Source organism: Asticcacaulis solisilvae, assembly GCF_017875235.1.
Lineage (GTDB): Bacteria > Pseudomonadota > Alphaproteobacteria > Caulobacterales > Caulobacteraceae > Asticcacaulis > Asticcacaulis solisilvae_A.
The window spans coordinates 57672-111664 of the sequence record NZ_JAGGMI010000014.1 but is presented as its reverse complement, the minus strand read 5'-3'; the positions used below and the strand labels follow the sequence as shown (position 1 = coordinate 111664).

The following is a 53993-nucleotide window of genomic DNA, read 5'->3' as shown; positions in this document are numbered from 1 at the left end:
TCCTGGGCAAAGGCAGGGGAGGTCAGGGCCTTGCCCGGACCGACCAGGGTGTGGCCATTGCCCTTGTAGAACCATTCCGGCTGGGCGCCGACTTCACCCGCCTTGGGCTTGCCGTCCTTCACGCCCATCAGGAACATGCGCATGGAATCGGTTGTTTCCGCTGCCGCCTTTTCGTGCATGCGCTGGCGGCCTTCGGCCGAGCCCAGGTGGGTCAGGCCTGTGCCCGTCACATGCAGGTGAGCGGGATCGGGATGGTCGATTGGCGCCAGGACGCGGCCTTCAGACAGCGCCAGATCGACATCGACGGTTTCGCCGAGACCCTGCGTCGCCACCTGGTCGGCGATCGAGCGGCCGGCCTTAATGGCGGCCATGGCCAGTTCATAGGTCGAGGACACGCCTTCGATCACGCGAGCGCCATCCGCATCCGCCGCGAGAACCTGACGGACACCGTCCGAACTGACAACCTGAATGAGACGGTACGACATAAGCGTTTCCTGTTTGAGCGATTTGATGGTTGGTGTAGTCGGCGCCTCCCCAAATGTCAATTGTCTGAGGAATAGGTTCGGAAGCGATTTACAGGGGCGATGCGGCGATTTAAGACCACTACCAAATCCTATTCAGGGACGCCAATGACCAGCCGCCGATTTGTCTTTGACCACCTGCCTTACGGTCGTGAGATCGAGGCTGTTACCCTCCAGAGCAGCCGTTTAAGCGCCACCATACTGGCCTATGGCGCCACCCTGCAAAGCCTGATGGTGCCGGATCGCGACGGGGCCATGAAGGATGTCGTGCTGGGTCATGACACACTTAAGCCCTATATCGAACAGCCGGACTATCTGGGCGTCACGGTTGGCCGCTATGCCAATCGCATTGCTGGCGGACGGTTTGCGCTTGAGGGCAAGACCTATCAGCTGACACGGAATGATGGCGACAACAGTCTGCACGGCGGTTTGCAGGGCTTCGACAAGATTGACTGGACCATTGATGCGGTGGGCGACGATTATGTCCGCATGTCGCGCGTCAGTCCGGACGGCGAGCAGGGTTATCCCGGTGAATTGACCGTGGCGGTGACCTTTACGCTATCGGACACAGACCTGCGCATCGACTATGAAGCGACAACGGACGCCCCGACCATCATCAACCTGACCAACCACGCCCTGTTCAATTTCGGCAGCGGGCTCGACGCCGAACTCACCCTGGCCGCGGACGCGTATACGCCGATCGATGGCACACTGATCCCCACCGGTGAGTTGCGCGATGTGACGGGTACGGTGTTCGATTTCCGCGCAGGACGGCGTCTGAATGATGGTGTGCGCAGGGCTGATGACGCGCAGGTCGCCATCGGACGCGGCTATGACCATAATTTCGTCCTGCGGGGCGGCAAGACGGCTGAACCCAAACAGGCCGCGCGGTTGTTCGATCAGTCAACGGGCATTGGTCTGGATATCCTGACGACCGAGCCGGGCATCCAGCTTTATACGGGCAACTTCCTGATCGGCACGCTGCCCGGCAAAGGCGGTATTCTGTATCGCCAAGGGGATGGCATTGCTTTGGAAGCGCAGAACTTCCCCGATGCGCCGAACCAGCCGGAGTTTCCGAACCCTGTCCTACGACCGGGCGAAACTTACCGCCAAACCACGATCCATCGGTTCTTCACCCGATAACGGCAGGGTATTGCCCAGACGCGCATAGCGAAAGGCCGGACCGACAGCCATCAGGACCGGGCCTTCCCAGGCTTGCGCCGCGACTAGCGCCGACAGTTCGCGCAAGGTGCCACTGACTGCGCGCGCGGTGCTGCGGCCGGCGTTTTCGACCGCCAGGACTGGCGTGGTCAGCGAACGGCCGGCCTTGAGCAGGGCGGCTTCGATATGGCCAGCGTTGTGTGACGACATGTAGAAGACCAGGCTGGCTTCCGGGTCGGCGACCAGCCCGTCGCGCAGGTCGACGCCGCCGTCCTTGGTGCGGCCGGTCAGGAAGGTCACCGAACGCGCTTCGCCGCGGTGGGTCAGCGGGAAGTCGAACTGGGCCGCTGCCGCGCTGGCGGCCGTGACGCCGGCCAGGGTCTTGTGCGGAATGCCGTGCTGGTCGAGATACTGGCGCTCTTCCTCGACGCGGCCGAAGACGGACGGATCTCCGCCCTTGAGGCGCACAACGTGCAGGCCGCGCCGCGCCAACCGGACCATCAGGGCATTGGTCTTGTCCTGCGGGACGCTCAAACGATCGCCGCGCTTGCCGACGCAGATCTTGACGCACTTTTGCGGGGCCAGGGCCACGATATCCTCGCTGACCAGGGCGTCGTACAGAAGCGCCTGCGCCGATTGCAGGGTCTTCATGGCGCCGACGGTCAACAGGTCGACGTCACCGGGGCCAGCCCCGACCAGAGAGACAAAACCATTACGCTGCATTGGCCTTCTCCATCGCTGCGATACGCGCGATCATTCGGGTGATTTCGGGGCGGCACGATCCGCATTGCGTGCCGGCGCTGGTGCAGGCGCCGACGGCATCTGCCGTGTGGCAGCCATCGTGGATGGCGGCTTCGATCGTCTTGACGCCGACGGCGCGGCAGGCGCAGACCAGCGGGCCCTGGTCCTCGACGCCCGGCAGGCGGCCCAGCAGGACGGCGGCGCGGTCGGCGGCCTCAAGCGTTTCATCGCCGAAGCGCTCGGCCAGCCAGTCGCGGCCGGGCAGGGCCTTGGCGATCGGGGCGATAAAGGCGACGGACTTCAGGCGGCCATTTTCGATATGGACGCGGCGGGTGACGCCGCTGGCCGGGTCGTCAAGCGTCAGCATGCCGTCCGCGCGCATCAGGGTGTCGAAGCCGATGGCGCGGTCGCGGCCGGCGATCTCATAGACTTCGCAATGTGCATAGGGCGTGCGGCGCCAGATGACATTGCGGTCGAATTTCAGTTCATCGTCGGTATGGATGATGAAGCCGTGCCAGTTTTCGCCATAGGGCTTGATCGTCGCCGGCGTGTGCTTGAATTCCGGCTGGCCCGACATCGGATCGACGGCCGGATTAATCAGCGGATTGCTGCGGCCGAATGGCGCAAACGACCGCGTCCAGTGCATCGGCACGGCGATTGAGCCCGGGCGCACATCGTCGGTCACCTTGGCGCGGAAGACAGCGTCGCCATGGAAGGTGACGACCTGGCACAGGCGCTTGTCGGTGATGTAGAACTTTTCGGCGTCCTGCGGGTGGATTTCGACGAAGGGCTCGGGCACGTGCCGGTTCAGCTCGGGCGCCAGGGCCGTGCGCGTCATGGTGTGCCACTGGTCGCGGACGCGCGCCGAATTGAGCGACAGCGGGAATTCCGGCGTTGTCGCATTGGCGGGGCCCATGGCCTTGACGGCCTTGAGGCGCGCGCGGCCCGACGGCGTGTTGAAGCGGCCGTCGCCGAACAGGCGCGAAGCGGGCTGGCCGCCGGCCGGGTAGGGCCAGCGCACGGGCGACAGGCTGTCATATTCGGCCTTCGACTTGCCGGCCAGGCCGCCGATGTCGAGGAAGCGCGTGCCGTTGTTTTCAAATGCCGTCATCGCCGCCCATTCGGAGAAGACCTCGCTCGAGTCGCGCCAGCCAAAGCCTTCGTAACCCATGCGCTGCGCGACTTCGGCGATGATCGCCCAGTCGGCGCGGACTTCGCCGGGGAGGGACGAGATGCGGCGCTGACGCGAAATGACGCGTTCGGAATTGGTGACCGTGCCGTCTTTTTCGCCCCAGGCGGCGGCCGGCAGCTGGACGTGCGCCATGGCCATGGTGTCGGTGCGTTCGATAACGTCGGAGACGACGACCAGCTCACAGCGGCGCAGGGCTTCTTCGATGAAGTCGGCGTCCGGCATCGAAATCATCGGGTTGGTCGCCATGACCCAGACGGCCTTGACGGTGCCAGAGTGGATGGCCTTGAACATGTCGACGGCCTTCAGGCCGGGCTTGGGCGCGACGGTCGGGCTGTTCCAGTAGCGCTGGACGCGGTCGCGCGAGGCGTCGTCGAAGTCCATGTGCGCGGCCAGCATGTTGGCCAGCCCGCCGACTTCACGGCCGCCCATGGCGTTGGGCTGGCCGGTGATCGAGAAGGGCGCGGCGCCTGGCTTGCCGATCTTGCCCGACAGCAGGTGAGCATTGATCAGGCTCAGCCCCTTGGCGACGCCTTGGGCCGATTGGTTCGAGCCTTGGCTGAACAGGCTGACCGTCCTTGGCGTGTGCATGAAGGCGTCGTAGAAGTGCTTCAGGTCCACGACCGAGATGCCGCAGTCGGCGGCGACCGCCTCCAGGCTCTGGTCGTCTTCGAACAGGCTGAGCGACAGGGCCGTATAGCCTTCGGTGTGGTTGGCGATGAAGTCGCGATCGAGCGCGTCGTGCGTGATGAGGTAGGCGCACAGGCCGTTCCACAGACGGACATCGGTCTGCGGCTTGATCATCAGATGCAGGTCGCACGACTTGGCAGTGTCGGTGCGCTTGGGGTCGATGCAGATGCGGCGCTGGTTGGTGTTCTGCTCGATGCGGCGGAACAGGACCGGGTGGGTCCAGGCAGCATTGTGGCCGGAAAAGACCAGCAGTTCGGCCTCTTCGACGTCCTCGTAGATGGCAGGGACCAGGTCTGCGCCGAAGGCCTGCTTGTGCGCGACGACCGCCGACGACATGCACAGGCGCGAATTGGTGTCGACATTGGCCGTGCCGATATAGCCCTTGGCCAGCTTGTTGACCGCGTAATAGTCCTCGGTCAGCAACTGACCGGAGACGTAAAAGGCGACCGAGTCGGGGCCGTGTTTGTCAACAATGGCGCGGAACTTGTCCGCGACGGTGGACAGGGCGTCGTCCCACGAAGCCGCTTCCATCTGGCCGTCGGCGTTGCGGATCTTCGGCTGGAGGAGGCGGCCGTTCAGGCCGAAGGTGTTGCCGAGCGCCGTGCCCTTGGAGCACAGGCGGCCCTGATTGGCCGGGTGCAGGCCGTCGCCGGTGACGGCGAGGGCGCGGTTTTCGCCTGGTGCCGCCGACACACCGCAGCCGACCCCGCAGTAGGGGCAGGTGGTCTTGACGGTATGAGGTTCGGCGTCACGGGGCATATCGGGGTTCCGGATAATTCCCCTCTCCCTGCTTGCGGGGAGAGGGTGGCTTAGCTTGCTAAGCCGGGTGAGGGGCCTCTTCCGTAGTGGCCCCGCCCACCGCCTTCGGCGGTCCCCCCTCCCCATAAATGGGGAGGGCGAAGTGGGATTAGCTATTTAGTCCAAGGAGGATGCGGCCATCCTCAATCATCAGCGGTACGACCGGCGTGCAGCCCTTGCCGGCGTCGGCGCCCAGGGCCTGGCCCGTCTCGAGTGAGATCGACCAGTTGTGCAGCGGGCAGGCGACGGCCTTGCCGTGGACGATGCCTTCCGACAGCGGCCCGTTTTTGTGCGGGCAGCGGTCGAAGATGGCAAAGTATTCGCCCGAGACGGTGTGGAAGACCGCGACGGCGCCGAGATCGGTTTCGACACGACGCGCGCCCTGATAGGGCACATCGCTGGCGGCGCCGACATCGGTCCAGTGGATGACTACGGAGGCGTTCATTCGGCCGGTTCCTGAGCTTGCGTTTGGAGGTGATCTTGCGAGACGCCCTGGCGCAGGTCGGCCAGCGGCGAGAAGACCTTGGCGGGCGCGGATTTCGGCGCGTGCTCGGCCCACGGATCGACCTGGTAGACGTCCTGGCTTTCCTTGAAGCGGGCGACGAGGGCGGCGCGATCCGCCGGATCGGCCAGGCCGTCCTTGACGAACTGCAGGCCGACGCGTTCGATCCACGGCGCGGTGCGTTCCAGGTACCAGGCGTCTTCGCGGTAGAGCTGGACGAAGGCCATCGACCATTCCAGCGCTTCCTCTTCGGTCGCGACCTTGGTCAGAAGATCGGTGACGCGGACGTGGATGCCGGCATTGCCGCCGACGTGCAGCTCATAGCCGCTGTCGACGCAGACGACGCCGAAGTCCTTGATGGTGGCTTCCGCGCAGTTGCGCGGGCAGCCCGAAGCGGCCATCTTGAACTTGTGCGGCATGTAGCTGCCCCAGGTCGCCTGCTCAAGCTTGACGCCGAGACCAGTCGAGTCCTGGGTGCCGAAGCGACACCATTCCGAACCGACGCAGGTCTTTACCGTGCGCAGGGCCTTGGCGTAGGCGTGGCCCGACACCATGCCGGCGGCGTTGAGGTCAGCCCACACGGCGGGTAGATCCTCTTTTTTGACGCCGAACAGGTCGAGACGCTGACCGCCGGTGACCTTGACCATAGGGACATTGAACTTGTCGACGACATCGGCGATGGCGCGCAGTTCCTTGGCCGAGGTCAGGCCGCCCCACATGCGCGGCACTACGGAGTAGGTGCCGTCCTTCTGGATGTTGGCGTGGTTGCGCTCATTGACGAAGCGCGAGCGCGGGTCGTCGTGATAGGCGCGCGGCCAGGCGCACAGCAGGTAATAGTTGAGCGCCGGGCGGCACGACGAACAGCCGTCGGGCGTCGTCCATTTCATCGCCTGCATCACGTCAGGGATGGTCTTCAGCTCTTGCTCGACGATCGCCTTGCGGACGACAGCGTGGCCGTGCTCGGTGCACTTGCACATCGGCTTCGGGCCAGTCTGGGCCTTGAACGAGTCGCCGAGCGTGCACTTCAGCAGGCTTTCGACGATGCCGGTACACGAGCCGCAACTTGCTGACGCCTTGCAGTGGCCGCGCACCTTGTCCAGCGTGTCGTTACCAGCGGTGATCGAGGCGACCACCTGGCCCTTGGACACGCCATTGCAGCCGCACACTTCGGTGTCGTCAGGCCATGCTGCAACGGCGCTAGAGGGGTCCGTGCCGGCCAGTGCATTCGTAACGGCCTGGCCGAAGATCAGGGTGTCGCGGATTTCGGCGACGCTTTCGCCCTTCTTGATCAGGTCGAAATACCAGCCGCCGTCGGTCGCTTCACCGAACAGGACCGCGCCGACCAGCTGGTCGTTCTTGATGACCACGCGTTTGTAGACGCCCCGGCCCGGATCGCGGAAGACGATGTCTTCGCAGCCTTCGCCGCCATTGAACTGACCGGCGGAGTAGAGGTCGACACCCGAGACCTTGAGGCGCGTCGCCAGTTCCGAACCGGCATAGGCAGCTTCGACATTAGCTTCAGTCAGGACGTCGGCCAGGGTGCGGCACATGTCCCAGATCGGCGCCACTAGGCCGTAGCAGACGCCGCGGTGCTGGACACATTCGCCGACGGCGAAGATCGAGGGATCGGACGTGCGCATCTGGTCGTCCACGACGATGCCGCGCTCGACCGTCAGGCCGGCGGCCTTGGCGGGCTCGACGTGCGGGCGGATGCCGACGGCCATGACCAACAGCGATGCTGGGATAATGCGACCGTCCTTCAGCTTCAGGCCTTCGACGTGGGTTTCGCCAAGGATGGCTTCGGATTGGGCATTGAGGATCGAGTTGACGCCGCGTTCCAGCAGGGCCTTTTCGAGCAGGCGGCCGGCAGCTTCGTCGAGCTGGCGCTCCATCAGGACGTCGACCAGGTGGATGACGGTGGCCTTCATGCCGCGCTTGGCCAGGCCGTACGCTGCTTCCAACCCAAGAAGGCCACCGCCGATAACGACCGCTTCACCGCCCTTTTCCGCGGCCTTTTGCATGGCGTCGACGTCATGCAGGTCGCGGAAGGCGACGACACCCGAAAGGTCGGCGCCGGGCAGGGGCAGACGGATGGGGTCGGAACCGAGGGTGAGGATCAGCTTGTCGTAAGCGATAGTCTGGCCGTCGTGCAGGACGACGTGCTTCATGGCGCGATCGATCGACTGCACCCAGTAGCCGAAGTGCGTCTTGACGCCGTTCGAGTCGTACCATTCCTGGCTGTGCGTGACGATCTGTTCGAAGGTTTTTTCACCCGCCAGGACCGGCGACAGCTGGATGCGGTCGTAGGTGGCGCAGGCTTCGGCGCCGATGATCGAGATTTCGAATTTCGTATCGTCGCGCTTGAGGATTTCTTCGACGATCCGTCCCCCGGCCATGCCGGCCCCGATGACAACAATCTTTTCCTTGGTCATGACGAAGTTCCCTTAGATCTTGACTTGGTTGGCGGAGAGGGCGCCCCAGGTCGTACGCCACTTTTTCTTGATGAAGGTCAGGCCGCCCAGCGCGACGAGCGCCAGGAGGGCGAAACCGATAAGGCCGGGCTGGTAGCTGCCGGTCGCCTGTTTGGCGAAGCCGAGCGACGCCGCGAGATAAAAGCCGCCGACGCCGCCGAACATACCGACCAGGCCGGTCATGACGCCCATTTCGGAGCGGAAGCGCTGGGGCACCAGCTGGAAGACCGCGCCATTGCCCATGCCCAGCGAACCCATGGCGATCAGCAGGATAAACAGGGTGCCGTAGACCGACGGCATCTTGAAGCTCAGGAGCACCAGGGCGGCGGCGGCGATGCTGTACATGATGGAGAGCGTCCGGATGCCGCCGATGCGGTCCGCGATCGTGCCGCCGACGGGGCGCAGCATCGATCCGGCAAAGACGCAGGCTGCGGTGAAGAAGCCGGCGATGACGGGTGACAGGCCGTATTCGCTGTTGAAATAGATGTTCAGCGACGAGGACAGGCCGACAAAGCCGCCGAAGGTAACGCCGTAGAACAGCATGAACCACCAGGCGTCGGCTTCCTTCAGGATGCTGACATACTGCGCGGTCGTCTTTGCCGGCGGCTGCTCGGGCGAGTCCTTGGCTTGCCAGATGTAGAAGGCCAGGACCAGGATCAGCGGGATGGCCGCCATGCCGAAGACGGCCTGCCAGCCAAAGGCCTTGGCCAGCGATGGGGCGAACAGGGAGGCGAAGACGGTGCCGGAATTGCCGGCGCCGGCGATGCCCAGCGCGATGCCTTGATACTTGGGCGGATACCAGCGCGAGGCCAGGGGCAGGGCGACAGCGAAGGAAGCGCCGGCGACGCCGAGGACGACGCCCAGCGCGATGACGGCGCCGTAGGTTTCGATGTGGAAAGCCCAGGCCAGTAGCAGGCCCGCGATGACGATGACCTGGCCGATGATGCCGGTCTTCTTGGGGCCGATGTAGTCGACCAGGAAGCCGTTGACGAGGCGGAGCAGGGCGCCCGACAGGATAGGTACGGCGACCATCATGCCCTTTTCGGCAGGGCTTAGGCCAAGGTCACCGGCGATCTGGACGCTGAGCGCGCCGAGCACCACCCAGACCATGAAGCTCAGGTCGAAATAGAGAAAGGCCGACAGCAGGGTAGGTGCGTGTCCGGCCTTCAGGAACTCCTTGGAAATCATCTAAACCTCGACGGCAAAAAAAAGACGCCCCAAGCTGCTCCGCACCGTTTCCGGATGCGAAAAGCCTGGGACGTCGTTGTCCTCACATGATCCGCTTCGCCGACACTGGCGCCGCAGGATGGTTTGCCGTGATCGCCTTTGACCACGTTGACATCAGGGTGATGCCGAACCGCGTTTTCGTCAATGCAACGGGTTGCGTGAGATGTGAATTGCTGCTCTGCACAAAAGTGACGTAGCAAAAATGTCACGAAACCTGCCCGGGATGCCAATTTTGGGAGGGTTAATGGCGTTTCGCGGAAAATGTCGAAATAGTTTCAGATGAAATAATGTGGTCGTTCCCTTCTCCCCGTTCATGGGGAGAAGGTGGGCGAGCTTGCTCGACCGGATGAGGGGCAGAAACGCTTTCCGCGCACACGCCTCTGTCCGAATGCCCCTCACCCTATCCCTCTCCCAGCAAGCAGGGAGACGGGACTTCATGCCGGCACGGGGGCTGCCACATCGTTCGCCTGGAGGAAGCTGACGATCTCGGCTCGGCAGCGGACAAATTCCGGATCGTTGAATGCGGTCAGCCGGCTGCGCGGGCGCGGACATTTGACATCGACGATCTTGCCGATGGTCGCCTTTGGGCCGTTAGTCATCATCACAACGCGGTCGGCCAGCAGCACGGCTTCGTCGACATCGTGGGTGATCATCAGAACGGTCGCCTTGATGCGCGAATGCAGCGCCATGACGGTGTCCTGCAGGTGGCCGCGCGTCAGGGCGTCAAGCGCGCCGAAAGGCTCATCCAGCAGGAGAACCTTGGGCTCCATGGCCAGGGCGCGGGCGATGCCGACGCGCTGCTTCATGCCGCCCGAGATTTCGCCGGGGCGCTTTTGCGCCGCGTGGGTCATCTTGACCAGGTCGAGGACGGTCATGACGCGCTCGTTGAGCTGGCTCAGCGTTTCCTTGCCGCCATAGAGCTTATCGACCGCCAGGCGGACATTCTCATAGACGGTCATCCACGGCAGCAGGGAGTGGTTCTGGAAGACGACGGCGCGGTCGGGGCCGGGACCTGTGATCTCCTTGTTTTCCAGCAAGGCGGCGCCAAGCGTCAGGGGCACCAGGCCGGCGACGACATTGAGCAGGGTCGACTTGCCGCAGCCGGAGTGGCCAATGATCGAGATGTATTCGCCGGCATTGACCGACAGGGAGACATTGTCGAGCACCGACGAGATGACGCCGTCGCGTTCGAAATCGACATACAGGTTTTCAAGGGAAAGGATGGGTTTGGTCATGGGAGAAACTCATGATGATCGAGGGCGTATTCTATCTTCTTCCCTCCCCGTTTACGGGGAGGGGGGACCGCGAAGCGGTGGGAGGGGGAAGCTGTCGCCTCTAAGGTCCCCCTTCCGTCGTCGCTTCGCGCGGCCCGTGGCTTGTGAAAGCTGTACTTTCACTGGCGCCACACCCGCTTAAACGGGGAAGGAAAAGCAAAGGGGTTAATCAGCGGCCGTTCCTCTGGACACAAAGTGGCCGACGCCGGCGACCATCCGGTCGAGGGCGAAGCCCACCAAGCCGACCCAGAGCAGGGCGACGATGATGTCCGACATGCGCGACGAGTTGTACTGGTCCCAGATAAAGAAGCCGATGCCGACGCCGCCCAGCAGCATTTCCGAAGCGACGATGGCCAGCCAGCTCATGCCGACGCCGATGCGCAGGCCCGTAAAGATGTGCGGAGTCGCGGCCGGCAGCATGATCTTGAAGAAGTACTCGACCGGATGCAGGCGCAGGACCTTGGCGACATTGATATAATCTTGTGGAATGTTGCGCACGCCAACGGCCGTATTGATGACGATCGGCCAGATCGAGGTCACGAAAATCACGAACAGGGCCGACGGCTGGGCTTCACGCAGCATGGCCAGCGAGATCGGTAGCCAGGCCAGGGGCGGCACGGTACGCAGGACCTGGATCATCGGATCGAAGCCCTTGCGCGCCCAGGTGACCGTGCCGACGAAGGCGCCGAGCAGGACACCACAGACGGCCGCCAGGCTGAAACCAATGCCGACGCGCGACAGAGACGTCAGCACGTGCCAGAACAGGCCCTTGTCGACACCGCCGCGATCGTAGAACGGATCGGTGATCAGTTCCTGGGACTCGAGCCAGACCATGGTCGGGCCGGGCAGGCCGCCCGGGAAGGCTTGTGCGACAGCCTCCCAGACGCCCATCACGATCGCCAGCATCAGGACAGGCATGATGAAGGTCGAGGCGCGGTCGGCCACCTTGCGGAACCGCGCGGCTTCGATCTGTTTTTTCTGGGCGGCGTTGAGCAGGGCCGACCGGTCGATGGCAGGCTCGGGGGCAGGTGACGACTGGGTCACGGGTTTTCTCACGAAATCGAAGGGCATCGAAATTGCCTTTATGAATGTCTGTAACTTTCCTTCTCCCCGTTTACGGGGAGAAGGTGGTCCGTAGGACCGGATGAGGGGCAAACCGGCGGCGGAGTTTGAACGCCTGTCGCTTGCCCCTCAGGCTAGCCGCCGGCCCCGCAACCCCTCTCCCCGGCCTCGGCGGCAGCCAAAGCGGGGAGAGGGACTTTCAGGGCTAAGCCATCTTCTTGATCGGCTGGCTCTTGAGGTAGGCGTCCGGATTGGCGGGATCGAAGACCTTGCCGTCGAAGAACTTCTCGACGCCGCGCGAGTCCGAGGCGGGGGCGGCGATCTTGTAGGTCTTGGCGACTTCGCGCCACAGGTCGGCGCGGTTGACCTTGTTGACCAGGGCCGTGGTGTTCAGGCCGTCGTCCAGGATGCCCCAGCGCTTGTTCTCGGTAATGAACCAGGCATCGTGCGACTTGAACGGGAAGTTGGCGAAGTCGGCCCAGAACTTCATGATGTGCGGGCTGTTGGCGACATTGCGGCCGTCACCGTAATCGATCGTGCCCTGCAGGCGCGGGACGATGTCCTTGATCGGCACGTTGATATACTGGCGGCCGGCGGTGATGGCGCACATGGCGGCGCGGTTCTTGTCGCACCACTGGGCGGCTTCCATGACGGCGGCAATCAGAGCCTTGGCGGCGTTCGGGTACTTGTCGACCCAGTCGGCGCGCATCCCCAGCGCCTTTTCCGGGTGGTTCATCCAGATTTCCGAAGTGGTCGTCGCGGTGTAGCCGATCTTTTGCGACACCAGTTGGCCGTTCCATGGCTCCCCGACGCAGAAGGCGTCCTGGGTGCCGGCCTTCATGTTGGCGACCATCTGCGGCGGCGGAATGACGATGGTCGAGCAATCGACGTCGGGGTTGATGCCGCCGGCAGCCAGCCAGTAACGCAGCCAGAGGTCGTGCGTCCCGCCGCGGAAGGTCATGGCGACCTTGGCGATATTGCCGGCGGCCTTCATCTGGGCGAACTTGGCCTTTAGGCCTGCACTGTTCAGTCCGACCTTGACACTTTTCAGGTCGTTGCCGACGCTGATCGCCTGGCCGTTGGTGTTGAGGCGGGCCAGGATGTACATCGGGGTCGGCTTGGCGGCCTGGCCGGTGGTGATCAGGTACGGCATGGGCGACAGGATGTGCGCGCCATCGATGCCGCCGCCCTTGGAGCCCAGCACGAGATTGTCGCGCGTCGCGGCCCATGACGCCTGTTTCAGCACTTCGACGTCGGGCATGCCATACTTGGCGAACAGGCCCCGTTCCTTGGCGATGATCAGCGGCGAGGAGTCGGTAAGCGCAATGAAGCCAAGCTTGGCGGCGGACACTTCCGGGCCCTTGCCGGCGGCATGGGCGCCTGACGGGAAGAGGGCCTTGGCGGCGGCAACGGTGGCGACGGCGCCGAACAGGGCTTCGCGTCTGTTGATGATAGTCATGTCTTTTCCTCAGAGCTTGTATTGCAGCATGATCCAGGTCTTGGTGCGCGAAGCCGGCATGGTCGGGCTGGCGCGCTCGAAGTCGGCATATTTCAGCATCAGGCTGAGGTTCTTGGTCAGGCCGGCGGTCAGCACCGCGTCCCATTCCTTGCCGATGGACCGTTCAAGACGGTTGGTCTTCATGTCGTGATAGGCGACCGTCAGGGTCGGGTTCATGAACCATGGCGCCCACGGACGGGTATGTCCGGCGACCACCAGGGTCAGGTTGAGATCGTCGATGCCGTCGGCAAAGGTCTTATTGCCGCCGGTCGAGGCGAAGACGTCGGCAAAACCTTCGAAAGCGTGGACAGTGCCGAGCGGCGTGATGAAGCCCTGTGTGCCGTTGCCTTCCAGCGACTCATAGTTCAGCTTGAGTGTGAAGATGTCCCAGGTGGCGTTGGCTTCATACATGCTGGCGCTGAGATTGAAGACGGCGGGATTGTCACCGGCCGGTTCCTGCTCGGCATACTGGGCGATGTAGCCCAGCTTGACCGATGACGCCCAGCCGGTGCCGAAGACGCGCAGGCCCTTGGTATCGACGGACGACAGGCGGGCATTGGTGATGTCGGCGGCCACCGGCGCCTTTGCAGCGGTTGAGAAGCGCAGATTGTAGTCGAAGGCCGTCACCTTGATAGCTTCGCTGAAGCTGTAGGTCGCGTTCAGCACGTAGGAGTTGGACTTCCAGTCCTTGGCGTCGCCGACGATACGGTTGATGCGGCCAAGATAGGCAGCGGTCAGCTTGACGCGGAACAGGGTAGTGTCGATCCGGACGGCGTCGAAGGTCTGTTCGTCCTGGCGCCAGCCGACATTGCCGATGAAGCGCGCGTCATCCAGGATCATCCGCTGACGGCCGACGGTGAGGGTGGTGTCGGCGGTCGGCATCCAGGTCAACTGGGCGCGGTTGATCTCGGTCACGGCCGGATCGACGACGTTCGGATAGATCGTCTTGCCGTTCAGTGTCGAATTGTACTTTTCGACCGGCGCGATCACGCTGTCGATTTCGACCAGCGCCTTGACGCCGTAAAACTCGCCGCTCTGCAGGCCCAGCCGGTTGCGCCAGGTCAGGGCTTCGGCCTTCTCGGCGATGCCCTGCTGGTCTACGCCTTCCAGGCGCAGGCTCGATTCAAGGATCGGCTTGGACGCCGCCAAGGCCTCTGCGATCGTGTCTTCGGCGCGCACTTCAGCGGCCGCCAGCAGGGCGCTCATCGCGCAGCCTGCTGCCAAAATGTCCTGTACTTTCACCTGTATCCCCTTGGAAGAAAGCATAAAAAAACGCCCCACGCGGACTGTTCCGAAATTTCGGACCGGTCACCTGGGACGTCGTTGTCTATGAGTTGGCGCCTGCATTGGCGCCGATGTCTTGAGCTATGCAGTCACCCTTGGCTGCATGTGTTCAGGTTTGTCCGAACCCGGCCTTTCGTCAATCGGCAAGTCCGTTGTTTTTGAATATTTCTGCGCCGCACAAATCCAACGCAGCAAAATTGTCACAAAAAACGGAGGGGAGGGTCTGTTTTGGAGACTAAGCGTGCATTGTAAAAAAACGCACTAAATGGTTTCCATTGAAACTATGTATTCGAACTTGCGAAATGTCCGGAATTTGGTTTCAGCAGAGTCGTTAGGCGCAGCGGAAGACGCCGCCATCGAACAGCACATTGGGGGGCATGGTGATCGGCTGGGGACGGGCCGCCAGCGACCACGCGCGCAAATGACCGCCTTCGTCCTTTTCGTCCTGGACGGGCAGGTTGAAGCCCAGCGAACCGGCGGCTTCGCGCCACAGGTCGGGCCGATAGATGTTGCGGGCCAACTGATCGAAGTCGTGGTCGGGCGACAGCATGCCCCAGCGGACCATCTGGCCCAGGAACCACTTGGCGTGGCTGATCCACGGGAAGGTCGCGGTTTCAGGATCGAGCGTCAGCCCGCTGCCGCCCTCAGACAGGGCAAATTCGATCGCTTCGGCGGGCGCGCCAACATAGGCTTGCCTGGCCAGAATGCGGATCAGGTCGCCATGGTTGCCGCTGTCGGCGGCCCATTGGCCCGCACGGAGCAGGGCGCGCACAAGCGCGATGGCCGCTTCCGGGTTCGTTTCCGCCCAAGCGGCGCGCACGCCAAGGATCTTTTCCGGCTTGAGACTCCAATAGTCGGGATCCGAAAACAGGACCTCGCCGCGGCCGAGAAGCTGCGCCGTCTGTGGCCAGGGCGAGCCGGCGGAAAAGCCGTCGATCACGCCGTCCTTGATCATGTCGGCCATTCGCGACGGTGGTACCACAATCCATTGTATCTGGCGCTCGGGGTCGAGGCCGGCGGCCGATACCCAGTGGCGCAGCACGAAATGGTGCGGCGACCAGGTAAACGGCACCGCGAAGACCAGCCGTCCCAGGCCTTCGCGCTTGCGCCGTTCGACCTCGCGTGCCAGCAGGCGCGCGCTGCCCATCAAACTCTTATGTGAATCGCCCGCGTCCTGCAGCCGCTCCTTCAGCGCCGCCGAGACCAGAACGCCATTGCCGTTTGCGCCGAGCGCCATGGGGGCTATGATCCGCCCCATCGAGGGGCCGAGACCCAGGGCCGCTGCCAAGGGCATGGGCGCCAGGGTATGGGCGGCATCGATCATGCCGTAGGCCAGCTTGTCGCGAATGGTCGACCAGTTGGCTTCGCGGCTGAGCGTAACCCTCAGGCCTTCGCTATCATAGAAGCCGAGTGCCTCAGCGACGACGATGAGCGCCGCGTCGTTGAGCGGCGAGAAACCGATCTTTACCTGCATGTCATTGGCCATTACTCGCCTCCCGGCTTCAGCAGGTCGCTGACCGCCAATATGTCGGCGGCTACGGCCTGGATGGGGCGGCCCGTATCCATGGCGTGCTTGCGCAGGACCTTATAGGCCTCGTCTTCGGTCAGGTTTCGCGATTTCATCAACACGCCCTTGGCGCGGTCAATGGTCTTACGCGCCGCAAGATCCGCCTTGGCCTTGTTCAGGTCGTTGCGCAGCGACTGCGTCATGGCGAAGCGCTGGGCCGCCACGGTCAGGATCGACGACATACGCTTCGGATTATAGCCGTCGACGATGTAGGCGGCGACGCCGGCCTCAAGCGCCTGAGCGGTCGCATTGGCGTCCGAACGGTCGACGAACATGACGACGGGGCGGGGAACCTGCTCATTGGCGACCTGAAGGGCTTCCAGCATGTCGCGGTCCGGGCTTTCGCAGGCGATGATGACCATTTCCGGATCGAAGTCGCGCAGCATACGCAGTTCCAGGCGCGGCCAGATACGGACCATCATTTCCTGGCCGGGATGGTCGGCACGGATACCTTCCGCGACCGAAGCGGCGCGGACTTCATCAGGATCAATAATCAGAACGTGCATACGCGTGCGAACAGAGCCTCAACCCCAAGGTATGTTGCGGCGCGGCAAAACGCATTTCACATCGTTGAAACAATCTGTAACGATTACTCGCCGTGCAGATGCTTCCAAGGATTATCGACCTTATTGCCGACGAAGTCGTCATAGGTCGTGCCTTCGACCGGATAGCCAACGCCCATGGTCTTGGAGTCGCGCCAGGCGTCGGTCAGCACGTCGCGCAGGTCGGCCGCGCCCTTGCCTACGGCCTTGGCCAGGAAGGCCTTGCCGCGCGGATCATTGTCCTTGAACCCGCCTTCCTTTTCCAGGGCGTACATCGGCTCGATATTGTTCCAGCTCTTCATCAGACGGTCGGCAAAGCAGACGTCGATCCTGGCGGTGCAGGACGCCGGAGTGTCCATATTGGCGCGGACATCGGCCGGCGTCAGGGTCTTTGAGACGAAGTCGCCTTCGATCGGGCCGTGCACTTTTTCGGTCGTGTAACCCTTCGGGTTCGGATAGTCGCCCCAGCCATTATAATGAATGCTGAGGTGCATCGGATTGGTCGCATCGCCGACATAGTGCGACAGGACGCCGATGTCGCGCAGCATGAGCTGCTCGCGGCGCAGTCGGTCGGCGCGGTACCAGGCCTTCTTCGCCTTGTCGGTTTCGCGTGTTTCCATCAGGCTGAGCACGCGCCACTGCGCCATGTCCTTGACGACCTGCTGGTAGGCGTCGATCAGGGCATAGGGCAGGTAACCCGACTTCCACGGATCCGAGCCGGCTGCGCGCGTCGCCGCGTCGAAATCAAAGCGCGTTCCAGGCAGGTTATCAAGTGTGTGGCCCGAGAAGGTCTTGCCCTCGTCGGTCAGATCAACGAAGTGCGCGGCATTGCGGTCCGAGTCGTGCACCTTGCCCGAATTGCGCCAGCGGTCCGGCTCGCGCGAGAACTCGCCGACACTTGCGATAGCCAGCGGCGAACGCAGGAAGGCCGGCAGGTGCGAGGGCAGGGCGCGCATCGCCTCTTCGCCGATCATGCGGTGGCCGTGATCCCCCCAGGCGAGGGCCTGGGTCGCGATCAACGAGCCCATGATCATGGTGGTCACAAGCGTCTTGAATTTCATGGTGCCTACCTTCGCGTTACGCATATCGTTACAGGCTTAACCACGGCCCGTGTCAACCATATGAAACGAAGTCTCAATCGGTTTCCGGCGCCAGGGTCACCTTGAGACCGTTGAAATCCTCGCGCATGATGATCTGGCACGACAGGCGTGAATTGCGCTTCACCATGAACGCCTCGTCGAGCTTCTCGTCTTCCTCGTCGGTCTTTTCAACCAGCTTCGGCAGCCATTCATTATCGACATAGACGTGGCAAGTGGCGCATTCCAGCGCGCCGCCGCACTCCGCCTTGATCGGCAGGCCGTTGTCGCGGATGATTTCCATCACGCGCCAGCCTTCCAGCGCCGGCAGGGTGTGGACCGCGCCTTCGCGGTCGGTACATATAATGTGCAGTTCTTCGTCGGACATCTGATAGCCTGGGATAAGGTCGGGGAGGCTTTAAAACGCCCGGCGCCGCTTGCCAACGAAAAAAGCGCCTCGCCTAACCTTTGAGGCTGCGCAGGTGCAGGCCGTGGACATAGGCCGCGACATCGTGCAGGGCGGCGTTCATTTCGGTCTTGACGCGTTCCAGCCGCCCGGCCGCGCCTTCGGCGTCGCCCTTCTCGGCTTCGCCGGCCAGGGCCGACAAGGCTTGCGCACCGATGCCCGCGGCCGCGCCCTTGAGCGTATGGGCGGCGTCACGCCAGCCTTCGTGGGATGTATCGAGCAGCGGCGCCCACAGTTCGCACTGTTGCTGGAAGAGACGTAAGACCTCTTCGATGATGACGGCGTCGTTCATCGTATAGGCTTCCAGGTAGGCGAAATCGACCGCACCCGTGATATCCCGCATGGCCATTTTCGTGTCCTTTCCAGCCGACTCAGAAAAAAACGACCTAAACTGATTTTGCGCTTGAAACCCAGACAAAAATGGCTATGTTCCGCCGCCTTGATCCCGGGGACCAACCCCCGGCGATGGCTGAAATGGTTTGGGTGTGTAGCTCAGTTGGTAGAGCAGCTGACTCTTAATCAGCGGGTCCACGGTTCGAGTCCGTGCCCACCCACCATTCATTTTTTCCTCTTCAAATCAATATTTTAGCCCGAAAGGGCGGCGCGGAACAAATTGAGTTTCGTGAGCGGGTTTACAGCCAAGTACTTGCAGGCCTCGGGACCCTGTCCCGAGGCCTGCCAACGACCTGAACGACGGTCAGTCCTTGAACAGGAGAGGGGCCAGTTCACGCAGGCTGCGCCGCCACGACAGGAATTCATGCGCTGTATTCGGCGAGACGTAGAAGACGCTGTTGAAGCCGGACGCCTTTAGCGCCTCGGCATTGGCGCGTGGATCCTGGCGAGGCTGGCCTGGAGGCCCGGCGCGGCCGCCTTCGAGTTCCCGGCTGCCGAAACTGACGAAGGCCAGCTTGACCTTATCGCGGAAGCCGGGCGTCTTGTTGACGTCGTCGAGCGATATGGTGCCGCCGCTCAGCAGGCCGATGTAGGCGAAGGTGTCGAGATTGGCGAACGTAATCAGCTTGGTTTCGAACCCGCCCATCGACAGGCCCGCCATGGCGCGGTGCGGCTGGTCGGACAGCGTTCGGAAGTGGCTGTCGACATAAGGAATCAGTTCGTCGATCATGACCGTCTGGAACGGCTTGATGTCGAATGAGCCCAGACCGCCTGGCCGGACGTCATTTGTCATGCCGTAGGTCATGACGATGATGAAGGGCCGCGTCTTGCCGGCGGCGATCAGGTTGTCCATGATCAGATTGGCGTGGCCCTGATTTGACCAGGCGGTTTCATCCTCGCCCCAGCCATGCTGAAGGTACAGCACAGGGTAGCGGGCGCTCGGATTTTTGTCGTATTCGGGCGGCGTGTAGACAAAGGCGCGGCGCTGTGTGCCAGTGCTGGGCGAGGGAAACAGGATCTGTGACACCCGGCCGTGTGGAACGTCCTTCAGTGCGTAAAAGTCGGCATCGTGCGCGGGGATTTCGATACCGCTTTCCCATCTTATCGAGCCGTAGAAGTTAAGCGTGCCCGGGTCATTGAAGGTGCCACCGTCGACGGTCAGGTGGTAATAGTGAAACCCTTCGTCGAGCGGACCCTCGGACGTTCCGGTCCATACCCCGTCCGCGCCCTTGGTCAGGACTGTGCCGCCGCGCCCGCCCAGGCCCAGACTGACCTTAACGTTCTGCGCTTCCGGCGCGACAATTCGAAAGCGGGCGTAGCCCTGCGAATTGACTTGCGGATATGCCTGCCCAGGCTGGTTCAGCGACGACGGCTTGAAGTCTTCGACGACTGTCTGTGGCGCGGTCTGCGCCGATATCGGACCGGCAATCAGCATCACGGCCGCGGCTGCGGCTAAAGCGTATTTCATTGATATCTCCCACTGTCGCCGTCGTTAGAGCGATATGCCAAAAGTGTGCGGCCGTTTTGGCTAAATATCGCGACAAAACAAAAACCTAGAGCATGATGGCGGCTTGACCTAAACGCATCATGCTCTAGCTCGCGGCGCTTTTATTTCTGACTACGGCAAGCCGTTTTGACTGCCGGACACCCGGTACGCGTATGAGATGCCCCGGCGAGGCAGCACCTGGTGGCAATCAGCCGGATTGCGACGGCCACCAGGCGCTCTGGAATCTTAGCCTTTCGGCTTCAGGTAACCGTGCATGTCCAGCCAGCGCGCAAAGGCGTCGAACCAGCCGGTACTGGTGGTCGTTTTCTTGTACATGCCAAAGCCGTGGCCGCCCTGTTCGTACAGGTGGAATTCCACGGGGCGCTTGGCCGTCCGCCAATTGGTGACCAGCCCGTATTCGGGGGCGCCGAACAGAGGATCGTCAGCGGCGAGGGCGACAAACAGCGGCGGCGCATCGGCCGGAACGGTTACCGGCATCAGGGGGCCGTAGATGTCGCCGATGAAGGCAGGCTTCGCGTCCTGGCCGTAGAGGGCGGTCGACAGAGTCAACATGGCGCCGGCGGAAAAGCCAACCATACCCACGCGGTCGGGGTCAACGTGCCATTCCTTTGACCGAGAACGGACAAGGGCAAAAGCAGCGCGCGCATCAGCGATCTGAGGCGCCAGAAACGTGGAAGGATCCTGCGTTCCGGGAGGCGGCGTCCGGCGGGCCGCCACGCCTGAGAACATTTCGGCCATCGATTTTTCGAATGCCGCCATGTCCTCGGGGGTCTGATTAAGACGGTATTTCAGCACAAATGCCGCGACGCCTTTGTCGGCAAGCGCTTTGGCGACATCCCAGCCTTCGTTTTCCATCGACAGGGTGCGGAAGCCGCCGCCTGGCGCGACAATCACGGCCGCGCCGGTCGCCTTCGCGGGATCTGGCAGGAACGGGGTTAAGGTCGCAACCGTGACGTTCCGGGCGAAAACACTGCCGTACTGACTGTGCCACGATTCCTTGGCCGTTGCGTTGGGAAGGGGGCCGGTGTCGAGTACGATCGCGTTCGGCTGGGCCGGGATGGCGATGGGCGTCATCTTGTCGTCGGCCGCGTTTGCGGGTGAGCCTGCGACGCAGATTATGGCGATGGCGCCTAAGGCGAGACCTGCGGCGAATCGTTGTGCAAAGGGTTTGGTCTTCCTGATGGAACCTGTCGGTGTCATGGCATTCTCCTCACATGTTATTATTGTATCTTACGCCCTCGGCGGTATGACCGCCGGCCAGCATGCTTTCGCCACCTCTGGTCGCCGCGAAAAAAAAGGGGGCGCATCCCAGGAATGCGCCCCTCAGCCGTTCTCCGGGGGAAGAGACCGCGAGTTCAGCAGCTAGAGAGTAAAATGATACCTTGCGCCATCTGCAGGACAAGGCGTCAGCGCCAACAATGTTAGCGGTCACAACGCTAATACATCAGACTATTTCCGTCAATCGACCAATTCGCCTTTTTTATACGGAAATCGTGCGACGTTGTGTTCGACTTAAATGTTGGATATATTGATTTCGTTATAACTGTCTGATTTATAATAATAAATATATAATATTTCAATTTTAATAAATTCCACTAATAAAATTTATTGTTTCATATTCGCCAGCATGGGAAGGCAAAGTGCATTATGTCCGTGTTTCTGCCTTGATTGTCGGGCTGTATTGTCCGAGGAATTATCGCTGCGATAAATAATCATTTGGGAGAGCCAAATGCGCCAGGTGTTGGCGGCTTACACGCCGCCATGGCAATCTGTACGGCAGGCCGGTCAGAGTAATATCCGCGGCAAGGCGGCCCGGCCAGTGGCCTCGCGGCGGAGGCGTCAAACACTCTCTGAACGTCACCATGAACCTCGCGCCCGAATATATTCTGGAGGAACCGTATGAAGCCTACATTCACAATCATGGCCGGGCTTGCCTTCGCGGCCTTTGGCTCTCATGCCGCGGCCGAAAGCGGCTCAGGTCCTTATCCTGCCGTCTTCGAACAAGACCCGACCCTGCCGGCGCACGTCGTCTATCGGCCGGAAAAGCTGGCGGAGCTGAAATCGGAAAAGCTTGGCATCTATGTCTTCGGCAATGGCGCCTGCAGCGCTGACGGCACCAGTTCGAAGAACCATCTGCTCGAAATCGCCTCGCAAGGCTATCTGGCTGTGGCGCCAGGCACGATACCGGTCCCGCAGCCACAAGGCGGCACGCCTGACGGCCCGCCTCCTGGAGGCTTGCGGGCATCGACAACGGCCGAATCCCTGACCGAGGCGATCGATTGGGCCGTTGGTGAAAACGCTCGCGAGGGCAGCCCCTACTACCAGCGCCTAGACCCGGAAAAGATCGCCGTGTCGGGCTTCAGCTGCGGCGGCCTTCAGGCGCTGTCCATCGCCAAGGATCCGCGCATCGCCACCGTCATCGTCATGAACAGCGGTATTTTCAATGCGGGCAATCCGATCGCCGGCATCAAGGTCGACAAGTCGATGCTGGCCGACCTGCATGGCTCGGTACTTTATGTGCTTGGCGGGCCGACCGACATTGCCCACGCCAATGGCATGGACGACTATAGCCGCATCAATCATATCCCGGCCGCCCATATCGACATTCCGGTCGGTCACGGGGGCACCTACATGGAGCCGCATGGCGGTATTGGCGCGGAAGTCGTGACCGCCTGGCTGAACTGGCGGCTTAAGGGCGACGCGGCTGCCGCGAAGAAGTTCCAGGGCGAGGGCTGTGCCTATTGCGTCGATAAGCGCATAACTTACGAATACAAGAACTTCTGAGACCGTGGGCTCGGCTGAGACCTTGGAATGGCGGACACAACGCCGCGCACGTTGCTAAAGGATTGTGGAATGCGACTGTTCCTGATTGTTATCCTGGCCATCATGGCGACGGTCATGGCGGCCCAAGCGCATGCCGGTACGGGCAAGCCCCTTTGCGCGGCGCTCGAGGGCCGGACGCTGACGTGGCGTGGAGACAAGGCGCGTATTGTCAGCGCCAGGCCAGTTGCCGCGGCTTCAGGCTTGCCGGCGCATTGCGATGTTTCCGGCATCATGCACGAGCGCCAGGGACGGTTCGGGCAGGCCTACGCCATTCGCTTCCATATGCGGCTGCCCGAAGCCTGGAACAGCCGGATGGTTTTCCAGGGCGGTGGCGGCAGTAACGGCGATATCGGCGATGCCCTGGGCCACGTGTCGTCGACAGGGCCGGTTGCCCTGGCCATGGGCTATGCCGTCATCAGCCAGGATTCCGGCCATGACAATGCCACCAATAGCGACCCGGCGCGCAATGGTGCCCTGGCTTTTGGCTTCGATCCTGAAGCGCGCGCCGATTATGGCCACGCGTCGCTTCAGGCTTCCGCCGATGCGGCCAAGGCCGTCATCCGCGCCGCCTATGGCCATGGCCCCAGATTCAGCTATTTTGTCGGCTGTTCGAAAGGCGGGCAGGAAGGCATGGCCTTCGCCCGGCGCTATCCCGACATATTCGATGGCATAATCGCTTCCGCTCCTGGTTTCGCCCTGCCGCGCGCCGCCGTCGCCGAAGCGTGGGACGTTCAGGCCTTTGCCTCACTTGCGGGGGAGCGCGGGGTCGTCCAGGTGGCCGATCTTGCGAAAACCTTTTCGGCTATCGACTTCGACCTGATCCGTGGCGTGGTCCTCGACGCGTGCGATGGGGATGACGGACTGAAAGACGGCATGGTCAACGATGTTGTTGGCTGCACCGACGAGAAGGTCCTGTTGCGGCTTGACGTGAAGACCTGCGACGGAGCCAAAGCCGACGCCTGCCTGACACCAGCTCAAGTCACCGTGCTGCGTCGGGTCATGTCCGGCGCCCGGACAGCGCGTGGTCAGGCGATCTATAGCGGATGGTTCTGGCCGGCATCGATTCACGCGCCGGATTGGCGGATGTGGAAGATCGGTTCCGCCGACGGCCAGGTTCCGCCGCTCAACGTTCTTCTCGGCGCTCCGGCCCTGGCTTCGGTCTTCACTTCGCCGCCGACGGCCTTGGGGAACCCGAACGCCATGCTCGACTATCAACTGGGCTTCGACTTCGACCGCGATACGTCGAAGATTTATGCGGTCGCGGATCCATTTACACGCTCGGCATGGCAGGATGTCGGCGCGCGCTCCAGCAATCTCAAGGCGTTCAAGGCGCGCGGCGGCCGACTGATCGTACCGCACGGCGAGTCCGATCCCGTCTTTTCGCTAAAGGATACCCTGGCCTGGTTTGACGCCGTCGATACCGAAAATGGCGGGCACGCCGCTGATTTTGTCCGGGTCTTTCCTGTACCGGGCATGTGTCATTGCGGAGGCGGAGCGGCGACCGACCGTTACGACATGTTCGCGGCCCTGGTCGATTGGGTCGAGCACGGCAAGGCGCCTAACGCGGTCGTGGCCAAGGCGGGCCCGGCGACGCCATGGCCGGATCGCTCACGGCCGTTGTGCGCCTACCCGCAGGTCGCCCGATATGTCGGCGGCGATGTGGAAAAAGCCGAAAGCTTCAAGTGCACCTAGAGCGGTATGGCGAAAAGTGGCAGCGGTTTTCGCCTCAAATATCGCGACAAAGCAAAAACTTAGATCGGAATGATGCTTCTATAGAGCGTTGCGCTATTTGCGGAGGCGAACGCGCATCGGCTGGCCAGTATAGGCAACTTCGTGTCCTTCGCCGAGAGCCAAGGGAGGGTGCTCCGCCGAAATGAGATGCAGGCGGAAGCGCCGGTTCGCCGGCATGTCCGGAAATGCGCCCTGACGCGCGCCCAGTCGTAATTCACCGGTACTTTCCTGCCACTGCATCTGGATGCGGCTGCAGGCACCGTTTTCATAGGCGTAGGTTAGTCCACCGTCCTCATAGAGCTCGAACCTGCCGTCGCGGCCAGGAAAAACAAGGATATCGATGACCTGGCCGGTAATCTCGGCGGTGGACTGAACCACGGGACCAAGCGGCAGCACCGTCCCGGCGCGAACGTGGACGGGTATCTGTGAGAGGGGGGAGGGAACCTGGTGAAGCCTTCCGCCATCGCGGTGCGCGTCGCTCCAAAAATCAAACCATCCGCCTGGCGAGTGCGGCAGATAGACAGGCCAGCTAGTCTTGCCCGGCTCAACGACCGGCGCAACAAGCAGACTTGGCCCGAACATGTAGCTGTGCGACTGAGCCAGCGCCTGAGAGTCCGCGCGGAAGTCGAAGACGAGGGGGCGCATCAAGGGCATTCCGCTGCGATGCGCCTCGGCCGCCATGGCATAGATATAGTGAAACAGTCGATAGCGCAGGTTCAGGTAGTCGCGGGCAACCCCTTCGACGGTTTCACCGTACCGCCAGAATTCCGTGTCCGTCATGTAACCGTGAACACGTTGTAACGGCAGAAAGGTCGCGTACTGAAACCAGCGGATGAAGCGCTCGTGATAGTCTATGTCCGTGAACTGCGAGGGGCCGGGCCTGAAGAAGCCGCCGGCATCGACCGTCCAGTAGGGATAACCGGCCGCCGCCATGTTAAGGCCCGCCGGGATCTGCCGCTTGAGCGTTTCCCAGTCATTGCCGATGTCGCCCGACCAGGTGCAGGCCGCATACCGCTGCTGACCCAGGAAGGCCGAACGCGTCAGGGTAAAGACACGGCGATCCGGGTAATCGCGCCGCTGGCCTTCATAGACCGTGCGCGTAACCTGGATTGGATAGGTCAGGCGGACGCGTTCCCCCTTGCCGGCGTGGGTCTGGCGCCCGACCAGATCGTCGTTTTCCGGCTCGGTCGCGTCCTGCCACCAGGCGTCAATGCCAAGCGCCGCCAGACGCGTGCTCTGGTTTTGCCAGTAGAAGGCGGCGGCCTCGGGATTAAAGAAGTCGATCCAGTCGGTGTCGGGAATATAGTAGCCCCTTGCCGCCATGGCCTGGCCGAGCTCGGTCTTCCGGTCGATCTTGGACCAGACCGACAGCATAAACCGCATATCGAGGCCGTGCAGGTCGTTCACCAAACCCGAGGGATCTGGGTAATGGCTTTCATCAAAGCGCATGGCGTTCCAGCCATGCTTTCCCCAGTATTGCCAGTCCTGGACCATCATATCGACGGGCAGTTTCCGGCGTCGGAACTCATGCGCGGTGTCAAGAATTTCCTGCGACGATCTAAACCGTTCGCGGCAGTGAATATAGCCATATGCCCATTTGGGCAGCAGCGGTGAAGTGCCGGTTAGTTGACCGTATGTCGTCATGATATCGCGCGCTTCCGGCCCGGCGATAACGACATAGTCCAGTGCTTCGGCCACCTCTGATTGCCAAACCGTCTGGTCGCCCGGCTTGCCGTAGCGAAGGGAGGGCTTGTCGTCGGAATTGGCCAGGACGCGCACCGTGTGCGGTCCCGCGTCCAGGTCCGCCAGGAAGCTGGCCGTCGGGGGCAGCCAGAGATTGGTCAGGTCGGTATAGACCTTGCCGTCGATTTCGACATGGTGCCGCGACGCCATTTTTCGTCCGATATCAAGCTGGAAGGCATGGCGATCGGGCGCATCGAGGTGGATGGTCCCCTGGAAAACAGCTTCGGTCCGCGCCACCTGCGCATTGCCGGCATCGGTTGTGACATCGACGACCCGCCCTTGCGCGTCGATGCTGACGCGGTTGAGGAGGACCTGTTCCGGCAGAGGGTTGAGCTCGCTTATTCCGTTATTGAGCCACATGAGTCCATAGCCGTGGCTCGACAGAAGGAAGGGCAGGCTGATCTGGGTGTTCACCTGTGTCAGCCGGCGTGGAAACTGGCGAAGATCGAGGGCGCCATCCTGGAAACATCCGGTGCCGTAGATGCGTTCGCCCGGGGGAGATTCAAAGGCTTGCCGGACAATGAACACGTCTTCGTCGCCCAGTTTAGACGGAGAAAGGCTGCGCCCCTGCCGTGCCTCGGTCAGGATAGGGGCGCCATCACGATCAAAGAAACGGATCCGGCCATCGTTTGAGTCGATGTCGCAGCCTATGCCCGGCAAGCGCAGGTGAAGCGTGCCGGCCGAGCGTCTCCGCACGATCTTGGGTTGATGCGGTTGCGGCAAGAGGACGGTGTTGGGCGGAAGGTGCAGCGCGGCCTTTGCGGGAAGGAAACGAATGCGCAACGCGGACCTTGTCAGGGCGAACACCTGCAAGGTGCCGCCGGGGAGCACGACGATTTGGTCCGGGACGTGAGCGGTTGGCGCCGATGCCTGTGCACCTGTGGCGGCTAATCCGAGCAAGGCCGTCGCACCGGTCAGAAGGTCGCGCCGATGAAGCCTTGGGCAAGACGTATCGTTGATTTTCATGCCCACCCTCGCATTTATCGGTTCTGGCCGCGGACGTCGCCTCGATGGCACGAGGACGTCATTCTCATCATGATGGCAGTCAGCCATTCTTAGTGACTACGTATCACATATAAAATCACATTCCATATAGGGAATTTATCCAAGGCCGTTTTTGCGCCCATCCGCTGTCAAAAATGTTACCGGTATCAAAATTATCGTGAAGTGATAACGGCTTATGGTCATGATTTTATTCAAGAGAATGAATTTTATACCGGCTAAACACCACTGCTTCTCCTGATCGAATCGCGGCCAAGCTTGTGGAAAACAGAGCAGGGATATGTGAAAATATTAAATAAAAACAATATTATAATTTCGTTCCTTGAGACCGATTCATCCGATTGGTTCACTATTATATATAGTTTCTTGTGAAACATATTAGTGCGTTCGGCTTGGTGATTGGCGTAAAACTGTCGCAATCACGCAACGGATAGGCATCTTTTTGTCATTTGTCGGACTTTATCGTTGAAAAAATGTGACCGGTATCATAACTTCGTTCTGTCATAGCGCGCCGGGCGCTTCGGAAATTTTCTGAAAAGTGTGGAAGCACACGACGGCCGGCGTGTGACCGATACCAAAACAAAAACGTCTAACAGGGCGCCTCTCGCTTTTGCACGAGAGACACAACGTACTCGGGCCAAAGAAGCCAAGAGGCAGGGAGAAATCACGTATGAGATCCACACAGGATAATTGTAACCAAAATCGCGGCGTTGCGACGTCCAGGTCGCGTCTGGGCCGGATTTTACTCGGCACAACGGCGCTGACGGCAGCGCTGTTGTCGACGGCCGCTTTCGCGCAGGATCCTGCGACCACGCAGGCTGACGCGGATGAAGGCGGTGACGTCGTCGTCGTCACAGGTATTCGCAAGTCGCTGGAAACGGCTGCGCAGATCAAGCGCAAGGCGGACACCTTCGTCGATTCCATTACGGCGTCAGACGTTGCGGCGCTGCCGGATGCCAACGTGGCCGAGGCCCTGGGGCGCATTCCGGGCGTGTCGGTGACGCGTTATTCGATCCTGCCACAGTATAACACCGGCGGCGCCGGTGGCGCCAGCGGTGACTTCCCCTCGGCCGAAGGTTCGGGCAACCTGATTCGCGGCCTCTCGTTCGTGCGTTCGGAATTCAACGGTCGTGACCAGTTCACCGCCAACGGCGGCCGGGCGCTCGACTGGTCGTCCATTCCGCCCGAACTCGTCGGTGGCGTGGATGTGTACAAGAACGCGTCGGCTGAGCTGATCGAAGGCGGCGCCGGCGGTACGATCAACCTGCGCACGCTTGCGCCGTTTGACCGCAGGGGCTCGGTCTTCTCTGTCAGCGTGGATGGCACCTATGCCGACCTGCGCAAGGAATGGTCGCCCAGCTATAGCGTCATTGCGAGCAATCGCTGGCAAACGGATATAGGTGAATTCGGGCTACTGGGGTCTTATTCCCACTCCGAGCTCCGGTCGAACATCAACGACTGGCAGATCGGCGCCCCGGTTCCGAAGGTCAATGTCGGCGCCGTTGAGGCGCAAGGTCCAGGCAAGTTTACCGGCGTGCCTGTCGGCAATGTCATCGGTACCCAGACCGTCTTCCAGATGCGTCACAATGAGCAGGACCGCGAGCGCACCAGCTACTATCTTGCCGGGCAATGGAAGAACGACAATACCAGCATCCTGGTCAAGTACATCAACGTTGAGAACGGTACGGACACCGTCGAACATACCGTTGAGCACCTGCCGGACGCGAACACGCCGAACAACACTGTGCTCACCAATGTTTTTACCCGGCCATACAGCGGCACGGTGGCGCTCTGCAATACCGGCTTCGATGTTGCTCAGGGCGGCTGTAGCCAGCCCGTCGCCATCGGTCAGTTAATGACCGCGGGCACGATCAACGGTGCGGCGGAAGATGGCGGTGCCTATGGTTACGGCATCAATACGCTGGGCCGTGGCGTGGTTGATCGGTCCAAGACCGAAGACTTCAGCATCAATCTGAAGCACAACTTCAGCAGCCAGCTGCACCTCAATCTCGACGCCCAATATACCAAGGCGACGGCGGAGCAATCCGAAATGTGGGCGGGCGGCCAAACCCACTTCATGGTGGACATGGTGTCCAGCCTCGAAAACGGTTATCTCAACTTCCACATGGATCCGCGCGGAAACCAGATCACAGCTGTGAAGCCGGGCCTGGCCGCAACCACAGCCAAGAACGATACTGGGGATCCCAGTGTATACTGGTGGTTGTTCAACGCCGACAACCAGCAACGGGGCAGCGGCGATCTTTACGCGCTCCGCGGGGATCTTGTGTATGACTTCGCGGACAATAACTGGTTCAAGGACATCAAGTTCGGCGCGCGCTATTCCGAACGTAACCAGATCAATGATACCGCCAACCAGAACTGGGCGGGCGTTGCGCCGCCGTGGGCCGGCGGCGGTGCATTGCCGCTCAGCGCCCTGCCGGCAGGTATGACGGAAGTTGACGACTATCGTGACTTCTTCCGCGGCGATCTCGTCCATGGCGACAACAGCAAGTTTGTCTACATCCACCGGGATTACCTGCTGAACTACGGCAAGATGGCGGATTTCTTCGCAAAGAACTCGGATGCGAACACGGGTCTGGTTCGCGGCGCGCCGTGGGCTCCGCGTGTTCCGATGTTCCCGGAGGCCAACCGCTCGGAGATCACCGAAAAGACGACCAATTTCTATGTTCAGCTCGACTTCGAACATGAATTCGGCAATGGGCAGTCGATCGATGGCAACTTTGGTGTTCGCTATGCGAAGACCGAGCTGACCTCGATAGGCAACCTTGTCCGTGTACCGTTTGCCGCGGAGACAGCCTGTACGCCCGGCACGGATACGAACGGCGTAACCACCACGCCCGGTGCATGCTCGCGCAACAGTCCGCAGGATTTCCTGCCGCAAACAACCGCCTACCTCCAGGCGGCGGCGACGCCAATCAACTATGAGAAGGGCGACGATCATATCCTGCCGTCGTTTAACCTGAAGTGGAACCTGAATGAGGAGATGCTGATCCGCTTCGGCGCCAGCAAGAACCTGACCCGGCCGAACATCGCCGATCTTCGGGCTTACACGACTTACGGCGCCAGCACCCTTACGACGCCGTTCCCCGCCGGGCATTGCGCGTCTCTCGGCTTGCCTGACGGCTGTAATGACGGGTTCCAGAACATAACCCTGACCGCGATCAGCGCCGGCGGCGGCAACCCACGCCTCAGGCCGACGACTTCTGACAACTTCGACCTGTCCTACGAATGGTATTTCCCAAGCGGCAATATCTCGACGGCGGTGTTCTCGAAGAAACTGCAAGACGTCATTCAGGGCGGCTCCGAGACCCTCGGCAGCGTAACGCTTGATGGTAAGACTGTGCCGATCACCTACGGCGGTCAGATGAATACCAGGAAGGTTGACGTCAGCGGCCTCGAAGTGTCCTACCAGCAGTTCTACGACTTCCTGCCAGGCCCCCTGTCGCACCTCGGTGCGCAGGCGAACTTCACCTACATCGACGCCCGCACGGATCCGGACAGTGCGTGTACGAACAACGGCGAACCCTGCCGTTTCAACATCACCGACCTGTTCGGTCAATCCAAGTACCTGGCAAACCTCGTCGGCATCTATCAGGATGACAAGATCGAGGCGCGTCTCGCCTATTCGTGGCGCAGCCGATACCTGATTGTTAAGGGCGACTACATGACGGGTAACCCGACCTACAACAAGGCGGGCGGTTTCCTGGATGCGTCGCTGAAGTACAACGCCAACAAGCACCTGCAGATCCACACCTCGGTCGAAAACCTGCTCGATACGACCACGGAAGCGGAGATGCAGGTCGATGCGGCGGGTAATACGCTTCCCCGCTTCGCCATCAAGAACGATCGCCGGATCGTGGTTGGCTTGCGCTACCTGTACTAAGCCGGTCTGAGTTGAGATGGGGGCGGGATAGGTGTCTATCCCGCCCTTTTACAGCAAGTTTTCTTTGGTCTGTGAGGCTATCAATGAAGACGTTTTCACTTTTTGCCGCGGCCGCCGCCGCGGTGGTCGCGGTTTCCGCTGCTGAGGCGAAGCCATATAAGGCTGCGGAAACGCCGGGCGCGCCCGGTTATTTCAATGTGCTTGACGAAAGTGGTTTCTGGACGGTCGGCTACACGGGTGAGCCGGGACAGTCCAATAAGGAGATCGCCCAGTATGCCATGAAGCGTGCCGGTGATCTTGCCGCCGAGCAAAAGCAGGAATGGTTCGCCGTGCTGACGACGACCAACCGTATGGTGCAGCTTGGCGTCGCAGATGACCTGCAGAAGCGGGCCGGCAATTTCATGGGTTCGGGCGCGGGCGGGACAACCGGTGCATCGCCTTCCGGTGCGCCGGCCTCGGGCAACCGCAATAACTCTGGCAGCTTTGGTGGCGCTTCTGTTCCCAATGACGTGCTTGAGCGCTGGCAGCCACGCAAGGTGCGTCAGACACTTCTGGTGATCGAACTGGGTTCCGGCGACAAGGCAGAGTTTCCGGGGCTGGGGCGTACGCCGGAGATTTTCCCGGCAACGCCCGCTGCGCCTGCAGCGCCCGCGAACGACTAACCGGCCAGGCCGCAAGAGGATGCGGCTTTAGTGCGGGTCTTATGGTAGAGTAGGATAGGGTATGCAGGTCGCTGTACACGAAGTCGGGCATTCGAAATCAAGGGTCATCGTTATTGATGACTTTCTGGCCAATGCCCGCGCTGTCGTCGACTCGGCGGCCGCGCTGCCTGCCTTTCCACCCGAGAGCAAGACGGCCTATCCGGGCCGGCGTCACCAGATCGGGCCTGGGGACAAGGCATCTGCCTGTGTCATGGACATATTGCGGGCGGCGGGCCCTGTCATCCAAAGCCATTTTGATGCGGACAGTTTCCGGGTTTTCGAAGCCAGTTTCTCGCTGATCACGACACGGCCGGACGACATGAGCCCAAGACAGCGCGTCCCGCATTACGATTGGGATGACCCGAACTATCTCGCCATCATGCTTCATCTGCATCATGTGCCCCACACAGGCACAGCCTTCTATCGCCATGTTGCATGCGATCTCGAACAGGTAACCCGTGATGCGGCGCCTGTGCTTCGCAAGCACGTGCAGGCAGAACTTTCTGACGACGATCCTCCCGCGATGGTTTCTGGGGGGAAGTCGCAAGCGCACTATGAGAAGATATTCGAGGTTGAGGGGGGCTTTAACCGCCTCGTCATCTACCAGGGGTGTCTGCTTCATTCAGGCTACGTGTCGCCGGACTTCGATTACAGTGCGGACCCACGGACGGGACGACTGACGGCAAACGTGTTTATTCAGACCGTCAAAGGCAGCGGCTGATGGGTGGGCGAAAAGTGGGTGTCGGCGACCGCTGACACGAACTGTCCAGGGTGTTTTTTGTTGGAATTTGGGAATGCCGCAGAGTTCGAGCCATATAGAAAAAATCTGCATCCTGGGCGGAGGCACGGCGGGGTGGATGACTGCGGCAGCCCTCTCACACAAGCTGAAGGGACTGCCGATCCGGATCGAGCTGGTCGAATCCGATGAGATCGGCACGGTTGGCGTTGGCGAAGCGACGCTGCCGTTGATCCGGAAATTCAATGAAGCCCTGAACATCGACGAAGCGGCCTTCATGAAGGCGACCGAAGCGACCTTCAAGCTGGGGATCGAGTTCTGCAACTGGGGCAGGATCGGCGACCGCTATATCCACCCTTTTGGCGACTATGGCCGGCCGCTCAACGGCATACCTTTTTACCAGATGTGGCTGAGGTTGCGGGAACTGGGTGAAAAGCACCGGCTGGATGAATGGTCCTATCCCGTCATCGCCGCCGAAATGGGACGCTTCCGGTATCCGGCATCGGATTATGCCTCTGTCACCGGAAGTTTCGGCTACGCCTACCAGTTCGATGCCTCCCGATATGCGGCCTTCCTTCGGCAATACGCGGAAGCCAATGGTGTCATCCGCACGGAAGGGAAGGTGGCTGCGACATCCTGCCATTCCGAAACGGGTTTTGTCGAAGCCTTGAACCTGGACGGCGATCGCACCGTCACCGCCGATCTGTTTGTGGACTGTTCGGGGTTCAGGGGACTGCTTATCGAGCAGGCGCTCAAAACCGGCTATGACGACTGGAGCCATTGGCTGCCGTGCAATCGCGCGATCGCGGTGCCGTGTGAATCGCATGGCGAACTGACGCCCTTTACGCGGGCCACGGCGCGGGACGCCGGCTGGCAATGGCGCATTCCGTTGCAGCACCGGGTCGGCAACGGCCATGTCTACTGCAGCAGCTTCATTTCGGATGACGAAGCGACCGCGCAACTGATGGCGAACCTGGAAGGGCCGGCGCTGGCTTCACCGAAGCAGCTCTATTTCACGACCGGCCGCCGCCGGAAATTCTGGAACAGGAACGTGATTGCTATCGGCCTGGCCGCCGGATTTCTGGAGCCGCTCGAGTCGACGTCCATACACCTGATACAGGAGGGGATTACCGAGTTGATACAGCTGTTCCCCGACAAGGCCTTCCAGGCCTCGGACAGCGATGAATACAATGCGCGCATGGGGCTGGCCTTCGAGCGCGTGCGCGACTTCCTGCTGCTGCATTATGTCGCCAATCAGCGGGAGGACGGCGCGATGTGGCTGCATTTCCAGAACCTGACCCTGCCGGAGAGCCTCGAGGAGAAGATTTCGGCCTGGATGACCCGTGGCCATATCATCAGATATGAGTTCGGCACCTTCCTGCCGCCGAGCTGGCTGGCGGTTCTGCTCGGGCAAAACATGATCCCGCGTGGTTATGATCCGCGCGTTCTGGCCGTTCCGGAAGCCGATCTGGTTGCCCACGCCCAAAGCACCCGCGAAAGTGTGCTGGCGGCCGTGCGCGATACGCCTCAGCACGACCTGTTCATACGTCAGATCGGGGCGGGGACGGACAGGGCCCCGCTTGTTGCAAAGGCGGGTTAAGCGCGTGGCGAATTCAGCAATCTCTCCTGGAACACCTCTCAAGCACATTGCGATCTGCGGTGGAGGTCTTGCCGGCTATATGACAGCGGCGGCGCTGTTAAGGCATTTGCCGGCAGCGATCGAAATCACCCTCATAACGCCTCGCGATTATCCCGCGTCTGACATCTTTTACGGCAGTGTGACGTCGCCGTCGGCCTATGATTTCAACCTGTCCATCGGTGTGTCCGAGCCGCGGCTGGTGTTGGAAAGCACAACGGCATTTTCGCTTGGAACGCACTTCCAGGCTTGGGGAGGAGACAAGCTGTCCTGGTTCCAGGGCTTCCAGTTGCCACTACCTATTCTGAGCGGAGTGCCGTTCCATCAATACCTGGTCCGGCAGGATATGCAGGCGTTGGACCCCTTCCTGATATCCGCGGCCATGGCCCGAAGGGGCGTGTTCGCACACCCGCCAGAAAACGCAAGCCACCCGCTCGCGCGCGCGGAATATGGCTATCAGCTGGACGTCGCCTCGTACCGGCAGCTTTTTGCCGGGCTTACAGACAGGTCGCGGATACGCACGCTTTCCGCCGATCTGGCTGAAGTTGAAAGCACGCCCGAAAGCATTGTCACGCTGTACCTCTCTGATGGTCAAAGCGTTTCAGCGGACCTCTTTATCGACTGTACCGGTCCTGAGGCGACGCTGCTCAGCACGCTTGGCGCCAGACGCATAGGCAATCATTGGCTAAACGCCGTTCTGACTTCGAAAGCATCGGAGCATCTGGGCCCCGCGGTGCGGACGCTCAGCGGCCGGCACTTTGGCTGGCAATCGGCGACGCCATTGCAGGGTTCGCTTGCGAAGCTCACGGTATTTACAGAGGAGGGTGAGGCTTCGGCGCTCGCCGAACACGGTGAAGAGCCGGATGTGCGGACGGGGGCGCGTTTTGGCCGCCAACCTTGTGCGTGGGTCGGAAACTGCGTCGCGATCGGCCAGGCCGCGGCCATGATCGAGCCGCTGACGCCGGCGCCCATCATGCTCCTTCAGAAAGATATCGACCGGCTGGTTTCGCTTATTCCGCTCTCCGGCGACATGTCGATGGAAAGCCGTGAATTCAACCGTCAATTTGTCGACGACTGCGAACATGCGGAATTGTTCCGCCGCGCCCTGTTCGCTACCGCGCCACTGCCACGATCGTCATACTGGCAGGCTGACGGCGCTCTCGGGAGCAGTCCCAAGCTGGATCGTAAGTTCGAACAGTTCCTGAGCCGCGGTGTCCTCGTCGCCTACGACCTGGAACCTTTCACGCCGGAAGACTGGGTGGTTCTGCATTACGGCATGGGGCGTCGGCCGCGCCGTTATGATCGTCTGGCGGATCAGGCGCCGGCGCCGGAATTGAAGCAATATCTGGATACGCTGCGGCGAGACATCGAGGCGGCGACGTACAACCTCCCCAGCCACGACAGCTACATGACCAGGCTGCGGCAGTATCTCATGCGGCAAGGAGCCTGAAATCGTGGTTCCTCCGATAAAGGAAGTCGTCATTGTGGGCGGCGGTTCGGCCGGATGGATGGCCGCCGCCGCGCTGTCGAGCCTGTTGGCGCCGAAAGACATGTCTATCACGCTGATTGAATCCGACGAGATCGGGATTATCGGCGTCGGCGAAGCAACCATTCCGGACATCCTCAACTTCAACCAACTTCTTGGTATCGACGAAGGCGAATTTATCCGGGAAACGAACGCGACCATCAAGCTTGGCATCGAGTTCATTGACTGGGGGCGCAAAGGCGACCGCTACATCCATCCGTTCAGCAGCCACGGCGTGGACATGAACGGCTTCGATTTCCATCAATTCTGGTTGCACAGCCGCGCCGCCGGCAACACGCATCCGATTGACGACTACAGCCTGTGCGCCGTCGCGGCCCGACATGGAAAATTTGTCCGTCCGGACCCGAATCCGCGTTCCATCCGGTCGCATATCCGCTACGCCTATCACTTTGACGCCGCGCTCTATGCCAGATATCTGCGCGCCTATGCCGAAAAGCGCGGAGTGCGCCGGATCGAAGGCAAGATCGAAGCGGTCATCCAGGCGCCAGAGACCGGCCACATATCGGAAGTCAGATTAGAGAACGGTGACACCGTCCGTGGTGAAGTCTTTTTCGACTGTTCCGGTTTTCGCTCGCTTCTGCTGGGCCAGACGCTGAACGTTCCGTACAAGGACTGGAGCCATTGGCTGCCCTGCAATTCGGCCCAGGCTGTTCCGTCGCAGCATTCTGGTCCGCTTTTGCCCTATACGCGCGCCACGGCGAAATCCTCGGGATGGCAGTGGCGGATACCGACCCAGGCCAGGGTTGGGAACGGGCATATCTACAGCCGCGAATTCATGTCGGACGATGAAGCGGCTTCTGTCCTGCTGGCTGGCCTCGAAGGTGAAGCGCTGGCCTCTCCCCGGGTGATCCGGTTCACCGCCGGACATCGTCAACAGTTCTGGGTCAAGAACTGTATCGCGATAGGTCTGTCCGCCGGCTTCCTGGAACCGTTGGAATCGACGTCGCTCTACCTTATCCAGGAAGGGATCAGCCGTTTCATCGCGCTCTTCCCCAATGCCTCTTTGCCGGACGTTTTTCGCGACGAATATAACCGGCACATGCAGACGGAGTTCGAGCAGGTGCGGGACTTCATCATCCTGCACTATTCGGCGACCGAAAGAGACGACACGCCTTTCTGGAACTATTGCAGGACAATGGCGATCCCGGAGAGCCTCCAGCACAAGATCGCGCTTTTCCGCGAAGGCGGCCGTGCCTTCAGGCTCAACGACGAGCTGTTTTCGCGCCCAAGCTGGGTGGCGGTTTTCCTCGGGCAGAACATCGTCCCGAAGGCCTGTGACCCTGTTGTGGCCGCACTACCCGCACAGGAGGTCCTGGCAAGTGTTGAGTCCATGCGGCGGGCCATGATCGAGGCGGCGCGAAACATGCCGACTCACGAGGAATTCCTGTCACAGTTTCGCAAGACCGAGGTCGCCTAAGCTCTCGGATATGGACAGTGTCATTGTCACTGATTGCCGGCGGAACCGAGCTCTTCGGAGATCTGGCGGGTTGTCTCTTGCAAATACATGCGTGCATCGTCACGCGTGACTTTTTGGGTCCCGTCAATGAGTTGAAGAAATGGAACGGTGAGGGCCGCCACGACGGCGCCGCTATTGCCGAAAATCGGGCAACTGATGTCCGTTACGCCCACGGTCCGCGTACTCTTCATCACCTCAAACCCTCGCGACCTGACCTTCTGGAGGGTGCGATCAAGGTCGGAGCCGACGTTAACTTCCCCAACGGCCGGACCATCATTCACGGCATTGAATGCCAAAAGCACATGACCGGAGCAGGTCGAGTCGAGAGATATTCCGGCGCCGACGCGGACCGCAAACACCGTCGGTCCCGGGGTCTGTTGTCGATAGACGATCATTCCGCGATTGCCGTTGCGGACGACCAGGTGACATGACTGCTCTATTTGATGGGACAGGTCCCGCATGAAGGGCGCTGCAATCTGGACGAGTTCGTCGACAGGCGTTGCCTTGAAGCCCATTTCAAGCAGCCGCAACGTGACCCGAAAGCGGTCGCCGGGGTGGCGCCTTAACCACGCCAGCCGTTCCATGACCATCACGACACGGAAGATTTCACTGACGGACAAGCCAAGCTTTCCGGCCATTTCCGTAACTGTGAGCCCGCGTGGATATTCGGACAGCAGCTCCAAAATCGAAAATCCCTTTTCGAGCGCCGGTGCACTGTAGATGGGCGGCTTTGTTTCGTCAGGGGAGGGCGCGGAGATGGACATGGATGATGCGACTCGCAAATAAGCGACGAATGGCTGCACAGCGCAACACACTCCATCCAGGGGTTAGACAATAGGTCGCAGGACTTGGCAAGCCGTTGCCAGTCCCCGGGTTTCGGCGCCGGGACCGTGCGATATCGCGCCGGATGCCCGATAGGTTGCCCGTGCTTAATCATGGGTAAAACGCCATTTCGAAACTTTTGTTTTCGCGCTAGGTGGGCGAAGTCTCGTGGGTCGTCGAGCATATATGCTCTATCCAATGGACGATGCATAAAAATAGGTAGTTTTCTGTTTTATAAGGAAAAGTACGCGGTTTGATGTTGAGCGTCGTGTATCGGGCGCAGCCAGTTAGGGACATCGACGAAGTTGAAATCGCTCAATCTATAATTTATATGTAAAATTTAATTTTGCATATGACGTTTTAATGTGTATCTCTGTTGTGGGCCTGACAACAAGGCCCGCCTTTGGTAGGGAGTGTCGACCCTAATCCTTCTGTGGTCGTGCGCCTGCTTCGGGCTCAAAAAACAGGAAGGACGTCATGAAAAAAACCTTGCGTCATGCCCTTTTAAAAGGGCTGGCTGTCGGCGCGCTTGCCATTTCGGCAGCGGCGATTGCCACAGTATCCCCCGCCAGCGCGCAGAGCTACACGTGGCAGGTCGCAAAAATCGGCGGTGGCGGCTACGTGCCCGAAGTTATCGCCCATCCGGGCCAGCAGGGCCTGTTTTATGCCCGCACCGACGTGGGCGGCGCCTATCGTTACAATTCATCGAACAGCACCTGGGTGCCGCTGCTCGACTGGCTGACCCCGGATCAGGCCGCGTACAACAACGTTCAAGCCATCGCCGTCGACCCCAACAATACCAACTTGCTCTACATGGTTGCCGGTGGTGGCCATGACTGGCAAACCAACTGCTGCGGCGCCTTGTTGATTTCGTGGAACCAGGGATACAGCTTCCAGATTGTGCCTTTTCCGTTCGAGGTCAACGGCAACGAGGCCGGCCGCAATGTCGGGCCGCGCCTGGCGGTCGACCCGAACCTGGGTTCGGTGCTGTTCTACGGTACGGCCAACACCTCGGCCTGGGCCTCGAACAACGGCCTCTGGAAGAGCACTAACAACGGTTACAATTGGTCCAAGGTGACCAGCTTCCCGGCCATGTCGAACAACGACACCGGCGCGGGCGTTGCTTTCGTCGCCATGCACAAGCCGTCGAGTGCGTCGGGCCAGGCCACGAAGACCATTTTTGCCGGCGTCAGCACAGCGCAGGCCGCCAGCAACGGCTCCACACTTTACCGCAGCACCGACGGTGGCAATAGCTGGTCGCTGGTTCCGGGCGCACCGACGGGCCTGCTCCCGCAACAGGGCCAGATCGGTCCTGACGGCAACCTCTACATCACCTATTCGCGGGCAGCTTCGGGGACGAGCGGCGGCGGGCCGAGCGGCCTGGATCATGGCCAGGTGTGGAAGTACAATGTTGCCGGCGGCAACTGGACCAACATCACGCCTCCGAACGACAGCCAGCAACTGGCCGGCTGGTTCGCCGACTACGGCTTCTCGGGCCTGTCGGTCGATCCGGCGCATTCGGGCACTGTCGCCGTGATGAGCGTCAACCGCTATGACGGCCACGGTGAGTCGCTGCACCGGACCACCAACGGCGGTCAATCCTGGGTTAACGCTACCGCCAACGTCAATGTCAACCTCAGTGCGGCCCCCTGGAACGGCACCCGTAGCTATCTCGGCAACTGGAGCGGCGTGGCGCTCGATCCGTTCAACACCAACCACGCCTTCGTCACCTGGGGTGGCGGCATCATGTCGACCCAGAATCTGACGGCCTCCGCCAGCGGTGGGACCGTCAATTTCACGCTCGATCAAAACGGCGTGGAAGAAACCGTTCCGCTCAGCCTGGCGTCTCCGACCGCATTTCCCTGGGGCGGTTCGGTGCCGTTGGTGAGCGGGATGGGCGACGTGTGCGGCTTCTTCCACACCAACATGACCCAGGCCCCCGCGGCCGCGCACTCCAATCCCAACTGCGGCAACACCTCCTCCCTCGACTGGGCCAAGAGCGCCTCGAACATTATGGTGCGGGTCGGCATCTGGGGCAGCGCTCCAGGCGCCATCTCGTATAATGGCGGCTACAGCTGGTCTCCCTTCACCAGCACGCCGGCCGGTGTCACGAATGACAGTGGCGGCACCATCGCAATCAATGCCGATGGCAGCTCCATCGTCTGGGCGCCCGGCGACAGCGGCGTTGTGCCGGTCGTCTCGACCAACAGCACCTACAGCTGGTCTTCGACGTCGTTGCCGGCCGGCATCGCCGTGGTGGCCGACGGCGCGAACGTCAACAACTTCTACGCCTATGAACGCACCAATGGTAAGGTCTATGTCAGCACCAACAAAGGCGTCAGCTGGACCCAGCCCGTTACGCCCATTGCGTGGCACACCATGATCACGCCGTTCGGCAAGTCCTGCGACGTCTGGCTCTACGGTTACAGCGGTTTGTTGCGCAACACGACCTGCGGCTCGGGCACCTGGAGCCAGGTCTCCGGCCCGACGAGCATTCAGGCCATGGGCTTCGGTAAGGCGGCGTCTGGCCAGTCCTACCCGGCGATGTACGTCGCCGGCACCTACAACAATGTCAAAGGCGTCTTCCGCTCGGTCAACGGCGGCAGCACCTGGACGCGGATCGACAACGCCCAGAATCAATACGGCGGCTTCCGCATGCTTGTGGGCGACCCGAAGACCTTCGGGACGGTCTATGGGGCCACCAACTCCGGTCGTGGCATCGTTTACGGAACGTCTCCGAACTGATGCTGATAACCTGGACCAGCAGCGGCCGCGTTGCTGGTCCTATCCCGTTGCCGACAGCCAATCCGTAAGTTTTTACCTGAGTAAAACCCATGAAAGCGATACAACACTTATCGAGCGCCATTCCGGCCCTGGCCCTTGTCGCCCTGCCGGCCCGCGCCCAGGCCTATGCCGACCCTGAAGGCTCGGGTGCGATCGTCGGCGCCCTCCACTGGATCCAGGGAACCTTACTGGGCACGACGGCGACGGTGGTCGCCGTGATCGCCGTTGCCTTCTGCGGCTACATGATGCTGACGGGCCGGCTGAACTGGCGCCACGGCGCCGCCGTCATCCTGGGCTGCTTCATCCTTTTTGGCGCGACCAGCATCGTCGCCGGAATCCAGACGGCAGCCAGCGGCGGCTTCTGAACCATGGACACGCTCGATCGCGACCGCCTTTTCGTCGCCCTGACCAAACCGCAGATGTTCCTGGGTGTAACCTACAGTTTCCTGATCGCGAACGTCATCATCACGACGGAACTGTTCCTGATCTTCAAGGCGTTCTGGGTCATCGCCGCGGCGCTCGTCATCCATGCCATCGGCTGGGTCGCCCACCTGTACGATCCGCGTATTTTCGATATCTGGATCGTTACAAGCTCACGCTGTCCGCACGTCGCGAACCGGTCACTATGGGGGTGCAATTCCTATAGTCCATGAACAGAGTAGCTTACGAAAAGGAAACCCGCGGCGGCGATCGCCTGCCGTATCTCGCGCACGTCGACGACAATACGGTGATGCTGCAGGACAAGCGCCTTATGCAGACCATCGTCCTGAAGGGACTTCTGTTCGAGACCGCGGATACCAGTGAACTCAATTATCGCAAGGACCTAAGGGACGCAGCGCTTAAGGCGCTCAGCGCCTCGCGCTTCGCGCTCTATTACCATATTGTCCGCCGCCGCGTGGAACCGGCGCTTGATGCATCTTACGGCGATGCGTTCAGCCGTGCCCTGAACGATCGATGGCGCAAACGGCTGGACGCCAAGGCGCTCTATGTCAACGACATCTATGTCACGCTTCTGCGCCGGCCGACCCAGGGCAGCAAGGGTTTGGTTCAGCGGTTCTTCGACAACATGTCCGCCGACGCGGGCCGCGCCGACATCGAGCTGCGCGAAGGTCTGCGCGATCTGAACGAGGCACGCGAGGTTCTGATGGCCTCGCTGGCGGCTTATCGGCCGCGCGTCGTCGGTGTCTACGAGCGCGACGGCCGGCGCTACTCTGGCATTCTTGAGTTCCTGGCGCAGATTTACAACGGCTTCAGCCAGGCGCGGTTGCTGCCGGAAGGCAAGCTGGCGTCACACGTGCCGGCCCGCCGCCTCAGCTTTGGCCGCATGACCGGAGAACTGGCCCCCTATGCCGAGCAGGACCGCCGCTATTTCGGCATCCTGTCGATCCGGGAATATCCCGGCACGTCGCGGCCGGGCATGATCGACGAACTGCTGCGGCTGCCGGCGGAATTCGTGCTGACGCAAAGCTTCGCCTTCGTCGACCGCGAACCCGCCTTGCGCCGCGTCAACCTGGCGCTCCGCCGCATGCGCGCCAGCGACGACGAGGCGATCACCCTGCGCAACGAGCTGGCCGGCGCCAGCGACGACCTGGCCGCGGGACGCGCGATCTTCGGTGAACATCACATGAGCCTGATGCTCAGCGCCTCCGACGAGGGCGACGTCGCGCAGGGGCTGGCCGACGCCCAGGCCGTGCTGGCGGATCTCGGCATCGTCGGCGTGCGTGAGGACCTGGCGCTTGAGCCAGCCTTCTGGGCGCAGTTCCCGGGCAATATGCGCTTCATCACCCGGCGCGCGCTCATCGCCGGACGCAATTTCGCCAGTTTCGCCTCGTTCCACAATTTCGCCATTGGCGAGCCGCGCGGTTACTGGGGGGAGGCGGTGACCGTCCTCGAAACCACGGCGGCGGGGCCCTATTTCTTCAACTTCCACCACGGCGACCTCGGCAATTTCAGCGTGATCGGCCCGTCTGGCTCGGGCAAGACGGTGGTGTTGAACTTCCTGCTGGCCCAGGCGCTGAAGTTCAAGCCGCGGCTCGTCTTCTTCGATAAGGACCGGGGCTCGGAAATCTTTATCCGGGCCGTCGGCGGCCGCTACCGCACTTTGCGTCCCGGCGCGCCCTCAGGACTCAACCCCCTGGCCCTGGAAGCATCGCCGGCGAACCGCCGCTTCCTTATCGAATGGGTATCGCGTCTGGTCTCGGCGGACGCAGCACCGAGCGCCGAGGACCTGGCGGTGATCGAGGCGGCGGTAGACGCCAACTTCTCGGCGCCTCCCAGCCTGCGCCGCCTTCGTGCCTTCGCGGATCTGCTGCGGGGCGCGGAACGGCCAAAGGCAACCGACCTTTATGCCCGTCTGCGTCCCTGGTTCGGCAACGGAGAGCACGCCTGGCTGTTCGACAATGCCGACGACGAGGTCGGACTGGATGCGGCGGTCGTCGGCTTCGACATGACGCAATTGCTGGACGCTCCGGCGACGCGGACACCGGCCATGATGTACCTGTTCCATCGCGTCGAAGAACGGCTGGATGGATCGCCGGCGATCATTGTTGTCGACGAGGGCTGGAAGGCGCTGGATGACGATATCTTCGTGGCTCGCATTCGCGACTGGGAAAAGACGATCCGCAAACGCAATGGACTGGTGGGCTTCGTCACCCAGAGCGCCCAGGACGCCTTGGCCAGCCGCATCTCCTCGGCGATTGTCGAGCAGGCCGCCACCCATATCTTCCTGCCTAACGCGCGCGCCCAGGCCGTAGACTATGTCGACGGTTTCGGATTGACCCAGCATGAGTTCGACCTGATCCGCTCCTTGCCCGATCACGCCCACTGCTTCCTGATCAAGCACGGCCGGGAAAGCGTCGTGGCGCGCCTCGACCTGACCGGCGAAGCGGAAATGCTGCACGTCCTTTCCGGCCGCGAGAGCGCTATCCGGCTGTTGGACGAAGTGCGTGCCGCTGTGGGCGATCACCCACACGACTGGATGCCTCCCTTCCTGGAGCGGTTGACATGAGCGGCTTATGTCCTGCCATCGCCGGCGACGCCGGGGTTGTCGAGCGCCTGGCGGCCTATGTCGAATGCCAGTCGCGGCAGATCGAACTCGCGGGGTTCCAGGGCGGCGTGTGGCACGGCCTGCCAACGGCCCTGGTCGCGGTATTGCTGGCGCTCTATGTCGCCGGCATCGGTTATCGGCTCATCCTGTACCATCAGCTCGACACGGCCAGCCTGATCCATGCGGTGCTTCGCCTGGGCTTCGTCATTGCCGCGGCGACGACTTTCACCACCTATTCCGCGCTGGTCTACACCGTTTCCACCCAAGGGCCGCAGGAACTGGCGGCCATGGCCCTGGCGCCAACAGGATTGCGGACCCCTTCGCTGACTGAGGCCAGCCACAGCGCGGCCGGGTATCTGGACGCGTTGGCCGGGCCGTCGCAGGCGGTGCCGGTCCCTGCGCCGCCGTCTGCCGGCGGCGATCCGTCTGTTCCGCCTCCCGCGCCAGGGCCTTCGCCCGCCACTTCGGGCCACGACCTGGGCAATGCCGTACTCATGCTCTCCTGCGTCGGGTTCAGCCTGGCCGCGCGGTTGGTTCAGGCGATCGTCCTGGCTGTCGGGCCGCTGTTTATCGCCGCCGCCCTGTTCGATATGTCGATAGGGCTGTTCGCCGGGTGGCTGCGAGCAATGATCGCGCTGTTTATCGCCCAAACGGGCTACGCAGTAAGTTCGGCAGTCGAACTGTCCTTTTTGGCACGCGATCTCTCGCACCTGTCCCAGGCGCCCGATGCCAGCGCTCCGTTGCTTATCGGACTGTTTTTCCTGGCGGGCGGCGCCGCCATAACCGTGGTCGCGGTGCTTGCGGCGAGTGGGTTCCTGCCCATCGACCTCATCCGGCGCGCGGGCACGTTCGTGACCGCGCGAATGGGTACCGAAGCGCCGTCTACCCCGCGGTCTCCTTGGCCGGTCGCAGAAATTCGGACTGAGCCCCCGGTTTCGCGGGCGCAACGCGTCACGGACGCGGTTGGAGCTTTGGCCGTTGCCGATGAGCAGCGGCAGAACAATAACCGGGGAGGGGGCGGTGGCGCGGCTTCAGCCTGGGCAGGCTCCGCAGACTCTTCAGCAGGTGCGGGGCCAGGCTTGCGGCGGCCGACACATATGCGGGCGTCAACTGGGGCGGCGAAGCGGGACTTGATTTCATGAAGACAGACACGCAATCCTATTATCCGGATAGTTCGAGTTGGGCGCAAAGCGAGGCCGACGCGGCGCGGCGCGCCCGCAACCGAGCCTGGCTTGTCGCCGGCGCGGCAGCTCTGGTCGCGGTTGCCGAAGCCCTCGCCCTGGCCAGTCTGGTCCCGCTCAAATCGACAAATGTCGTTCCGGTCCTGGTCGACCGGCAGACCGGATTTGTCGAGGTGCTGGACAAGGGCGGCAGCCAGACCCTGCGCGCCGACACGGCCCTGACGCGTTCGATGCTGGCGCAGTATGTCATCGCGCGGGAAGGTTTCGACATTACGGCCCTGCGCGCCGACTACCGCAAGGTCATGCTGTGGTCGGGCGGCCAGGCCCGTGGCGAATATGCCGCCCTGATGCCGGCCCACAATCCGCAAAGTCCGCTCAAGCTCTATCCGCGTTCGGCGGTGGTCGCCGTCAATGTCGAATCCGTTTCGGAGCTCGGGCCAAAGACGGCTCTGGTGCGCTTCACCACGACGCGCATGGACGAAGGCGCCGCGAGCGGGACATACGGCTATTATGCTGCCGTGATCACCTATCAGTTCTCAGACGGGCCGCTGCGTGCCGAGGACCGGCTGGTCAATCCGCTGGGCTTCCAGGTGACACGATACCGGCGCAACGACGAGATAGCGCCGCGACCGGCTCAGGGCTTCACGATGGCAATTCCCCTAGAGGCGCCCAATGCGACGACAGCCCTAAGCGACATTCCGCCTTCCGAAGATGGCGCGGATTCCCCTACGAGCGTGAGAGAACCGTGACGACACGCCGCCATCTCCTCGTCATGATCGCCATCTTGCCGGTCGCCGCTACTCCAGCCTGGGCGTCGGTCACGCCTACGCCAGGCCTGAAGGACCCGCGGATACAGACGGTCGACTACGATCCGGACGAAGTCGTCGTGCTGCGCGTTGCACTGGGCTATGCGGTGGCTGTCGAGTTTTCGTCGGATGAGCGCATTGAAAACGTCGCGCTGGGCAACAGCGCCGTCTGGCAGGCCGTGGCCAATCATCGGGCCGACCGCCTGTTCATCAAGCCGATGCAGGGCGCGACCAATACCAATCTGACCGTCGTCACCGATAGCCGCGAATATAATTTCGACCTGACCGCCATTCCGGCACCGGACGCCGCCACTCCCATATCGCTGCGTTTTGTCTATCCGGTATATCTGGCCCAGCCGGTTGCCCAGGATACGCCGAGATCGTATTTCCGTTTCACCGGGGCCACATCGCTCCGTCCGTCGTCCATGTACGAGGACGGCTCCGCGACCTTCGTGGAATGGCGCGGCGATGGCCAGGTTCCGGCGGTTTTCATGATTAACGATCGGGGGGGCGAGGTCCTGATCAACGGCGCCATGCGTGACGGCAGATACGTCATCGACCTTGTCGCCGACCGGTTCGTTTTCCGGCTTGGGGATCAGAAGGCGACCGCGACACGCCTTATCGAAAAGGGGCGGAAATGAGCGGCACCGGCGCGCAACAACCCGATGACCCGGCGCCCCGGGTGGCCCTGCCGAAAGCCGGGCCTTCACCTGTCATCGTGGCCGCACTCCTTTGCATCGTAGGTGGAGGGGTGATCTGGGCCAGCCAGGCCCATCTCGGCAAGCCTAAGGTGGCGCCGCGCACCGCGCCGGCAACCGTAGCGGTTCCACCGCCTATTGCGCCACTGGACATTCCTCCTCCGCCATCGCCCGAGCCAGCTTCCCGGCCGCTCCCCGAAATTCGCTATGTTCCGGCCCCACCGCCGCCGCCGGTCGTCCAGTATGTCGAGCGCCCCGGTCCGCCACAAATACCGCCGGCGCCCCAGCCGCGATTGTCCGAGCCCGTCATGACGATCGACCTGCCTTCGGCGACGCCGGCCGAGACCCCGGCGCCGGACGACACCCCGGCGCGCGCCGTCATCATGCGCAATCGCGCCATGCTGGTTCCGCAAGGGACGCTCATTCCGGCAGCGATCGAAACGCCGGTCGATTCCAGTCAGGGCGGAGCCGTGCGCGCCGTCACGACGGGCGATACGCGCGGTTTCGACGGGACCAGGGTCCTGATCCCGCGTGGGAGCCATCTGATCGGTGAAATCCGGGCCGGGACACAGGCCAACCAGAGCCGCGTCGCGATCCAGTGGACACGCCTGATCCGGCCTGATGGTGTCGCCATCAAGCTGACGGCGCCGGGAGCGGACCTGCGGGGCGGGGCGGGCGTTGCGGGCAAGGTCGACAATCACCTGATGGCGCGCATCGGGTCCGCCGCGCTTCAAACCGTGCTGACGGTCGGCGTCGCCCTGGCGTCGCGCCCCGGCGATGGGTCGGTGGTCCTGGGCGTTCCGGCCCAGACGGCGGGCAATGTCGCGCAGGCGGGGGCGGCGCAAGGTGCAAATGCGCCGACGGTCACGGTCGAAGCCGGCACGCCGATCATGGTCTTTGTCAACCGGGACATGGACTTTACGGGGGTCTCGCCAAGACGATGACCGGCCAGGTGAACACTGAATACTCCGGCGACTATCTCAGTCATTATCTCTCGCCGCTCCGGCCGCTGCTCGCCGATGTGGACACGACCGATATCTATATCAACCGGCCAGGCGAGATCTGGCGGGAGCGGCTGGGAGGCGACATTGCTTGCCTGCCCATGCCCGTACTCGACAGCGACTACCTGCAGCGCCTGGCCCGTCAGGTCGCCGTCTATTCTCACCAGGGCCTGAGCCGGGCTCATCCGCTGCTCAGCGCCAGCCTTCCGGACGGCGCGCGCATCCAGATCGTCATGCCGCCGGCGACGCAGCACCATATCGCCATGGCCATTCGCCGCCATCGGGCGGCTGTGATGCCCCTGTCCGCCTATGCGCTTGAGCCGGTACGGAGCCGTCACACCGCGCCTGCCCCGACGGGTGAGTTGGCGGCGTATCTGGCTGACGCCGTCCGGCAAAGGCGTAATATCGTTATTTCCGGTGGCACCTCGAGCGGCAAGACAACGCTGCTGAATTCATTGCTGGCTGAAATCCCGCTGTCGGAACGGTTGATCACCATCGAGGACGCGGCGGAACTGCGGCCGGGTCACGCCAATCGGGTCCAGTTGATCGCCGCCCGTGGTGGGCAGGGCGAGGCGAGCGTAACGCCGAACGACCTGCTGGAAGCGGCCCTGCGCATGCGGCCGGACCGGATACTGCTTGGGGAACTGCGCGGGGCCGAAGCCTACACTTTCCTGCGCGCCATCAATACGGGTCATCCAGGATCGATCACAACCGTCCATGCGGACAGTGCCGAAGGCGCCCTCAGGCAGCTGGCGATCATGATCCTGCAGGGGGCCTCCAACCTCGACTACGCCAATGCCTATGTGCTGGTGAAGTCGATGGTCGATATCGTAGTCCAGATAGACCGGGTGGATGGACGCCGTTGCGTCTCCGACGTCCTGAGCCTGGGCGCCAGCGTCGAATTTTAACGACCGATCGCTGGGCAGGCTTACACTCCGCGCTGGACGCACGCCCGCAGGCGTGCGCCCGGCGCCGGCCTTATTGTCCCCGGACATCCAGGGTTTGCTGGTCGAGCATCACCGTTGAAGTGGCGGTGGCCTCCGTAGCGGAGTCCTGGGTTGTCACCCGGTAGGCACCGGGTTTCACGGTCCAGGTCTTTGTGGCCGAGTTGAAGATTGCCAGCAATCGCGGATCGATCGTCATGGACAGGGACTTGCTTTCGCCTGGCCGGAGTTCGGTCCTGGCAAACGTTCCAAGACGCTTCGGGCTTTCCCAGCCGGCGCCTTCGGGCGGAGACACGTAGACCTGCGTCACCGTTGCCCCGGTGGACTTGCCAGTGTTGGTCACGGTCACCGATACCTTCACGCCCTTGCCGTCGGCCGCGGCGGTCAGGCCGGAGGTCGCAAACCGGGTATAGCTCAGGCCGTATCCGAACGGAAACAAGGGGGTAAGGCCCTTCTTGTCGAACCATTTGTAACCGACGGCGGCGCCTTCAATATCATAGTCCGTGTGCGGGTGAGGATCGTCAGCCTTGTCCAGCTTGGGATCGCCGTCGATGACGGGCCTGGGTAACTGGTCGACGCCGGCTGGGAAGGTGACGGGAAGCCTGCCGGACGGATTGACCTCGCCTACGAGAACCCGTGCAATGGCTTCGCCACCCGACGTGCCTGGATACCAGGCGGATATGACCGCTCCAACCTGGTTCAGCCACGGCATGACCACAGGACCGCCGGTTTGAAGGACCACGACCGTCTTCCGGTTCGCCTTGGCCACCGTGCGGATCAGGTCGTTTTGGCCGCCAGGCAGGTGAAGGTCAGGGGTATCCATGCCTTCCGCGGTCCACTGGGTCGCGAAGACGATGACGATATCCGCATTGCGGGCGGCCTTTGCGGCCGCCGCCGCGTCCTTGCCATCGTGATAGGAAACGATCGCCTGTGTGCGGGACGCAAGGGCTTTGAGCGGTGACGAAGGATAAAACATCGCCTTGCCAAGAGGTTCGTCAAAACGCTGGGAACCCGCGGTGAAAACCTGCGACGACCCGCCACCTGACAGGACGCCAAAATCGGCGTGTCCGCCGATCATGACGATGCGCCTGGCCTTAGCGGACAGCGGCAACAGCCCGTCATTCTTCAGCAGAACCAGGCTTTTCTCCGCCGCGGCCTGGGTCGTTTGGGCGTGGGCGGCCTGGTCGATCGACACCGATTGATCGCCGGCGACCGGAGTATCGACGACGCCGTTGGCGAACATGGCCCAAAGAACCCTGCGCGCCATGTCGTCCAGGCGCGACCGGCTGACGTGGCCGTTATTGACGGCTTCGCCCAGCGCCGCATGGAAGTAGGGGGATTTGTCGAACGCCCAGCCGGATTGCTGGTCGAGACCATTATTTGCGGCGGGGATGGTCGAATGGGTGCCGCCCCAGTCCGACATCACATAGCCCTTGAAGTTCCAGTCCTGCTTCAGGACCTGGTTGAGAAGCCAGTCGTTTTCGCACGAATAGGCGCCATTGATGCGGTTATAGGCGCACATGACCGAGCCGGGCTTCCCGATTTCGAGGGCGATCTGGAAGGCCAGCAGATCCGACTGGCGTGCGGCCTGATCGGAGATTTTCACGTCGATTGCGTTGCGATTGGTTTCCTGGGCATTGAAGGCGAAATGCTTCATCGTCGAGATGATGTGGTTGGACTGTATGCCCTTGATGGCGTTGCCGGTAATGACGCCGGCAAGCAGAGGGTCTTCGCCGCTATATTCAAAGTTTCGGCCATTGCGCGGCTCACGGATGAGATTCATTCCGCCGGCCAGTTGCACGTTGAAGCCGGACAGGCGGGCTTCGTTGCCGATCATCGCGCCGCCGGCCTGGGCCGTTGCGGGATCCCATGTCGCGGCGATCGCGAGGCCGGAGGGGAGGGCGGTGCGCAGCCGGGGCGTCTCGGTGACCTGGCTTGCCACGCCAATGCCGGCATCGGTTTCCCACTGGGCGGGTATGCCCAGGCGCGGAACGCCGGGAACATATCCGGCGGCAAAGGGCAGGGCCTCCTTGGGGAGCTGGAATCGCTTGACCTCATTGTCCATCCACGTGGCTTCAGTGGAAAAGAAGCCGAACACCAGCCGCAGTTTTTCGGGCTGGGTCATTGCCGCGACGGCGGCATCGGCACGGGCCTCAGGCGCAAGTGACGTATCGGTCCAGGGCCCTTGAGCGTGCACGACCGGTTCAGCCGCCAGACAGGGAACGCTCAGCATCAGGGCGGCAAGCGAGGACGCGCAGGCGAGCCTGCGAAGTGAAAGGATCACAGTGAAATCTCCATATTTTGAGGGGGAAGAGCTCAGTCGTCGCGCAGCGGCTGGCTTGAGCGCGCCGGAGACGAAAGGAAGACATGGGTGGTAACGGTCAGAAGGGTGATCAGCACAGTCAGGCCAGCCGCACCGGCGAACGAGACAGGGCTTAAGTCGACGCGCGCCTTGAAGGAATTAAGCCACGATGACATCAGGAGCCACGATATGATCGCCGCGGCCAGGTTGGCGACGATCAGCGGCTTTATGAACGGCTGTATGCGCAACTTGAAAATATCGGGGATGCGCGCGCCAAGGGCATTGCGGATGGCCATCTCGCGAAGCCTGACCCGTGCCAGATAGATGGACAAGCCGCTGAGACCCAGGACGTTAAGGCAGATGCCCACGGCCGAAAGCAGGCCGAATACGCGCCATTGCTGCAGCATGTCGCGGTATTGTCCCAGCAGATAGGTCGAGAAGAAGCGGCGCTCGATGGGACCAGCCCGCGGGAAGTCCCGGCGCCATTGCCGGTCGATGGCGGCAAGGGTTTGGGCCTGACCGGTCTTTGCGACCCGGACGCTCAGAGCGGTGAAAAACGTGGACTGGCCATCGAATACCATCGGGGCAATCGGCTCGCGGACGGTTGCCGTCCGCATGTCGCTGACGACACCTACGATCGACGAGGTTACGTGCTTGTCATCCGCCGCATAGGTGATCGACCGGCCAATGGCGTCTGGCGGGGTCTTGTAGCCGAAGGCGAGCGCTGCCGTCTGGTTGATGACGACTTCCCTTGGTGGGACGTTGGCCGCATAGACGTCGGACAATCCGCGCCCGGCCAATATCCGCACGCCAAAAAACCGGAAAAAGTCTGTATCCACCGACTCGCGCGTGAACTGCACGACCTGGCCCGAAGGCGTCGGGAACCAGCCCGGCCGGATGTTGCGGTAGACCGGTATAAATCTGGAATAGGCAGCCCCTTCGACACCAGGCGTTGCCAGTATATGGTTTTTGAACGCAGTATCCTGCCCCTTGCCGTCGCCGACGGTGATCATGACCACGCGGTCCGCGTCAAAGTTCAGCGCCTCGTCCATGGCGAATAGCCACTGCCGCTGCACGGTGTGGGCGCTCACTAGCAGAATGACCAGCAGGGCGAATTGGATGGTGATCCATCCCATTCGGCCCATATAGGCCCTGGTTTTACTTGTTTGACCGCCTTGAGCATACGGTCGCGAAACGATGGACAACCTCCTGGCGGCGTAAAGCGTGCCCGCGGTTCCGACAGCCGCGACGGCCGCCGCGATCGCCACCAGAAAAACGGGCGATGACCACAGGACCAGCCTGAGGCCCAGTTGTGCATTGATATATGGCAACAGGCGCTCGGCCAGGGCAAGGGCGGCAACAAGGGCCACGAGATTGGTGACGGCGGCTTCGGCCATGACCTGAAACAGCAGATGATGCCGTTGCGCCCCCAATGCTTTTCGCACGGCCATCTCGCCGCTGCGCTCTTCAATCTGTGCCGACATCAATCCGGCCACATTGGCCGTCGCCAGGATCAGGATCAGGCATGCCATGAAGGCCATGGCCATGACCGTGTCCAGATGTCCGCGCGGCTTCATTTGATTGTCAGCCTGGGGCCTGAAGTGCAGATCGGGAAGGGAGACCAGCTCGAAGGCGGGACGGTTAAATCCGCCCACCCAGTTGCGCTGAGCCAAGCTTTCGAGCGCGCTGGGGCTGAGGGCTGCACCGGGCTTCAGGCGGACATAGGTGTAGCTGCTGTCCCACAGCCAGTCGGGATTAAGGTCCAAGTTGACCAGCATGGAGTAACCGGCGCGTGAGAACACGAAGATTTCGCGCTCCAGGTGGGTGTTCGGCGGGTAGTCGGCGAGCACGGCGGTCACGGTCAGCCGGATGGAACCGTCCAGGATGAGCACCTTGCCGACCGCATCCTCCCGGCCGAAGTAGCGCCGGGCCATGGCCTGCGTCAGGACGACCGTGTCGTAAGTCCCAAGCGCCGCCTCAGGATCTCCATGGACGACCTTGAAACGAAGGACGGAAAATATATTCGGATCGGCCCAGTAGAAGTGCTCGAGCGCTTCGTGGCGATCGGATCGCAGGGGCAGTTCCGCGTCGTGCAGGCGGGCGACAGCTTCGACGGCGGAGTTTGGCCGCAGCCAGCGCGCCATTCCGGCGGGCGTCTTGTCGCTGCTGACCAGTGGCTTGCCGGGCGCGCCGTAGTCCGCCGTCAGCAGGAATATCCGCTCGGCGTCCGGCAGGAAACGGTCGTAGGTCAACTCGTCCCTGACATAAACAGCAATGATGAAGGTGGCCGCAAACGCTATCGCCAGCCCGGTAATATTGAGTAGGCTCAATCCCCAGTATCGCGTCAGCGAACCGCAGACATGCCTCAGTCCCGCCAGGCGCCGGCTCATGAGAGGCGGCGGCGCGTAAACTGTATGCGCCCATCCAGCATTTCGACCACTCGCTCCGCCTGGTCGGCCTGGCTGGGTGAGTGGGTGACGACCACCAGGGTACTGCCGTCGTGATGCAGCGCCTTGAGGATGCCGAAGATGTGCGCGGCGGTTTCGGAATCGAGGTTCCCAGTGGGTTCGTCGGCCAGGATAACCGCCGGCCGTCCGACGATGGCGCGGGCGATGGCGCATCGCTGTTGCTGGCCACCCGACAGTTGTCGCGGCAGGTGATTGGCCCGGTGCGCGATGCCGACGCGGTCCATGGCTTCCATCACGCGCTCGCGCAGGTTCCGTCTGTCGTCGCGCCGGTAAAGCAGGGCCAACTCGATATTGTCGTAAACGGTAAGACTTTCGATAAGATTGAAGCTTTGGAAGACGAAGCCGATATCGCGGGCCCGCAATTCCGCCAGCTGACCCGTCGTCCATGTATTAAGGTCCTCGCCCTCATAAACGTAGCGGCCCGATGTGGGGCGATCCAGCGTGCCCATGAGGTTGAGCAGAGTCGACTTGCCGCAGCCCGACGGCCCACAGATCGCCAGGAATTCCCCTGGTTCGATTTCAAGGGACACGTCGCGAAGCGCCTCGACCCGCCGCTCCGGCGTTTCGTAGTTGAAGTGCACATTCTGCAATCGGATCAACGGCATGATGGCGCCCTGTTCCTGGCCACGCAGTTTCAGGCAAGGTTTGTTGCAGGAATCTAGCACATCAAAAGCCAATCAATTTCTTAAAGTTG

General features: G+C 61.9%; 39 protein-coding genes, 1 tRNA gene and 1 pseudogene. 19 read left to right on the top strand and 22 right to left on the bottom strand.

Features of this window, described 5'->3' with window-relative positions; translation table 11 throughout:
- A pseudogene (locus tag J2X24_RS19020) lies at positions 1-485 on the bottom strand (AraD1 family protein); the annotation flags it as partial.
- A gap of 144 nt (positions 486-629) precedes the next feature.
- On the opposite strand from J2X24_RS19020, the gene J2X24_RS19015 reads away from it, so the two are divergent.
- Positions 630-1664 (top strand): aldose epimerase family protein, encoded by a 1035-nt coding sequence (locus J2X24_RS19015; protein ID WP_209725053.1) that lies wholly within the window; start codon positions 630-632, stop codon positions 1662-1664.
- On the opposite strand, the gene cobA is transcribed toward J2X24_RS19015, so the two are convergent.
- From cobA to J2X24_RS18945, 14 genes are all read right to left on the bottom strand, one after another.
- Positions 1608-2405, bottom strand: coding sequence for a uroporphyrinogen-III C-methyltransferase (cobA, locus tag J2X24_RS19010; protein ID WP_209725051.1), 798 nt, complete (start codon positions 2403-2405; stop codon positions 1608-1610). The two genes, J2X24_RS19015 and cobA, sit on opposite strands and share 57 nt — an antisense overlap.
- Positions 2395-5061, bottom strand: coding sequence for a nitrate reductase (locus tag J2X24_RS19005; RefSeq protein WP_209725049.1), 2667 nt, complete (start codon positions 5059-5061; stop codon positions 2395-2397). The genes cobA and J2X24_RS19005 overlap by 11 nt, the downstream gene beginning before the upstream one ends.
- Positions 5062-5209: 148 nt before the next feature.
- On the bottom strand, positions 5210-5545 hold the full coding sequence (gene nirD / locus J2X24_RS19000) for a nitrite reductase small subunit NirD (protein WP_209725047.1): 336 nt from the start codon (positions 5543-5545) through the stop codon (positions 5210-5212).
- Entirely contained in the window at positions 5542-8034 is a 2493-nt protein-coding gene (nirB, locus tag J2X24_RS18995) for a nitrite reductase large subunit NirB (protein WP_209725045.1), read from the bottom strand. Before nirB ends, nirD begins: the two co-directional genes overlap by 4 nt.
- Before the next feature lie 12 nt (positions 8035-8046).
- Positions 8047-9261, bottom strand: a complete 1215-nt coding sequence (locus J2X24_RS18990; protein ID WP_209725043.1) for a nitrate/nitrite transporter — start codon at positions 9259-9261, stop codon at positions 8047-8049.
- 473 nt (positions 9262-9734) lie between these two features.
- Positions 9735-10535 carry an ABC transporter ATP-binding protein gene (locus J2X24_RS18985; RefSeq protein ID WP_209725041.1) on the bottom strand — a complete coding sequence of 267 codons (801 nt, stop codon included), beginning with the start codon at positions 10533-10535 and terminating at the stop codon, positions 9735-9737.
- A 204-nt stretch (positions 10536-10739) separates the two neighbouring features.
- Complete coding sequence (gene ntrB / locus J2X24_RS18980; protein WP_310004771.1) at positions 10740-11618, bottom strand: nitrate ABC transporter permease; 879 nt, start codon at positions 11616-11618, stop codon at positions 10740-10742.
- A 223-nt stretch (positions 11619-11841) separates the two neighbouring features.
- On the bottom strand, positions 11842-13095 hold the full coding sequence (locus J2X24_RS18975; RefSeq protein ID WP_209725038.1) for a CmpA/NrtA family ABC transporter substrate-binding protein: 1254 nt from the start codon (positions 13093-13095) through the stop codon (positions 11842-11844).
- Between the two features lie 9 nt (positions 13096-13104).
- On the bottom strand, positions 13105-14376 hold the full coding sequence (locus J2X24_RS18970; protein WP_310004768.1) for an alginate export family protein: 1272 nt from the start codon (positions 14374-14376) through the stop codon (positions 13105-13107).
- Positions 14377-14749: 373 nt separating this feature from the next.
- Positions 14750-15904 (bottom strand): ABC transporter substrate-binding protein, encoded by a 1155-nt coding sequence (locus J2X24_RS18965; protein ID WP_245344952.1) that lies wholly within the window; start codon positions 15902-15904, stop codon positions 14750-14752.
- Positions 15904-16491: an ANTAR domain-containing response regulator gene (locus J2X24_RS18960; RefSeq protein WP_209725036.1), complete on the bottom strand. Its 588-nt coding sequence runs from the start codon at positions 16489-16491 to the stop codon at positions 15904-15906. The genes J2X24_RS18965 and J2X24_RS18960 overlap by 1 nt, the downstream gene beginning before the upstream one ends.
- An 83-nt stretch (positions 16492-16574) precedes the next feature.
- Positions 16575-17588: a phospholipase C/P1 nuclease family protein gene (locus J2X24_RS18955; RefSeq protein ID WP_209725034.1), complete on the bottom strand. Its 1014-nt coding sequence runs from the start codon at positions 17586-17588 to the stop codon at positions 16575-16577.
- A gap of 73 nt (positions 17589-17661) precedes the next feature.
- Positions 17662-17991: a 2Fe-2S iron-sulfur cluster-binding protein gene (locus tag J2X24_RS18950; RefSeq protein ID WP_209725032.1), complete on the bottom strand. Its 330-nt coding sequence runs from the start codon at positions 17989-17991 to the stop codon at positions 17662-17664.
- A 73-nt stretch (positions 17992-18064) separates the two neighbouring features.
- Positions 18065-18418: an Hpt domain-containing protein gene (locus J2X24_RS18945; protein WP_209725030.1), complete on the bottom strand. Its 354-nt coding sequence runs from the start codon at positions 18416-18418 to the stop codon at positions 18065-18067.
- Between the two features lie 132 nt (positions 18419-18550).
- Here J2X24_RS18945 and J2X24_RS18940 point away from each other — a divergent pair.
- Positions 18551-18626, top strand: a tRNA-Lys gene (locus J2X24_RS18940).
- 140 nt (positions 18627-18766) lie between these two features.
- Here J2X24_RS18940 and J2X24_RS18935 read toward each other — a convergent pair.
- Both J2X24_RS18935 and J2X24_RS18930 read right to left on the bottom strand, forming a co-directional pair.
- Complete coding sequence (locus J2X24_RS18935; RefSeq protein WP_209725028.1) at positions 18767-19930, bottom strand: alpha/beta hydrolase-fold protein; 1164 nt, start codon at positions 19928-19930, stop codon at positions 18767-18769.
- A gap of 264 nt (positions 19931-20194) precedes the next feature.
- Positions 20195-21169 carry an alpha/beta hydrolase gene (locus J2X24_RS18930; RefSeq protein ID WP_209725027.1) on the bottom strand — a complete coding sequence of 325 codons (975 nt, stop codon included), beginning with the start codon at positions 21167-21169 and terminating at the stop codon, positions 20195-20197.
- A 699-nt stretch (positions 21170-21868) separates the two neighbouring features.
- Here J2X24_RS18930 and J2X24_RS18925 point away from each other — a divergent pair.
- Positions 21869-22753, top strand: a complete 885-nt coding sequence (locus J2X24_RS18925; RefSeq protein WP_209725025.1) for an alpha/beta hydrolase — start codon at positions 21869-21871, stop codon at positions 22751-22753.
- 69 nt (positions 22754-22822) lie between these two features.
- Positions 22823-24484: a tannase/feruloyl esterase family alpha/beta hydrolase gene (locus tag J2X24_RS18920; RefSeq protein WP_209725023.1), complete on the top strand. Its 1662-nt coding sequence runs from the start codon at positions 22823-22825 to the stop codon at positions 24482-24484.
- A gap of 93 nt (positions 24485-24577) precedes the next feature.
- On the opposite strand, the gene J2X24_RS18915 is transcribed toward J2X24_RS18920, so the two are convergent.
- On the bottom strand, positions 24578-27232 hold the full coding sequence (locus J2X24_RS18915; protein ID WP_209725021.1) for a glycoside hydrolase family 31 protein: 2655 nt from the start codon (positions 27230-27232) through the stop codon (positions 24578-24580).
- 811 nt (positions 27233-28043) lie between these two features.
- Between J2X24_RS18915 and J2X24_RS18910 the strand changes: the two genes are divergently transcribed.
- From J2X24_RS18910 to J2X24_RS18885, 6 genes are all read left to right on the top strand, one after another.
- On the top strand, positions 28044-31172 hold the full coding sequence (locus J2X24_RS18910) for a TonB-dependent receptor (protein ID WP_245344951.1): 3129 nt from the start codon (positions 28044-28046) through the stop codon (positions 31170-31172).
- A gap of 83 nt (positions 31173-31255) precedes the next feature.
- Positions 31256-31834, top strand: coding sequence for a CC0125/CC1285 family lipoprotein (locus tag J2X24_RS18905; protein ID WP_209725019.1), 579 nt, complete (start codon positions 31256-31258; stop codon positions 31832-31834).
- A gap of 61 nt (positions 31835-31895) precedes the next feature.
- Complete coding sequence (locus J2X24_RS18900; protein WP_209725018.1) at positions 31896-32594, top strand: DUF6445 family protein; 699 nt, start codon at positions 31896-31898, stop codon at positions 32592-32594.
- 73 nt (positions 32595-32667) lie between these two features.
- Positions 32668-34209, top strand: a complete 1542-nt coding sequence (locus J2X24_RS18895; RefSeq protein WP_209725017.1) for a tryptophan halogenase family protein — start codon at positions 32668-32670, stop codon at positions 34207-34209.
- Between the two features lie 4 nt (positions 34210-34213).
- The gene (locus tag J2X24_RS18890; RefSeq protein WP_209725016.1) at positions 34214-35695 is read left to right on the top strand and encodes a tryptophan 7-halogenase; all 1482 of its coding nucleotides are present in this window, start codon (positions 34214-34216) and stop codon (positions 35693-35695) included.
- Between the two features lie 4 nt (positions 35696-35699).
- Positions 35700-37208: a tryptophan halogenase family protein gene (locus tag J2X24_RS18885; RefSeq protein WP_209725015.1), complete on the top strand. Its 1509-nt coding sequence runs from the start codon at positions 35700-35702 to the stop codon at positions 37206-37208.
- Between the two features lie 26 nt (positions 37209-37234).
- Here the strand turns inward: J2X24_RS18885 and J2X24_RS18880 are convergent, their stop codons facing one another.
- Positions 37235-38011, bottom strand: a complete 777-nt coding sequence (locus tag J2X24_RS18880) for an IclR family transcriptional regulator (protein WP_209725014.1) — start codon at positions 38009-38011, stop codon at positions 37235-37237.
- A 535-nt stretch (positions 38012-38546) separates the two neighbouring features.
- On the opposite strand from J2X24_RS18880, the gene J2X24_RS18875 reads away from it, so the two are divergent.
- From J2X24_RS18875 to virB11, 9 genes are all read left to right on the top strand, one after another.
- Positions 38547-40814, top strand: a complete 2268-nt coding sequence (locus tag J2X24_RS18875) for a beta propeller repeat protein (RefSeq protein WP_209725012.1) — start codon at positions 38547-38549, stop codon at positions 40812-40814.
- Between the two features lie 89 nt (positions 40815-40903).
- Positions 40904-41218, top strand: a complete 315-nt coding sequence (locus J2X24_RS18870; RefSeq protein WP_209725010.1) for a TrbC/VirB2 family protein — start codon at positions 40904-40906, stop codon at positions 41216-41218.
- A gap of 3 nt (positions 41219-41221) precedes the next feature.
- Positions 41222-41506, top strand: coding sequence for a VirB3 family type IV secretion system protein (locus tag J2X24_RS18865; protein WP_209725008.1), 285 nt, complete (start codon positions 41222-41224; stop codon positions 41504-41506).
- A complete protein-coding gene (locus J2X24_RS18860) occupies positions 41503-43860 on the top strand; it encodes a VirB4 family type IV secretion/conjugal transfer ATPase (protein WP_209725006.1) in 2358 nt (785 codons plus the stop codon). The genes J2X24_RS18865 and J2X24_RS18860 overlap by 4 nt, the downstream gene beginning before the upstream one ends.
- Entirely contained in the window at positions 43857-45041 is a 1185-nt protein-coding gene (locus J2X24_RS18855; RefSeq protein WP_209725004.1) for a type IV secretion system protein, read from the top strand. The genes J2X24_RS18860 and J2X24_RS18855 overlap by 4 nt, the downstream gene beginning before the upstream one ends.
- Entirely contained in the window at positions 45038-45829 is a 792-nt protein-coding gene (locus J2X24_RS18850; RefSeq protein WP_209725002.1) for a VirB8 family type IV secretion system protein, read from the top strand. Before J2X24_RS18855 ends, J2X24_RS18850 begins: the two co-directional genes overlap by 4 nt.
- Positions 45826-46527, top strand: coding sequence for a TrbG/VirB9 family P-type conjugative transfer protein (locus J2X24_RS18845; protein ID WP_209725000.1), 702 nt, complete (start codon positions 45826-45828; stop codon positions 46525-46527). The genes J2X24_RS18850 and J2X24_RS18845 overlap by 4 nt, the downstream gene beginning before the upstream one ends.
- Positions 46524-47528, top strand: a complete 1005-nt coding sequence (locus J2X24_RS22820) for a TraB/TrbI/VirB10 family type IV secretion system protein (protein WP_209724998.1) — start codon at positions 46524-46526, stop codon at positions 47526-47528. Before J2X24_RS18845 ends, J2X24_RS22820 begins: the two co-directional genes overlap by 4 nt.
- Before the next feature lie 8 nt (positions 47529-47536).
- Positions 47537-48493: a P-type DNA transfer ATPase VirB11 gene (virB11, locus tag J2X24_RS18835; RefSeq protein ID WP_342591100.1), complete on the top strand. Its 957-nt coding sequence runs from the start codon at positions 47537-47539 to the stop codon at positions 48491-48493.
- A 70-nt stretch (positions 48494-48563) separates the two neighbouring features.
- Here virB11 and J2X24_RS18830 read toward each other — a convergent pair whose 3' ends face one another.
- The 3 genes from J2X24_RS18830 to J2X24_RS18820 form a co-directional block, all read right to left on the bottom strand.
- Complete coding sequence (locus tag J2X24_RS18830; protein WP_209725059.1) at positions 48564-50762, bottom strand: beta-glucosidase; 2199 nt, start codon at positions 50760-50762, stop codon at positions 48564-48566.
- Between the two features lie 83 nt (positions 50763-50845).
- A complete protein-coding gene (locus tag J2X24_RS18825; RefSeq protein WP_209724994.1) occupies positions 50846-53221 on the bottom strand; it encodes an ABC transporter permease in 2376 nt (791 codons plus the stop codon).
- Entirely contained in the window at positions 53218-53904 is a 687-nt protein-coding gene (locus J2X24_RS18820) for an ABC transporter ATP-binding protein (protein WP_209724992.1), read from the bottom strand. Before J2X24_RS18820 ends, J2X24_RS18825 begins: the two co-directional genes overlap by 4 nt.
- Positions 53905-53993: the final 89 nt, after the last annotated feature.

Coding starts and splice junctions, on each gene's coding strand:
- J2X24_RS18830 (WP_209725059.1), bottom strand. CDS start 50,762: ATGCTGAGCGTTCCCTGTCTGGCGGCTGAACCGGTCGTGCACGCTCAA.
- J2X24_RS18990 (WP_209725043.1), bottom strand. CDS start 9,261: ATGATTTCCAAGGAGTTCCTGAAGGCCGGACACGCACCTACCCTGCTG.
- J2X24_RS18915 (WP_209725021.1), bottom strand. CDS start 27,232: ATGAAAATCAACGATACGTCTTGCCCAAGGCTTCATCGGCGCGACCTT.
- J2X24_RS18955 (WP_209725034.1), bottom strand. CDS start 17,588: ATGAAATTCAAGACGCTTGTGACCACCATGATCATGGGCTCGTTGATC.
- J2X24_RS18935 (WP_209725028.1), bottom strand. CDS start 19,930: ATGAAATACGCTTTAGCCGCAGCCGCGGCCGTGATGCTGATTGCCGGT.
- J2X24_RS18985 (WP_209725041.1), bottom strand. CDS start 10,535: ATGACCAAACCCATCCTTTCCCTTGAAAACCTGTATGTCGATTTCGAA.
- J2X24_RS18975 (WP_209725038.1), bottom strand. CDS start 13,095: ATGACTATCATCAACAGACGCGAAGCCCTGTTCGGCGCCGTCGCCACC.
- cobA (WP_209725051.1), bottom strand. CDS start 2,405: ATGCAGCGTAATGGTTTTGTCTCTCTGGTCGGGGCTGGCCCCGGTGAC.
- J2X24_RS22820 (WP_209724998.1), top strand. CDS start 46,524: ATGAGCGGCACCGGCGCGCAACAACCCGATGACCCGGCGCCCCGGGTG.
- J2X24_RS18920 (WP_209725023.1), top strand. CDS start 22,823: ATGCGACTGTTCCTGATTGTTATCCTGGCCATCATGGCGACGGTCATG.
- J2X24_RS18855 (WP_209725004.1), top strand. CDS start 43,857: ATGAGCGGCTTATGTCCTGCCATCGCCGGCGACGCCGGGGTTGTCGAG.
- J2X24_RS18905 (WP_209725019.1), top strand. CDS start 31,256: ATGAAGACGTTTTCACTTTTTGCCGCGGCCGCCGCCGCGGTGGTCGCG.
- J2X24_RS18875 (WP_209725012.1), top strand. CDS start 38,547: ATGAAAAAAACCTTGCGTCATGCCCTTTTAAAAGGGCTGGCTGTCGGC.
- J2X24_RS18925 (WP_209725025.1), top strand. CDS start 21,869: ATGAAGCCTACATTCACAATCATGGCCGGGCTTGCCTTCGCGGCCTTT.
- nirD (WP_209725047.1), bottom strand. CDS start 5,545: ATGAACGCCTCCGTAGTCATCCACTGGACCGATGTCGGCGCCGCCAGC.
- J2X24_RS18825 (WP_209724994.1), bottom strand. CDS start 53,221: ATGAGCCGGCGCCTGGCGGGACTGAGGCATGTCTGCGGTTCGCTGACG.
- J2X24_RS18820 (WP_209724992.1), bottom strand. CDS start 53,904: ATGCCGTTGATCCGATTGCAGAATGTGCACTTCAACTACGAAACGCCG.
- J2X24_RS18965 (WP_245344952.1), bottom strand. CDS start 15,904: ATGGCCAATGACATGCAGGTAAAGATCGGTTTCTCGCCGCTCAACGAC.
- J2X24_RS18870 (WP_209725010.1), top strand. CDS start 40,904: ATGAAAGCGATACAACACTTATCGAGCGCCATTCCGGCCCTGGCCCTT.
- J2X24_RS18850 (WP_209725002.1), top strand. CDS start 45,038: ATGAAGACAGACACGCAATCCTATTATCCGGATAGTTCGAGTTGGGCG.
- J2X24_RS18960 (WP_209725036.1), bottom strand. CDS start 16,491: ATGCACGTTCTGATTATTGATCCTGATGAAGTCCGCGCCGCTTCGGTC.
- J2X24_RS19005 (WP_209725049.1), bottom strand. CDS start 5,061: ATGCCCCGTGACGCCGAACCTCATACCGTCAAGACCACCTGCCCCTAC.
- J2X24_RS18945 (WP_209725030.1), bottom strand. CDS start 18,418: ATGGCCATGCGGGATATCACGGGTGCGGTCGATTTCGCCTACCTGGAA.
- J2X24_RS18860 (WP_209725006.1), top strand. CDS start 41,503: ATGAACAGAGTAGCTTACGAAAAGGAAACCCGCGGCGGCGATCGCCTG.
- J2X24_RS18900 (WP_209725018.1), top strand. CDS start 31,896: ATGCAGGTCGCTGTACACGAAGTCGGGCATTCGAAATCAAGGGTCATC.
- J2X24_RS18930 (WP_209725027.1), bottom strand. CDS start 21,169: ATGACACCGACAGGTTCCATCAGGAAGACCAAACCCTTTGCACAACGA.
- J2X24_RS18880 (WP_209725014.1), bottom strand. CDS start 38,011: ATGTCCATCTCCGCGCCCTCCCCTGACGAAACAAAGCCGCCCATCTAC.
- J2X24_RS18865 (WP_209725008.1), top strand. CDS start 41,222: ATGGACACGCTCGATCGCGACCGCCTTTTCGTCGCCCTGACCAAACCG.
- nirB (WP_209725045.1), bottom strand. CDS start 8,034: ATGACCAAGGAAAAGATTGTTGTCATCGGGGCCGGCATGGCCGGGGGA.
- J2X24_RS19015 (WP_209725053.1), top strand. CDS start 630: ATGACCAGCCGCCGATTTGTCTTTGACCACCTGCCTTACGGTCGTGAG.
- J2X24_RS18950 (WP_209725032.1), bottom strand. CDS start 17,991: ATGTCCGACGAAGAACTGCACATTATATGTACCGACCGCGAAGGCGCG.
- J2X24_RS18895 (WP_209725017.1), top strand. CDS start 32,668: ATGCCGCAGAGTTCGAGCCATATAGAAAAAATCTGCATCCTGGGCGGA.